The sequence below is a fragment of the Micromonospora sp. NPDC051925 genome, assembly GCF_044548625.1.
In the GTDB taxonomy this organism is placed as follows: Bacteria; Actinomycetota; Actinomycetes; order Mycobacteriales; family Micromonosporaceae; genus Micromonospora.
On sequence record NZ_JBIUCH010000008.1, the window covers coordinates 112,971 to 170,390 of the forward strand.

48 protein-coding genes and 1 pseudogene (2 of these 49 running past the window's edge) are annotated in these 57,420 nt (G+C 71.8%); 28 read left to right on the plus strand and 21 right to left on the minus strand.

Translation table 11 applies throughout. From position 1 onward, the window contains the following. From atpA to ACIG87_RS12855, 6 genes are all read left to right on the plus strand, one after another. Positions 1-663 carry the 3' end of a F0F1 ATP synthase subunit alpha gene (gene atpA, locus ACIG87_RS12830; protein ID WP_396850668.1) on the plus strand. It extends 981 nt beyond the left edge of the window, so the window shows 663 of its 1,644 coding nt (coding positions 982-1,644); its start codon lies beyond the left edge, outside the window; its stop codon occupies positions 661-663. Positions 664-672: 9 nt separating this feature from the next. Next, complete coding sequence (locus ACIG87_RS12835) at positions 673-1,602, plus strand: F0F1 ATP synthase subunit gamma (protein WP_396850669.1); 930 nt, start codon at positions 673-675, stop codon at positions 1,600-1,602. Continuing rightward, the gene (gene atpD / locus ACIG87_RS12840) at positions 1,602-3,059 is read left to right on the plus strand and encodes a F0F1 ATP synthase subunit beta (RefSeq protein WP_396850670.1); all 1,458 of its coding nucleotides are present in this window, start codon (positions 1,602-1,604) and stop codon (positions 3,057-3,059) included. Before ACIG87_RS12835 ends, atpD begins: the two co-directional genes overlap by 1 nt. 248 nt (positions 3,060-3,307) lie before the next feature. Next, a complete protein-coding gene (locus ACIG87_RS12845) occupies positions 3,308-4,450 on the plus strand; it encodes an LCP family protein (RefSeq protein ID WP_396850671.1) in 1,143 nt (380 codons plus the stop codon). 224 nt (positions 4,451-4,674) lie between these two features. Continuing rightward, positions 4,675-4,953, plus strand: a complete 279-nt coding sequence (locus tag ACIG87_RS12850) for a F0F1 ATP synthase subunit epsilon (protein ID WP_067312863.1) — start codon at positions 4,675-4,677, stop codon at positions 4,951-4,953. Positions 4,954-4,965: 12 nt separating this feature from the next. Then, positions 4,966-5,421 carry a DUF2550 domain-containing protein gene (locus ACIG87_RS12855; RefSeq protein WP_396850672.1) on the plus strand — a complete coding sequence of 152 codons (456 nt, stop codon included), beginning with the start codon at positions 4,966-4,968 and terminating at the stop codon, positions 5,419-5,421. A gap of 12 nt (positions 5,422-5,433) precedes the next feature. Here the strand turns inward: ACIG87_RS12855 and ACIG87_RS12860 are convergent, their stop codons facing one another. Continuing rightward, positions 5,434-6,030: a class I SAM-dependent methyltransferase gene (locus ACIG87_RS12860; protein WP_396850673.1), complete on the minus strand. Its 597-nt coding sequence runs from the start codon at positions 6,028-6,030 to the stop codon at positions 5,434-5,436. A 129-nt stretch (positions 6,031-6,159) separates the two neighbouring features. On the opposite strand from ACIG87_RS12860, the gene ACIG87_RS12865 reads away from it, so the two are divergent. The 3 genes from ACIG87_RS12865 to ACIG87_RS12875 all read left to right on the plus strand — a co-directional run bounded on the left by ACIG87_RS12865 (position 6,160) and on the right by ACIG87_RS12875 (position 8,847). Next, positions 6,160-7,341, plus strand: a complete 1,182-nt coding sequence (locus tag ACIG87_RS12865) for a sensor histidine kinase (protein WP_396850674.1) — start codon at positions 6,160-6,162, stop codon at positions 7,339-7,341. Continuing rightward, complete coding sequence (locus tag ACIG87_RS12870; protein ID WP_396850675.1) at positions 7,338-8,036, plus strand: response regulator; 699 nt, start codon at positions 7,338-7,340, stop codon at positions 8,034-8,036. Before ACIG87_RS12865 ends, ACIG87_RS12870 begins: the two co-directional genes overlap by 4 nt. Positions 8,037-8,118: 82 nt before the next feature. Beyond that, positions 8,119-8,847 (plus strand): DedA family protein, encoded by a 729-nt coding sequence (locus tag ACIG87_RS12875; protein ID WP_396850676.1) that lies wholly within the window; start codon positions 8,119-8,121, stop codon positions 8,845-8,847. Between the two features lie 22 nt (positions 8,848-8,869). Here ACIG87_RS12875 and ACIG87_RS12880 read toward each other — a convergent pair whose 3' ends face one another. Together ACIG87_RS12880 and ACIG87_RS12885 are read right to left on the minus strand one after the other, a co-directional pair. After that, positions 8,870-9,289 (minus strand): VOC family protein, encoded by a 420-nt coding sequence (locus ACIG87_RS12880; RefSeq protein WP_396850677.1) that lies wholly within the window; start codon positions 9,287-9,289, stop codon positions 8,870-8,872. After that, the gene (locus ACIG87_RS12885) at positions 9,265-9,837 is read right to left on the minus strand and encodes a cob(I)yrinic acid a,c-diamide adenosyltransferase (RefSeq protein ID WP_396850678.1); all 573 of its coding nucleotides are present in this window, start codon (positions 9,835-9,837) and stop codon (positions 9,265-9,267) included. The genes ACIG87_RS12880 and ACIG87_RS12885 overlap by 25 nt, the downstream gene beginning before the upstream one ends. On the opposite strand from ACIG87_RS12885, the gene murA reads away from it, so the two are divergent. Next, complete coding sequence (gene murA, locus ACIG87_RS12890; protein WP_396850679.1) at positions 9,836-11,275, plus strand: UDP-N-acetylglucosamine 1-carboxyvinyltransferase; 1,440 nt, start codon at positions 9,836-9,838, stop codon at positions 11,273-11,275. The genes ACIG87_RS12885 and murA overlap by 2 nt on opposite strands. A gap of 131 nt (positions 11,276-11,406) precedes the next feature. Continuing rightward, the gene (locus ACIG87_RS12895) at positions 11,407-12,255 is read left to right on the plus strand and encodes a 3-hydroxyacyl-CoA dehydrogenase family protein (RefSeq protein WP_396850680.1); all 849 of its coding nucleotides are present in this window, start codon (positions 11,407-11,409) and stop codon (positions 12,253-12,255) included. Between the two features lie 112 nt (positions 12,256-12,367). Here ACIG87_RS12895 and ACIG87_RS12900 read toward each other — a convergent pair whose 3' ends face one another. Next, positions 12,368-13,213, minus strand: a complete 846-nt coding sequence (locus ACIG87_RS12900) for an ABC transporter permease (RefSeq protein ID WP_396850681.1) — start codon at positions 13,211-13,213, stop codon at positions 12,368-12,370. Further along, positions 13,210-14,058 carry an ABC transporter ATP-binding protein gene (locus ACIG87_RS12905; RefSeq protein WP_396850682.1) on the minus strand — a complete coding sequence of 283 codons (849 nt, stop codon included), beginning with the start codon at positions 14,056-14,058 and terminating at the stop codon, positions 13,210-13,212. Before ACIG87_RS12905 ends, ACIG87_RS12900 begins: the two co-directional genes overlap by 4 nt. 151 nt (positions 14,059-14,209) lie before the next feature. Between ACIG87_RS12905 and ACIG87_RS12910 the strand changes: the two genes are divergently transcribed. Next, a complete protein-coding gene (locus tag ACIG87_RS12910) occupies positions 14,210-16,216 on the plus strand; it encodes a protein meaA (protein WP_396850683.1) in 2,007 nt (668 codons plus the stop codon). Positions 16,217-16,262: 46 nt separating this feature from the next. On the opposite strand, the gene ACIG87_RS12915 is transcribed toward ACIG87_RS12910, so the two are convergent. Beyond that, positions 16,263-16,559, minus strand: coding sequence for a DUF1540 domain-containing protein (locus ACIG87_RS12915; protein WP_396850684.1), 297 nt, complete (start codon positions 16,557-16,559; stop codon positions 16,263-16,265). 669 nt (positions 16,560-17,228) lie between these two features. On the opposite strand from ACIG87_RS12915, the gene ACIG87_RS12920 reads away from it, so the two are divergent. Next, complete coding sequence (locus tag ACIG87_RS12920; protein WP_396850685.1) at positions 17,229-17,825, plus strand: hypothetical protein; 597 nt, start codon at positions 17,229-17,231, stop codon at positions 17,823-17,825. A gap of 66 nt (positions 17,826-17,891) precedes the next feature. Here the strand turns inward: ACIG87_RS12920 and ACIG87_RS12925 are convergent, their stop codons facing one another. Further along, a complete protein-coding gene (locus ACIG87_RS12925; protein WP_396850829.1) occupies positions 17,892-18,509 on the minus strand; it encodes a DUF4126 domain-containing protein in 618 nt (205 codons plus the stop codon). Between the two features lie 71 nt (positions 18,510-18,580). On the opposite strand from ACIG87_RS12925, the gene nucS reads away from it, so the two are divergent. Continuing rightward, positions 18,581-19,240, plus strand: a complete 660-nt coding sequence (gene nucS / locus ACIG87_RS12930) for an endonuclease NucS (RefSeq protein WP_396850686.1) — start codon at positions 18,581-18,583, stop codon at positions 19,238-19,240. 49 nt (positions 19,241-19,289) lie between these two features. Here the strand turns inward: nucS and ACIG87_RS12935 are convergent, their stop codons facing one another. Both ACIG87_RS12935 and ACIG87_RS12940 read right to left on the minus strand, forming a co-directional pair. Further along, a complete protein-coding gene (locus ACIG87_RS12935) occupies positions 19,290-20,789 on the minus strand; it encodes an aldehyde dehydrogenase family protein (protein ID WP_396850687.1) in 1,500 nt (499 codons plus the stop codon). 9 nt (positions 20,790-20,798) lie between these two features. Beyond that, positions 20,799-20,984: a hypothetical protein gene (locus tag ACIG87_RS12940; protein WP_396850688.1), complete on the minus strand. Its 186-nt coding sequence runs from the start codon at positions 20,982-20,984 to the stop codon at positions 20,799-20,801. Here ACIG87_RS12940 and ACIG87_RS12945 point away from each other — a divergent pair. The 6 genes from ACIG87_RS12945 to ACIG87_RS12970 all read left to right on the plus strand — a co-directional run bounded on the left by ACIG87_RS12945 (position 20,983) and on the right by ACIG87_RS12970 (position 26,486). Then, positions 20,983-21,456 (plus strand): FHA domain-containing protein, encoded by a 474-nt coding sequence (locus tag ACIG87_RS12945; protein WP_396850689.1) that lies wholly within the window; start codon positions 20,983-20,985, stop codon positions 21,454-21,456. The genes ACIG87_RS12940 and ACIG87_RS12945 overlap by 2 nt on opposite strands. Before the next feature lie 20 nt (positions 21,457-21,476). After that, positions 21,477-22,541 (plus strand): alpha/beta fold hydrolase, encoded by a 1,065-nt coding sequence (locus ACIG87_RS12950; RefSeq protein WP_396850690.1) that lies wholly within the window; start codon positions 21,477-21,479, stop codon positions 22,539-22,541. A 193-nt stretch (positions 22,542-22,734) separates the two neighbouring features. Further along, positions 22,735-24,639 carry a 3-hydroxyacyl-CoA dehydrogenase family protein gene (locus ACIG87_RS12955; RefSeq protein ID WP_396850691.1) on the plus strand — a complete coding sequence of 635 codons (1,905 nt, stop codon included), beginning with the start codon at positions 22,735-22,737 and terminating at the stop codon, positions 24,637-24,639. A gap of 41 nt (positions 24,640-24,680) precedes the next feature. Next, the gene (locus ACIG87_RS12960) at positions 24,681-25,160 is read left to right on the plus strand and encodes a sigma factor (protein ID WP_396850692.1); all 480 of its coding nucleotides are present in this window, start codon (positions 24,681-24,683) and stop codon (positions 25,158-25,160) included. A 16-nt stretch (positions 25,161-25,176) separates the two neighbouring features. Continuing rightward, positions 25,177-25,503 carry a hypothetical protein gene (locus ACIG87_RS12965; RefSeq protein ID WP_396850693.1) on the plus strand — a complete coding sequence of 109 codons (327 nt, stop codon included), beginning with the start codon at positions 25,177-25,179 and terminating at the stop codon, positions 25,501-25,503. Between the two features lie 182 nt (positions 25,504-25,685). Then, complete coding sequence (locus ACIG87_RS12970) at positions 25,686-26,486, plus strand: alpha/beta hydrolase (protein WP_396850694.1); 801 nt, start codon at positions 25,686-25,688, stop codon at positions 26,484-26,486. 18 nt (positions 26,487-26,504) lie between these two features. Here the strand turns inward: ACIG87_RS12970 and ACIG87_RS12975 are convergent, their stop codons facing one another. From ACIG87_RS12975 to mce, 5 genes are all read right to left on the minus strand, one after another. Next, a complete protein-coding gene (locus ACIG87_RS12975) occupies positions 26,505-27,608 on the minus strand; it encodes an AI-2E family transporter (RefSeq protein ID WP_396850830.1) in 1,104 nt (367 codons plus the stop codon). A 636-nt stretch (positions 27,609-28,244) separates the two neighbouring features. Beyond that, entirely contained in the window at positions 28,245-30,500 is a 2,256-nt protein-coding gene (locus ACIG87_RS12980; RefSeq protein ID WP_396850695.1) for a hypothetical protein, read from the minus strand. A 176-nt stretch (positions 30,501-30,676) separates the two neighbouring features. Beyond that, on the minus strand, positions 30,677-31,942 hold the full coding sequence (locus ACIG87_RS12985) for a DivIVA domain-containing protein (protein ID WP_396850696.1): 1,266 nt from the start codon (positions 31,940-31,942) through the stop codon (positions 30,677-30,679). Between the two features lie 300 nt (positions 31,943-32,242). After that, a complete protein-coding gene (gene ccrA / locus ACIG87_RS12990) occupies positions 32,243-33,598 on the minus strand; it encodes a crotonyl-CoA carboxylase/reductase (protein ID WP_396850831.1) in 1,356 nt (451 codons plus the stop codon). Positions 33,599-33,965: 367 nt separating this feature from the next. Next, a complete protein-coding gene (gene mce, locus ACIG87_RS12995; protein WP_396850697.1) occupies positions 33,966-34,442 on the minus strand; it encodes a methylmalonyl-CoA epimerase in 477 nt (158 codons plus the stop codon). Between the two features lie 62 nt (positions 34,443-34,504). Between mce and ACIG87_RS13000 the strand changes: the two genes are divergently transcribed. From ACIG87_RS13000 to ACIG87_RS13025, 6 genes and pseudogenes are all read left to right on the plus strand, one after another. Further along, the gene (locus ACIG87_RS13000) at positions 34,505-35,698 is read left to right on the plus strand and encodes an acetyl-CoA C-acetyltransferase (protein WP_396850698.1); all 1,194 of its coding nucleotides are present in this window, start codon (positions 34,505-34,507) and stop codon (positions 35,696-35,698) included. A gap of 298 nt (positions 35,699-35,996) precedes the next feature. Continuing rightward, complete coding sequence (meaB, locus tag ACIG87_RS13005) at positions 35,997-36,932, plus strand: methylmalonyl Co-A mutase-associated GTPase MeaB (protein ID WP_396850832.1); 936 nt, start codon at positions 35,997-35,999, stop codon at positions 36,930-36,932. Between the two features lie 218 nt (positions 36,933-37,150). Continuing rightward, entirely contained in the window at positions 37,151-37,564 is a 414-nt protein-coding gene (locus ACIG87_RS13010; RefSeq protein WP_396850833.1) for an Asp23/Gls24 family envelope stress response protein, read from the plus strand. Between the two features lie 508 nt (positions 37,565-38,072). Then, a complete protein-coding gene (locus tag ACIG87_RS13015) occupies positions 38,073-39,761 on the plus strand; it encodes a methylmalonyl-CoA mutase (RefSeq protein WP_396850699.1) in 1,689 nt (562 codons plus the stop codon). 308 nt (positions 39,762-40,069) lie between these two features. Further along, complete coding sequence (locus ACIG87_RS13020) at positions 40,070-40,993, plus strand: tetratricopeptide repeat protein (protein WP_396850700.1); 924 nt, start codon at positions 40,070-40,072, stop codon at positions 40,991-40,993. 65 nt (positions 40,994-41,058) lie between these two features. Beyond that, positions 41,059-42,069: pseudogene (locus tag ACIG87_RS13025) on the plus strand (arginase family protein); the annotation flags it as partial. A 13-nt stretch (positions 42,070-42,082) separates the two neighbouring features. Here ACIG87_RS13025 and ACIG87_RS13030 read toward each other — a convergent pair. Next, on the minus strand, positions 42,083-44,044 hold the full coding sequence (locus ACIG87_RS13030; RefSeq protein ID WP_396850701.1) for a penicillin-binding transpeptidase domain-containing protein: 1,962 nt from the start codon (positions 44,042-44,044) through the stop codon (positions 42,083-42,085). 333 nt (positions 44,045-44,377) lie between these two features. On the opposite strand from ACIG87_RS13030, the gene ACIG87_RS13035 reads away from it, so the two are divergent. Then, positions 44,378-49,453, plus strand: a complete 5,076-nt coding sequence (locus ACIG87_RS13035; protein ID WP_396850702.1) for an NAD-glutamate dehydrogenase — start codon at positions 44,378-44,380, stop codon at positions 49,451-49,453. A gap of 85 nt (positions 49,454-49,538) precedes the next feature. Here ACIG87_RS13035 and ACIG87_RS13040 read toward each other — a convergent pair whose 3' ends face one another. Together ACIG87_RS13040 and ACIG87_RS13045 are read right to left on the minus strand one after the other, a co-directional pair. Next, on the minus strand, positions 49,539-50,276 hold the full coding sequence (locus ACIG87_RS13040; RefSeq protein WP_396850703.1) for a class F sortase: 738 nt from the start codon (positions 50,274-50,276) through the stop codon (positions 49,539-49,541). Next, positions 50,263-51,402: a hypothetical protein gene (locus tag ACIG87_RS13045; RefSeq protein ID WP_396850704.1), complete on the minus strand. Its 1,140-nt coding sequence runs from the start codon at positions 51,400-51,402 to the stop codon at positions 50,263-50,265. The genes ACIG87_RS13040 and ACIG87_RS13045 overlap by 14 nt, the downstream gene beginning before the upstream one ends. A 548-nt stretch (positions 51,403-51,950) precedes the next feature. On the opposite strand from ACIG87_RS13045, the gene ACIG87_RS13050 reads away from it, so the two are divergent. After that, complete coding sequence (locus ACIG87_RS13050; protein ID WP_396850705.1) at positions 51,951-53,765, plus strand: glycoside hydrolase family 6 protein; 1,815 nt, start codon at positions 51,951-51,953, stop codon at positions 53,763-53,765. A 126-nt stretch (positions 53,766-53,891) separates the two neighbouring features. Here the strand turns inward: ACIG87_RS13050 and ACIG87_RS13055 are convergent, their stop codons facing one another. The 4 genes from ACIG87_RS13055 to ACIG87_RS13070 form a co-directional block, all read right to left on the minus strand. Continuing rightward, a complete protein-coding gene (locus ACIG87_RS13055; protein WP_396850706.1) occupies positions 53,892-54,272 on the minus strand; it encodes a hypothetical protein in 381 nt (126 codons plus the stop codon). 75 nt (positions 54,273-54,347) lie between these two features. Further along, positions 54,348-54,653: a hypothetical protein gene (locus ACIG87_RS13060; RefSeq protein WP_396850707.1), complete on the minus strand. Its 306-nt coding sequence runs from the start codon at positions 54,651-54,653 to the stop codon at positions 54,348-54,350. A gap of 32 nt (positions 54,654-54,685) precedes the next feature. Beyond that, positions 54,686-56,344: a sodium:solute symporter family protein gene (locus ACIG87_RS13065; protein ID WP_396850708.1), complete on the minus strand. Its 1,659-nt coding sequence runs from the start codon at positions 56,342-56,344 to the stop codon at positions 54,686-54,688. A gap of 294 nt (positions 56,345-56,638) precedes the next feature. After that, positions 56,639-57,420: the 3' portion of a hypothetical protein gene (locus ACIG87_RS13070; RefSeq protein ID WP_396850709.1), read on the minus strand. It continues 184 nt past the right edge of the window; the window shows 782 of its 966 coding nt (coding positions 185-966); the start codon falls outside the window, past its right edge; it ends in the stop codon at positions 56,639-56,641.

Consider the following 57,420-nt stretch of genomic DNA (forward strand, 5'->3'; position numbering starts at 1 on the left):
CCGATCATCGAGACGAAGGCCAACGACATCTCGGCCTTCATCCCGACCAACGTCATCTCGATCACCGACGGCCAGATCTTCCTGGAGTCCGACCTGTTCAACCAGGGCGTCCGGCCGGCCATCAACGTCGGCACCTCGGTCTCCCGGGTCGGTGGCGCCGCGCAGATGAAGCCGATGAAGAAGGTCTCCGGCTCGCTGCGGCTCAACCTGGCCCAGTTCCGTGAGCTGGAGGCGTTCGCCGCCTTCGCCTCCGACCTGGACAAGGCGTCGCAGGCGCAGCTGAACCGGGGTTCCCGGCTGGTCGAGCTGCTCAAGCAGCCGAACTACTCGCCGTACCCGGTGCAGGAGCAGGTCGTCTCGGTCTGGGCCGGTGTCGAGGGCAAGCTGGACGACATCCCGGTCGGCGAGATCCGTCGCTTCGAGTCGGAGTTCCTCCAGTACCTGCGGCACAAGCACGAGGGTGTGCTGGCCACGATCGCGGGCGGCAAGTGGGGCGACGACATCGCGGCCTCGCTCGACTCGGCGATCGCCGAGTTCAAGCAGGTCTTCCTCGGCAAGGCCGACGAGCGTCGGGTCAACGACGCGCCCGCCAAGCCGCTGGAGGGCGAGGCGGACCGGGAGACGGTCACCCGTTACGCCGGCGGCGACGCCGAGAAGCAGTAGGGCTGACTCATGGCGGCCCAGGTACGCGTTCTTCGCCAGCGGATCCGTTCGGCGAAGGGGATGAAGAAGATCACCAAGGCGATGGAGCTCGTGGCGACGAGCCGCATCGCCAAGGCCCAGGCCCGGGTGACGGCGTCCCTGCCGTACGCCCAGGCGATCACCGGCGTGCTCACGGCGCTGGCCTCGAACGCCCGGATCGACCACCCGCTGCTCACCCCGCGCGAGCAGGTGCGGCGGGCGGGCGTCCTGCTGGTCACCTCGGACCGGGGCCTGGCCGGTGGGTACAGCTCCAACGCGATCAGGACCGCCGAGTCGCTGATCGCCCGGCTCACCGCCGACGGCAAGGAGCCGGTGCTCTACGTCATCGGGCGCAAGGGCCTGACGTTCTACCGGTTCCGTAACCGGGAGATCGCGGCGAACTGGACCGGCTTCTCGGAGCAGCCCACCTTCGCCGACGCCCGTGCGGTGGGTGAGACGCTGATCTCGGCGTTCACGGCCGGCGCGGACGACACCGACGGCGACGCCGGGCCGGACGGCGTGCTCGGCATCGACGAACTGCACATCGTCTACACCGAGTTCCACAGCCTGATGACCCAGAACCCGGTCACGAAGGTCATCGGTCCGATGCAGGTCGAGGACCGGCCGCGCTCCGAGGGGCTGCTGCCGGCGTACGAGTTCGAGCCGGAGGCGGAGTCGCTGCTCGACGCGCTGTTGCCGAGGTACATCAACACGCGGATCTACGCGGCGTTGCTGGAGTCGGCGGCGAGTGAGTCGGCGGCCCGTCGGCGGGCGATGAAGAGCGCCACCGACAACGCCGAGGACATGATCGAGAAGTACACGCGTGAGATGAACTCGGCCCGCCAGGCCGGGATCACCCAGGAGATCAGTGAGATCGTCGGCGGCGCTAACGCGCTGGCCGCGTCGGGAAGTGAAGTGTGATGACTGTATCCGCAGTTGCTGGTGGACCAGCTGAGACCCAGACGGCCTCGGGTCGCGTGGTCCGGGTCATCGGCCCGGTCGTCGACGCCGAGTTCCCGCGTGACGCCATGCCGGCCCTGTTCAACGCCCTGCACGTCGAGGTGAACCTCTCCGGCGGTGAGAAGACGCTGACCCTGGAGGTCGCCCAGCACCTGGGTGACAACCTGATCCGCGCCATCTCGATGCAGCCGACCGACGGTCTGGTCCGGGGCGCCGAGGTGACCGACACCGGTTCCCCGATCACCGTCCCGGTGGGCGACGCGGTCAAGGGCCACGTCTTCAACGCCATCGGCGAGTGCCTCAACCTCACCGAGGGCGAGACGCTCGACGCGGACGACCGGTGGGGCATCCACCGCAAGGCCCCGGCCTTCGCGGACCTGGAGCCGAAGACCGAGATGCTGGAGACCGGCATCAAGGTCATCGACCTGCTCGCCCCGTACGTCAAGGGCGGCAAGATCGGCCTGTTCGGCGGCGCGGGCGTGGGCAAGACGGTGCTCATCCAGGAGATGATCACCCGAGTGGCCCGGAACTTCGGTGGTACGTCGGTCTTCGCCGGCGTGGGTGAGCGCACCCGTGAGGGCAACGACCTCATCGCCGAGATGACCGAGTCCGGCGTCATCGACAAGACCGCGCTGGTCTACGGCCAGATGGACGAGCCGCCGGGCACCCGGCTGCGGGTGGCGCTCTCCGCGCTGACCATGGCCGAGTACTTCCGCGACGTGAAGAAGCAGGAGGTGCTGCTCTTCATCGACAACATCTTCCGTTTCACCCAGGCCGGTTCCGAGGTCTCCACGCTGCTCGGCCGGATGCCGAGCGCCGTGGGTTACCAGCCGACCCTGGCCGACGAGATGGGCGAGCTCCAGGAGCGGATCACCTCCGTCCGGGGCCAGGCCATCACCTCGCTCCAGGCGATCTACGTGCCCGCCGACGACTACACCGACCCGGCGCCGGCCACCACCTTCGCCCACCTGGACGCGACCACCAACCTGGAGCGGTCGATCTCCGACAAGGGCATCTACCCGGCCGTGGACCCGCTGGCGTCCTCGTCCCGGATTCTCGCCCCGGAGTTCGTCGGCGAGGAGCACTTCACGGTGGCGACCGAGGTGAAGCGGATCCTGCAGCGCTACAAGGACCTGCAGGACATCATCGCGATCCTCGGTATCGAGGAGCTCTCCGAGGAGGACAAGCTCACCGTCGGCCGGGCCCGCCGGATCGAGCGGTTCCTCTCGCAGAACACCTACGCCGCCGAGCAGTTCACCGGCGTGCCGGGCTCGACCGTCGCGATCGCCGAGACCATCGAGGCGTTCAAGAAGATCAGCGAGGGCGAGTACGACCACTTCCCCGAGCAGGCCTTCTTCATGTGCGGTGGTCTGGAGGACCTGGAGCGCAAGGCGAAGGAGCTGATGTCGGAGGGCTGAGCCCCTCGACAGTCGTCCCACGAAGGCCACCCCGGCACCGCCGGGGTGGCCTTCGGCCGTTGCACGCCTGGTGGGGGCCGGTGCCCGGTTACCGGGCGAGCGATCGCCGGGCGGGCACGGTACCGTTTCGAGCGCGACGCTCCCGAACGAGCGCCGGTTCGACGCAACCTCTCGACGGTGTGCGCCCGTCTCCTCTTCATGGGCGTGACGAATCCTCGTGACGAATCCTCGTGGCGTGACGAATGGAGATGCTCGTGGCAAAGGCCGGCAAGGGCGGCGCCAAGTCGTCCATCTGGTCGGGGGTGCCGCGCTGGGCCCGGGCGTGCACCATCTTCGGGGTGGTGCTGCTGATGCTCAGCGGCGCGGTCCTGGTGGGCTACGAGACGCTGTTGTCCCGGTACGAGGGCTCGGTCGGCAAGGCCGACCTCTTCGGCGACAAGGCGGCCGGGGCGCAGGAGCGCAAGAGCAACGTCAAGGGTCCGCTCGACATCCTGCTGGTGGGGATCGACCCGCGGGACGCGAAGACCCCGCCGCTGGCCGACTCGATCATGGTGCTGCACGTGCCGGAGTCGCTGGACCGGGCGTACATCTTCTCCATCCCGCGTGACCTGTACGTCGACATCCCCAAGTTCGACAAGGCCGGCTACCGGGGCGGCTCCGGCAAGATCAACGGTGCCATGTCGCACGGCAGCATCGTCGAGGGCAAGAACCCCAGCGCCGCGCAGGGCTTCGAACTGCTCGCCAAGACCGTGCAGAAGGCGACCGGGATCGATCGGTTCGACGCCGGCGCGATCATCAACTTCACCGGCTTCCAGAAGATCGTCGACGCGATGGGCGGCGTCGACATGTACATCGAGCGGGAAGTGAAGTCCGAGCACCGCGAGCCGAACGGCAAGCACCGCAAGGGCAACCCGTACGGCGACGGCTACATCGGGCCGCAGGCGGTCTACAAGAAGGGCAACCAGCACCTCAGCGGCTGGCAGGCGCTGGACTACGTCCGGCAGCGCTACCCGAAGAACGGCGTCCCGGACGCCGACTACGGCCGGCAGCGGCACCAGCAGCAGTTCATCAAGGCGATGGTCAGCCAGGCGTTCAGCGCCGACGTGGTGACCAACCCGATCAAGCTGGACCGGGTGATCCGGGCCGCCGGCCAGTCGTTGACCTTCAACGGCCGGGGCAGCAGCGTGGTCGACTTCGCCATCGCGCTCAAGGGCATCCGCTCGGAGAACGTCGAGCTGATCAAGCTGCCGGGGGAGGGGATCGGCACCGGGTCCGGGTACCAGGGGGAGCGGTTCCTGCCCGTCGCCGACGACTTCTTCGACGCCCTCGAGAACGAGCAGTTGGACGCCTTCCTGCTCGAACATCCCGAGTTGCGCAACAAGACCAAGTGATCCCCGCCCGGTGCCGGGTCGGCGTGGGCCGACCCGGCACCGGGCGGGTCAGGATGCCGGACAGGGGGCGGACCGGCCCGCAACAGCGAGGTGCGGGCGGCCCGGCGGCGCACTACCCGGGGGCGACACGCCGGGTGGTGGTGCGGGTCTCGCCACCCGCGTTGGGGTAGCCACGGCGGTCGGACTAGACTTTCGGCAATCCGCCGCCGCAGCAAGGAGACAGCGTGGCACAGCAGCTTCACGTCGACCTCGTAGCCGTCGAGGAGAAGGTCTGGTCCGGCGAGGCCGAGATGGTCGTCGCCCGCACGACCGAGGGCGAGCTGGGTGTGCTGCCAGGGCACGCGCCGCTGCTCGGCCAGCTCGCCGAGCCCAGCCAGGTCCGGATCAAGCAGGCCGGCGGCCAGCAGGTCGCCTACGACATCACCGGCGGGTTCCTGTCGGTCGGCGCGGAGAGCGTGACAGTGCTCGCCGAGAGCGCCACCCCGGCCACTCCGGCCCGCTGAGCCCACCCGCCGATGGAGATCGTCGAAGGGATCGGAATCGGCATCGCGGTGATCCTGGCCGGAGTCCTGATCCTCTTCGTCCGGCGGGCCCTGGTCACCCGTAGCGGTGGCATCATCCGGCTGAGCGTTCGGGTCACCACCGTTCTGGACGGTCGGGGCTGGTCCCCCGGCTTCGCCCGGTTCGTCGGCGACCAGCTCCGGTGGTACCGGATGTTCAGCTTCGCCCTGCGGCCCAAGCGGGTGCTCTCCCGCAAGGAGCTGGTGGTCGAGCGACGGCGTCTCCCCGAGGGGCAGGAACGGCTCTCCATGCCCGCCGACTGGGTGATCCTCCGCTGTACGAGTCAACACGCGCCGGTCGAGATCGCCATGGCCCGATCCACGGTGACCGGTTTCTCCTCCTGGATCGAGGCCGCCCCGCCCGGGGCGGCCTCGCCACGTATGGCCCCCCAGGACTGGCCGGCAGTCTGACTCGGCCTGCGGTCAGCCGCTGGCCCGGACCGGGCGACGACAGTGGTAGACCAGGGCCGGCGGCAGGTTCCCCCAGACCGTACGGCCCACGGTGACCTCGTCGAACACCTGCCGCAACAGGCCGCGGAACCGCCGGGCCGGCGGTGCCCACAGCGCGTGCCGGTAGGCGAACGTGGTGAAGGCGCCCCCGTCGCCGAGCCCGGCCGCCACCGCGTCCAGCACGCTGCGCTGCCGGCTCTCCCGGAACGCCGCCCACGGCAGGCCGCTGACCACCACGTCGGCGGACGGATGCCGCCGTGCGGCAAGCAGGCCACCGAGCGCCGCCGCGTCGCCGAGCACCACCTCCACCGTCGGGTACCGCCGCGCCACCCGAGCCGCGAAGCGCGGGTTGACCTCCAACGCCAGGTGCCGGCCCCGACCGTCGAGCCGGCGCTGGATGGCCTGGGTGAACGCGCCCGTGCCCGGACCCAGCTCGACCACGACCGGATCACCCGTGCTGGGTACCGCCGCGGTGATGTCGGCAGCCAGCCCCGGTCCGCTGGGGGCCACCGCGCCGACGGTGAACGGATGCCGGGTGAACTGGCTGAGGAACGTCCACGAATCACTCATGCCGCCGAGGCTAGGAACGGTGGCCGGGGCACCGGATCGCCCCGCTGGCCGGTGGACCGGCCACCCGGAGGAGGTCGGGCGGCCGCTCGGAGGACCGCCGTCCGCCGGCCGTTCCGTAGGGTTGGCCGGGTGAGAGGTACGCGCGCCTGGTGGCCGGAGTTGCTGCTCGGGCTGCTCGCGGCCGGGCTGGGCCTGGCCAGTGGGCTGAACGGCGCGTCCCCGGAGGGCACCGACCGGGTCGTCAACGCGGCGCTCGCGGTGACCGCCGGGCTGGCCCTGGTGGGCGTACGTCGGTGGCCCGGCCCGGTGCTCGTGGTGGAGAGCGCGTTGATGGTGGCCGCGGTCCAGGTCGCGCCGTTCGGCACGGATACCCCGCTGCTGTGCGCCGCGGCGGCGCTGGGGTTCGTGGCGTACCGGGCGGACTGGCCCACCACCGGCGCGGCCTTCGCGCTGTTCCTCGCGGTCGCGATCTACACGGTTCTCGCCTCGCACCCGCCGACCGTGCTGACCGGTGGCGCGGGTCTGCTCCGGCTGACCATGCTGGTCGGTTCGTCGGCCGCGCCGGTCGCCTTCGGCCGTTACCTGCGGGGGCTGCGCAACGCCGCGCTGGTAGCCGAGGAACGGGCCCGGGAAGCCGAGTCGCGGCAGGAGATGCAGACCCGGGCCGCCCGGCTCGCCGAACGGGCCAGCATCGCCAGGGACCTGCACGACATCGTCGCGCACCACGTCGGGGCGATCGCCCTGCAGGCCGGGGCCGCCCAGTACGCCGCCCGGCGGACCGGACGGGTGGACGAGGCCGTGGCGACGCTCGGCGACCTGCGGACCACCGCCGGCCGGGTGCTGGACGAGCTGCGTGCGCTGCTGGAGGTGCTGCGCGACCCGGAGGCGATCGAGGGCGGTGCGCCGATGGTGGAGCCCGAACAGATCATCACCGAGGCGCAGCGACTGGTGCGGGCCGCCGGCCTGGCCGTGCAGGTCACCATGGACGAGCGGGCGGCCAGCACCCCGCTGGTGGTGCGCACCACCGCCGCCCGGGTGATCCAGGAGGGGCTGACCAACAGTCTCAAGCACGCCGGTCCGGGCGCGACGGCCACCGTGGTCGTCCGGTCGGAGCCGGTCGGGCTGCTGGTCGAGGTGCGCGACAGCGGCCCGGAACACCCCCGCGTCGGCCCGGTCCTGCCCTCGTCCGGGCACGGGCTGGCCGGGATGCGGGAGCGGGTGGGGCTGCTGGGCGGCACCCTGACCGCCGGGCCGACCCACAGCGGCGGGTGGCAGTTGCTGGCCCGGCTGCCGGTACGGGAGGCGTCGTGATCCGGGTGCTCGTCGTGGACGACCAGGCGCTGGTCCGGGCCGGAGTGGGGCTGTTGTTGCGGACGGCCGGCGGGTTCGAGATCGTCGGCGAGGCGGGGGACGGCCACGAGGCCGTCCGGCTCACCGAGCGGTTGCGTCCCGACATCGTCCTGATGGATCTGCGGATGCCCCGGATGGGCGGCATCGAGGCGACCCGCCGGATCCTCGCCCGGCAACCAGGGGTCCGGGTCGTGGTGCTGACCACCTTCGCCGACGACGCCGACGTCTACGGCGCGTTGGGCGCCGGGGCGATCGGCTACCTGGTGAAGGACGGCGTGCCCGAGGAGTTGATCGAGGCGGTGAGCCGGGCTTCCCGGGGCGAGGCGCTGGTGGCGCCGCCGGTGTTGGCCCGGATCGTCCGCCGGGCGATCACCGCCCACGACCGCGAGTCGCTGCCGGCGCCCAGCGCGCCGCAGCCGGAGCTGAGGCTGCTCAGCCCCCGGGAGCGGGAGGTGCTGGCGCTGGTCGGCACCGGCCTGTCCAACGCGGAGATCGGCACCCGGCTGCACCTGGGGATCACCACGGTGAAGACCCATGTCTCGGCGGCGATGGAGAAGCTGGAGCTGCGCAACCGGGTGCAGGCGGCGGTGGTGGCGCACCGGCTCGGACTGGTGGACGACGACTTCAACCCGGTGGCCGTTCCGGGGGCACCCTAGGGGACCGACCGGCCACCCGGAGGACCCGGCCCGGCCGCCGGGAGGACCGGCGGGCCCGACCCGCTGCACCACGCTTGTCGACATGACCTTCGTGGATTCCCTGCTGGACCGCCTCGGCACCCTACCGCCCGGATACGTCCTGCTGACCGCGGCGGCGGTGCTCGCCGCCGAGGTGGGCCTGCTGGTCGGGCTGGTGCTGCCGGCGGCGACCACGATGCTGACCGTCGGGCTACTGGCGAGGACCGGCCGGCTGGATCTCGGCACGGCGCTCGCCGTCACCACCCTCGCGGCCTTCGTCGGGGATCAGCTCGGCTACCTGGAGGGTCGGCTGTTCGGGCCCCGGCTACGGGACGGCCGGCTGGGTCGGTGGGTCGGCGAGCACCGCTGGCGGCGGGCCGAGGCGCTGATCGCCACCCAGGGCGGTACGGCGGTGCTGCTCGGCCGGTGGACCGCGTTCGTCCGTACCCTGGTGCCCCGGGTGGCCGGCGCAGCCGGGCTGCCGTACCCCCGGTTCGTGTTCTTCGACGGGATCGCGGTGCTGGTCTGGGTGCCCGGGACGGTGCTGCTCGGCTGGGCGGCCGGCGCGGCGTCCGCCGGGCTGCCGTCCGTTGCCGGGGTCGTGCTGGTCGCGGTCGTGGTGGTCGTGCTGACCGGGCGTCGGGTCCGGGCCCGGCGTCGGCGGGCACCGACCCGGCCCTGCTCCGGGGTGGCCCGGCCGGGTCGGTCACCGAGGTGGCGGGTGCCCGGTTCCCGGCGGCCGGGCGCCGGACGGAGCGCCCCGACCCGCCGTGGCGCGCTGGACCGCTCCTGACCCCGGCCTGGTGGGCGTCCGGTCAGTCGGTCTCGGCGACCAGTTCGACCTGGTAACCCTGCTGGTCGGTGAGGTGACCGGTGTAGCTGTCCGGACCGCCGGCGTGCGGGTGGCGGTCGGCGAAGAGCAGCGTCCAGCCGTGGGCCGGCGCGGCGGCCACCAGCCGGTCCACCGCCTCCGGTGGACCGGCGTGGAAGGCCAGGTGGTTCAGGCCGGGGGCGAGCCGGTCGTGGACCCGCCCGGTGAGCGCAGGTGACTGTTCCATGACCAGGTACGTCGGCCCGTGCCGCCAGGACCGGCCGGCCGGCCAGTCCTGGTACGGCGTCCAACCGAGCTCACCGAGCAGCCAGCCCCAGCTCCGCTTGGCGGCGGCCAGGTCGGGTACCCAGACCTCGACGTGGTGCAGCCCGCCGGTGGTCAGCGCTTGCCGCCCGGCACCCATAGCACATCGCCGCCCGGGTTGGCCGTTCTTGACAGGATGAACAGCAGGTCGGAGAGGCGGTTGAGATACTTTGCCGGAAGGGAGCTGGTGCGATCCGGATCGTGGGCGACCAGGGCCCAGGCCGCCCGTTCGGCGCGCCGGGCGACAGTCCGTGCCACGTGCAGCAGCGCCGCGCCCGCAGTGCCGCCGGGGAGGATGAAGGAGTCGAGCTTGCTCAGACGCCCGTTGTACTCGTCGCACCAGCCTTCGAGGCGTTCCACGTACTCCTCGGTGACCCGCAGCGGCGGGTACGCCGGCTCCGGCTCGACGGGGGTGGCCAGGTCGGCGCCGACGTCGAACATGTCGTTCTGGATCGACTCCAGCACGGCCCGCAGCTCGTCGTCGAGCTGCCCCAGGGCGAGCGCCACGCCGAGCGCGGCGTTGCACTCGTCGACATCCGCGTACGCGGCGATCCGTGGATCGGTCTTCGGCACCTGCTCGTTGTTGCTCAGCCTGGTCATGCCGGCATCGCCGGCCTTGGTGTAGATGCGCGTGAGGTGGACGGCCATGACGCACAGCCTACGGATACCGGACCTGACGATCCCGGCGCGGCCGACGTCGGCCGGTCGGCCGGCGGGGGTGGGGCCGGGGGACGCCGGTGACCCGGCGGTCGACGACGTCGACGTCATCCGGGTGGGCGGGGATGCCCGGCTGGCCGGCACGGTGCACGTCGTCGGGGCGAAGAACTCCGCCCTGAAGCTGATGGCGGCGGCGCTGCTGGCGCCGGGGCGGACGGTGATCACCAACGTTCCCCGGATCACCGACATCGCCATCATGGGCGAGGTGCTGCGCCGGCTCGGCTGCGCGGTCCGGTTCGAGGCGGACGACCCGGTGGACCCGATGGTCGGGTACGACGGGCAGGCCCGGTCCCGGTCGGTCGTCATCGACGTACCCGAGCAGCCCGGGGCGGACGCCGACTACGACCTGGTCCGTCGGCTGCGGGCGTCGATCTGCGTGCTCGGCCCGCTGCTGGCCCGCCGGGGTTACGTGCGGGTGGCCCACCCGGGCGGTGACGCGATCGGCTCCCGGGGCCTGGACATGCACATCGCCGGGCTGGCCCGGATGGGCGCGGAGGTCTCCGGTGAGCACGGCTTCGTCATCGCCGCCGCCCCGGACGGCCTGCACGGCGCCGAGATCGTGCTGGACTTCCCGAGCGTGGGCGCCACCGAGAACCTGGTGATGGCGGCGGTGCTGGCCCGTGGCGTGACGGTGATCGACAACGCGGCCCGGGAACCGGAGATCGTCGACCTCTGCACCATGCTCAACCGGATGGGGGCCCGGATCTCCGGCTGCGGCAGCTCCACGCTGCGCATCGTCGGGGCACCCGCCCTGCGTCCGGTGCGGCACGCCACGGTGGGGGACCGGATCGTGGCCGGCACCTGGGCGTTCGGCGCGGCGATGACCCGGGGGGACGTGACGGTCACCGGGATCGACCCGGCCTACCTGGAGGTCGCGCTGGACAAGCTGGTGTCGGCCGGCGCGCTGGTGGAGACCCGGGTCGACGCCTTCCGGGTACGCGCCGACGACCGGCCCGCCGCCGTCGACGTGGTCACCCTGCCGTACCCGGGTTTCGCCACCGACCTGCTGCCGATGGCGATCGGCCTGGCGGCGGTCAGCGACGGGGCGTCGCTGATCACCGAGAACATCTTCGACGGCCGGTTCATGTTCGCCAACGAGATGATGCGGCTCGGCGCGGACATCAAGACCGACGGCCACCACGCCGTGGTACGGGGCCGGGAACGGCTCTCCGGCGCCCCGGTACGCGCCACCGACATCCGGGCCGGCGCCGGGCTGATCATCGCGGGGCTCTGCGCGGACGGGGTCACCGAGGTCTCCCACGTGCACCACGTGGACCGGGGCTACCCGGACTTCGTGGCCGATCTGCGGGCGCTCGGCGTGGAGGTGGAGCGCGGCACCGCCCCCGAGTCCCCCGACCTGACCATCTGACCCGCCTGCCGGGCCCTGGCCCGCTGATCCGCCTGCCGGCCCTGCCCGGTCCGGCAGCCGGGGCTTAGTGGTCGTTCAGGCTCGCCGACTAGGGTGCTGACAAGCACTCAATCGCAGCGAGGGAGAAGCAGATGGCGGGTCGACTCGCGGTTGTCGGGGCCGGACTGATGGGTTCCGGCATCGCCCAGGTGGCGGCGCAGGCGGGCTGGCAGGTGACCCTGCGGGACGTGGACGACGCGGCCACCACGCGGGGCCTCGACGGCATCCGCAGGTCGCTGGCGAAGTTCGCCGAGAAGGGGAAGATCGACCCGTCCGAGGTGGAGGCGACCCTGGGCCGGATCACCCCGACCACCGAGCTGGAGGCGGCGGCCGACGCGGACGTGGTGGTCGAGGCCGTCTTCGAGAAGATCGAGATCAAGCACGAGGTGTTCCGCGCCTTGGACAAGATCTGCAGGTCCGACGCGGTGCTGGCGACCAACACCTCGGCGATCCCGGTGACCCGGATCGCCACGGTGACCGAGCGGCCGGAGTCGGTCGTCGGCACCCACTTCTTCTCCCCGGTGCCGATGATGAAGCTCTGCGAGCTGGTACGCGGCTACAAGACCAGCGACGCGACCATCGCCACGGCGAAGGCGTTCGCCGAGGGGGTCGGCAAGACGGTGGTGGTGGTCAACCGGGACATCGCCGGTTTCGTCACCACCCGGCTGATCTGCGCGCTGGCCATGGAGGCGGTCAAGCTTGTCGAGTCCGGCGTGATGTCGGCCGAGGACCTGGACACCGCCTGCAAGCTCGGCTTCGGCCACGCGATGGGCCCGCTGGCCACGGTCGACCTGACCGGCGTGGACGTCCTGTTGAACGCCACGAGGAACATCTACACCGACACCGCCGACGAGAAGTTCTTCCCCCCGGAGCTGCTCCAGCGGATGGCCACCGCCGGCGACCTGGGCCGCAAGACCGGCCAGGGCTTCTACTCCTACTGACCCCGCCCGGGGCGGGTCGGCTCGCAATGTCGCCGATACTGCGGTATCCCCACCAGCGGATACCGCAGTATCGGCACCACTGAGTCGATCACGGCCCGCCCCGCGCGGCGGGTCAGCCGTCGCGCTTGGTGGTCCAGCGGAAGGTGGTCAGGCACAGCGCCAGGCCGATCACGCACCACAGCGCGAGGACCAGGGCCACCCGCCCCAGCTCGAAGGAGCCGCCGGGTTCCTGGGCGCCGAAGCTCTCCGGCAGGAAGACCGCGCGCAGGCCCTGGCACATCCACTTGAGCGGGAAGAGCGCGGCCACCTGCTGCATCCAGGCGGGCAGCTCGGTGAAGACGAAGAACACCCCGGAGATGAACTGGAGCACCAGGGAGACCGGGGTGACCACGGCGGAGCCGCTGCGCGCGGTGCGGGCCAGCGACGAGATGGCGATCCCGCACAGGGTGCAGGCGGTCACCCCGAGCACCGCGACCCAGCCGAAGGTGAACCACTTCGCGGCGGTGGCCGGCAGGTCGAGGTCGAACAGCGCCACGGCGACGGCCAGCAGCAGCGCGGTCTCGGCGATGCCGATCACCACCACCATGATCACCTTGCCGGCGAACCAGACCCACTTCGGCATCGGGGTGCCCCGATAGCGCTTGAGCACGCCCCGGTCCCGCTCGATCGGGATCCAGATGCCGAGGTTCTGGAAGCTCACCGTCATCAGGCCGGTCGCGATCATGCCGGTGATGAAGTACTGGGTGAACTTCACCCCGCCGCCGATCGTCCCGTCGAAGATCGACGCGAAGATCAGGATCATGATGATCGGGAAGCCCATCGTGAAGACGACGGACTCCCGGCTGCGCAGGAACTGGGTGATCTCCAGCCGGCCCTGGCGCAGGGCGAGCGCGCCCGCCCCGATCCGTCGGGCACCGGTGCCGGCGACCGGGGCCGCCGGCTTCGTCGTGGTGGTCATGAGTGTCCGATCATCTTCAGGTAGACGTCTTCCAGGGTCGGCCGGGTCACCGTCAGACCGGGCACCTCACCGCCGAAGCGCGCGGCCAGCTCCGCCACCAGCGCCGTCGGCGTCGCGCTCTCCGCCGTCTCCACCCTCCCGTCCGGGGTACGCCAGGAGACCGTCGCCAGGGCGTCCTGCCGGTTGCCGAGCCGGTCGGGTGGGGCCACCTCGACCAACCGGCCGGCGGCGATCACCCCGACCCGGTCGGCGAGCGACTCGGCCTCGTCCAGGTAGTGGGTGGTGAGCACGATGGTGGTGCCGGCGGCGGCGAGATCCCGGATCAGCTCCCAGAACTCGCGCCGGGCCTCCGGATCGAAGCCGGTGGTGGGCTCGTCGAGGAAGAGCAGCTCGGGGCGGCCGATGATGCCCAGCGCCACGTCGAGCCGGCGCTTCTGCCCGCCGGAGAGGGTGTGCGTGCGGGCGGTCGCCTTGGCCCCCAGCCCGACCCGCTCGACGACCTTGTCCGGGTCGTCCGCGCCGGGGTAGAAGCCGGAGAAGTGCCGGACCACCTCGGCGACGGTCAGCTCGTCGAACTCGCCGGTGCCCTGGAGGACGATGCCGACCCGGGAGCGCCAGTCGGCCGCCGGCCGGGCCGGATCGCTGCCGAGCACGCTCACCTCGCCGGCGTCGCGCTGCCGGTAGCCCTCCAGGATCTCCACGGTGGTGGTCTTGCCCGCGCCGTTCGGGCCGAGCAGGGCGAACACCTCGCCCCGGCGGACGTCCAGGTCCACCCCCGCCACCGCGACGTTGTCGCCGTACGCCTTGCGCAGTCCCCGTACGGAGATCGCGAGCTCGTCATCCATGACGTCCAGTGTGCGACCAGGCCGGCCAGGGCGGCGGCCGGGGGTGTGGTGGTGTCGGCCATCTCGCGTCGGGGCGACCCCGTTGTCCCCGACATGGAGCTGTGTGGTTTTCCACAGTCCGATGTACTGAACGGTAACTTAAACTCCGGCCATGGACGAGAAGGCACTCCCGGGCCGGCTGCCGGAGCGCGACCGCCCCTGGGTGATGCGCACCTACGCCGGGCACTCCTCCGCCGAGGCCAGCAACGCGCTCTTCCGCCGCAACCTGGCCAAGGGTCAGACCGGCCTCTCGGTCGCCTTCGACCTGCCCACCCAGACCGGCTACGACCCGGATCACGAACTGGCCGCCGGTGAGGTGGGCCGGGTCGGCGTGCCGGTGGCCCACCTCGGCGACATGCGGGCCCTGTTCGACGGCATCCCGCTCGCCGACGGCAACACCTCGATGACGATCAACGCGCCGGCGATGTGGCTGCTCGGCCTCTACCGCACGGTCGCCGTCGAGCAGGGTGCCGACCTGACCCGCTGCGCCGGCACCACGCAGAACGACATCATCAAGGAGTACCTGTCCCGGGGGACGTACATCTTCCCGCCGGCGGCGTCGCTGCGGCTGACCGCCGACGTCGTCGCGTACACGCTGGGTGAGATGCCCCGGTGGAACCCGGTCAACATCTGCTCGTACCACCTCCAGGAGGCCGGCGCGACGCCGGTGCAGGAGGTCGGTTTCGCCCTGGCGACCGCCGTCGCCGTGCTCGACGCGGTGCGGGACTGCGGCCAGGTGCCCGCCGAGCGGATGGGTGACGTCGTCGCCCGGATCAGCTTCTTCGTCAACGCCGGGGTGCGGTTCGTCGAGGAGATCGCCAAGATGCGCGCCTTCGGCCTGCTCTGGGACGAGATCACCCGGGACCGCTACGGCGTGGTCGACCCGAAGCAGCGCCGGTTCCGCTACGGCGTCCAGGTCAACTCGCTGGGCCTGACCGAGGCGCAGCCGGAGAACAACATCCCGCGCATCGTGCTGGAGATGCTCGGCGTCACCTTCTCCCGGGACGCCCGCGCCCGCGCGGTGCAACTGCCCGCCTGGAACGAGGCGCTCGGCCTGCCCCGCCCGTGGGACCAGCAGTGGTCGCTGCGCATGCAACAGGTCCTGGCGTACGAGTCGGACCTGCTCGAATACCCGGACCTGTTCGCCGGCTCGCACGTGATGACCGGCCTGGTCGACGGGATCGTCGCCGGGGCGCGGGTCGAGCTGGCGACGGTGCTCGACATGGGCGGGGTGGTGGCCGCCGTGGAGACCGGCTACCTCAAGAGCGCCCTGGTCGCCTCGCTGGCCGAGCGCCGCCGCCGGATGGAGTCCGGCGCCGACGTGGTGGTCGGCGTCAACCGGTTCACCGAGACCGAGCCGTCCCCGCTGACCGCCGCCGGGGCGCAGGCCGTCGAGCAGGTCGACCCGGCGGTGGAGGCGACGGCCACCGCCGCCGTACGCCGGTGGCGGGCCGCCCGGGACGCGGTGGCGGTGGACGCGGCCCTGGCCCGGCTCCGGGCGGACGCCGCGACCACGGTGAACCTGATGCCGGCGACGCTGGACTGCGTGCGGGCGGGGGTGACCACCGGCGAGTGGGCCGGCGCACTGCGGCAGGTCTTCGGCGAGTACCGGGCACCGACCGGGTTGACCGGGGCGGCCGGGGCCGGCGGGGACGCCACCCTGGCGGCGGTCCGGCAGCGGGTCGCCCGCACCGCGGAGGAGCTGGGCAGCGGGCGGCTGCGGCTGCTGGTCGGCAAGCCCGGCCTGGACGGGCACTCCAACGGCGCCGAGCAGATCGCGGTGCGCGCCCGCGACGCCGGCTTCGAGGTGGTCTACCAGGGCATCCGGTTGACCGCCGGGCAGATCGTCGCCGCCGCCGTGGAGGAGGACGTCGACCTGGTCGGCCTCTCGGTGCTCTCCGGCTCACACCTGGCGGCCGTGCCGGCGGTGCTGGACGGCCTGCGCGCCGCCGGCCGGGGCGACCTGCCGGTGGTGGTCGGCGGCATCATCCCCACCGGGGACGCCGACGCGCTGCGGGCCGCCGGGGTGGCCCGGGTCTTCACGCCGAAGGACTTCGTCCTCACCGGCATCATCGACGACCTGGTGACCGTCATCCGCGACGCCAACGGCCTGGCGTGACCGGAAGGCCCTGTGTCGGGGTCTTCCGGCCACGTCGGCTGGCCCCTCAGCGGCCCCGGTACGTCATGCAGTCGGCGACGTCGGTGCCCCCGCCGACGGTGATCCCCGGGGCGTGACACTCCAGATCCGAGTTGTGCGTGCAGTCGGACCGACTGCACGCGCCGACCTGGGCGATGAGCTGGTCGAGCCCACCGCGTACCGGCGACTCCACGAAGGTGTGGCAGTGGGCGTGGTCGCTGCTGCCGATGGTGATGGCGAACGCGTGGCAGTTGTTGGTGTGGTTGTAGGAGCAGGACGATGCCGCGCACTCCTGGACCCGGGGCATTTCCATCGCTGCGGTCATGACAACCTCCCTCTCGGTGTGTATGCCCGATATTAGGCATTTGCGCACCAAGGCGCACCAAGTTCCCCCACCGACCACCCCACCGATCCGCCCAGCCCCGCCCCGCCCCTTGATCGTCTACGTCCGGGCGACTCGACACGCCGGGGCGGGTGCCGCTGAGGCGTAGACGATCAAGGGGTCAGGCGCGAAGGGGTCAAGGGCTCGGACGGCCGGGGCATTGCGGCGATGTGGTGTCGGGCGCGGGGGAGTGGCCCGGAGGTGTCGGGTGGGCCGGGCGCGGGGAGCGCCGCCAGGTGCTCCGGATGTCCGGATCTGTGCGGGTGGCTGGGGGTGAGGGTGTCCCGGTCCGGGTGGTCTGGGGTGGCGCGTCCCGTGACCGGGGGCACGCTGACGACGGAATCCCGGCCGGGCCGCAGTCGTTACACCCTCCGTACGACCACAGCAGCACCCCGCCCGGCCAGCCCGGAGCGGGCAGCGCCCCGGAATGACGTGGGGCCCCCGGTCGTTACACATGGTCCCGGCGCGAGCGGCAAGCCCGCCGGAGACTGATCGAACTTCCCCCCGCATGAGCGCCTCGTCGTGGTGCTTACGCCGCCCGCCGCCGGCCCAGACCGGCGGCCCGGTCCCCCGACCGGCCCGGTGGCGTCGACCCTCGAAGGAGCATCCCCCATGACTACCACCATTCTGCGCAAGAGCGTTCTCGGTATCGCCGGTCTGGCCGTCGCCGGTGGCCTCGCCGCCGGCCCGCTGAACCATGGTGCCGCCGAGTCGACCGCCACCGACCACACGGTGGCCGTGGTGCAGGCCGACAAGCCTGCGGTGGACAAGGGCAAGCTGATCCCGCACGGCGTGCAGGGTGAGCAGTCCCGCATCGACCTGGGTGACGAGCAGACCGCCAACGTCGAGGCGATCATCGCCGCGACCAAGAAGTCGGGCCTGGACGAGCGGGCGGCAGTGGTCGCCATCGCGACCAGCCTCCAGGAGTCCAAGCTGGAGAACCTGGGCCACCTGGGTGACCGCAACGACCACGACTCGCAGGGCCTGTTCCAGCAGCGTCCGTCGAGCGGTTGGGGCACGGTCGAGCAGATCACCGACCCCGAGTACGCCACCATGGCGTTCCTCAAGAGCCTCAAGCAGGTCGACGGCTGGCAGGACATGCCGCTGACCAGGGCCGCCCAGACCGTGCAGGTCTCGGCGTACCCCGACCACTACGCCCAGTGGGAGCAGCAGGCCGCCGACCTGGTCGCCGAGCACTGGAACAGCTGACCCCGTACGACAACGATGGCCGGCACCCCGCCCGGGGTGCCGGCCATCGGCGTCTGCGGCGCGGGGTCAGACCCGGTAGCCGGCGGCGCGGGCCGCCTCACGTTCCCGGCGGCGGTCCCTGCGGCGACGCAGGAACCAGACCACGAACGCCACCATGCCCAGCAGGAACGCCAGCACCAGCACCGGCAGGATGATCGCCACCAGGGACATCAGCACGCTGGTCGCGTCCTCGGCGGTGCTGGCCACCGGTGCCCCGAAGCCCGCCGTGGTCGCGTTGACCACCGGTCGGGCCGCCGCCTTGAACAGGTGCACGCCGAGCGCGATGGCCACCCCCGCAGCCACCGGCACCCACTGGTGGGAGGTGAAGAACCCGCCCGGGTCGCTCACCGTCACCGTCTCGGAGCCCGAACCGGCACCGAAGGCGAGGCCACCGGCGGTGGGGCGGACCACGGTCTGGACGACGTCGTTGACGTGGTCGACCACGGGCACCTTGTCGGCGACGACCTCGACCGCGAGCAGCGCCGCGAGGATCGCCAGCACCCAGCCGTTGCCCAGCCACTGCCAGCCGCCCGGCAGGTCGATCAGGCTGGTGTAGCGGGCGAGCAGGCCCATGGTGAGCAGGGGAATGTAGGCGTTCAGGCCCGCCGAGGCGGCGAGCCCGGTACCGGTGAGGACTTCGAGCACCATCTCAGCATCGCACCGGCACGCCAGTGCCGCTCGACGGTGACTCGCCGGTCCTCCGCTACCCTCGTCGGGTGCGTCTGGTGATTGCGAAGTGCTCGGTGGACTATGTCGGACGGCTCTCGGCGCACCTGCCGCTGGCCACCCGCCTGCTCATGGTGAAGGCGGACGGCTCGGTGTCGATCCACGCCGACGACCGGGCGTACAAGCCGTTGAACTGGATGAGCCCGCCCTGTCGGCTGGAGGAGGCCCCCGGCGTGTGGCGGGTGGTCAACAAGGCCGGCGAGGAGCTACGGATCAACCTGGCGGAGATCTTCCAGGACACCTCGTACGAACTGGGGGTCGACCCGGGGCTGCGCAAGGACGGCGTCGAGGCGCACCTCCAGGAGTTGCTGGCCGCCAACCCGGAGACCCTCGGGGCCGGCTACACCCTGGTCCGGCGCGAGTACATGACCGCGATCGGCCCGGTCGACCTGCTCTGCCGGGACGCCGACTCCGGTGCGGTCGCCGTCGAGGTCAAGCGGCGTGGCGACATCGACGGGGTCGAGCAGCTCACCCGCTACCTCGAACTGATGAACCGCGACCCGCTGCTCGCCCCGGTGGCCGGCGTCTTCGCCGCGCAGGAGATCAAGCCGCAGGCCCGGGTGCTCGCCACCGACCGGGGCATCCGCTGCGTGGTCGTCGACTACGACCGGCTGCGCGGCATCGTGCGCGACGAGCTGACCCTCTTCTGACCGCGACTGGCCTCGCCGGTCCCGGCTGACCGGGGGCCGGGGGCCGGGGTCAGCGTCGGCCGTACAGCGCTTTGGTGACCTTGACGATGCGGGCCACGTCGGTCGGGGTCCGCTCGAAGGTCATCGCAGGCAGCAGCGACCGGGCCCGCCGCTTGGTGACCGACTTGGCCCGACCGAACTCGCGCAGCCCGTCCTCGCCGTGAATCCGGCCGAAGCCCGAGTCGCCCACCCCGCCGAACGGCAGCGTGGACATCCCGGCGAAGGCGAGCGCCGAGTTGACCGAGGCCATCCCCGAGCGCAGCCGTCGGGCGATCGCCATCGCGTCGCGGCGGCCGAAGACCGAACCCCCCAGGCCGTACGGCAGGGCGTTGGCCAGGCGTACGGCCTCGTCGGCGTCGGCGACCCGGCTGATGGTCACGGTGGGACCGAAGGTCTCCTCGCGGATGGCCGACGCGGACTCGGGGACGTCCACCAGCACCGTCGGGTGCACGTACGGCGGCTGTACGGCGGCGGGGCCGCCCAGCACCGCCCGCCCCCCGGCGTCGATGGCGTCGTCGATGTGCCGACGGATCACGTCGAGCTGGCTCGGCATGGTGATCGGACCGATGTCGGCCCCGTCCGCGCCGACGGTCAGTCGTTCGGCGCGGGCGACCACCTTGCCGACGAACGCGTCGTAGACCGGCGTCACCGCGTAGACCCGTTCGATGCCGATGCAGGTCTGGCCGGCGTTGGTCAGCGCGCCCCAGACACACGCCTCGGCGGCGGCGTCCAGGTCGGCGTCCGCGTCCACGATCATCGCGTCCTTGCCGCCGGCCTCCAGCAGCACCGGGGTCAGCGACTCGGCACAGGCCGCCATCACCTTCCGGGCGGTCGCCGTCGAGCCGGTGAAGGCCAGCTTGTCCACGCCCGAGCGGCACAGCGCCGCGCCGACGTCGCCCAGGCCGTGTACCGCCGTGAACACCGGCTGCTCCGGCACCACCTCGGCGAACGCGTCGACCAGCCACTGACCGACCACGGGGGTGTACTCGCTGGGCTTGAGGACGACCGCGTTGCCGGCGGCCAGCGCGTACGCGGCGGAGCCGATCGGGGTGAAGACCGGGTAGTTCCACGGGCCGATCACCCCGACCACGCCGTGCGGTTGGTATTCCAGGTGGCCGGAGAACTCGGCGAGGATCAGCCGGGACCGGACCCGGCGTGGCCCCAGCACCCGACGGGCGTTGCGGGCCGCCCAGTCGATGTGTTCGATGGCGGTGAGGATCTCGACGACTCCGTCACCGACCGGCTTGCCGCTCTCGGCGTGGATCAGCTCGGCCAGCTCTTCGATCCGTTGGGCGAGCAGGGCCCGCCAGCGCAGCAGCCGCGCACGGCGGCCGGTGAAGCCGAGACCGGCCCACCACTGTCCGGCCGTCCGGGCGCGGGTGACCGCGCGGGCCACCTCCTCGGCGGTGGCGACCGGCAGGCTGCCGGCCTCGGCTCCGGTGGCCGGGCTCGTCGAGACCAGCCGACCGTCGGAGATGACCGGGACACCCGGGACCTGCACAGCCGTCATGGCGGAAGTCTAGACCCGGAAGCTACCGGCTGGTAGTTCCCGGCGGTGGCCGTCGACGACTCCGGCCGCCGCCTGTTCGGTGGACGGTGGATGTCCGCCAGGGGGCGCGGAGATGACCGGGCGGGTGGTGAGCTGGTTACGCGGAGCTGGCAGGCTGACCGTGGGGCGACGGTGGGTGGGGAGCTGACTGTCCATGCAGGATCATCCGGAACTGAGGCCGTTGTTGACGGTGGCCGGCGGGCCGATGCGGGGCGCGAGTTTCCGCGTCCGCCCGCAACCGCAGGTGATCGGCCGGGCGCCGACCGCCGACATCGCGGTGGGCGACGCGCACCTGAGTCGGCGGCACGCCGAGCTGCGACCGACCGATGCCGGGGTGGTCCTGGTCGATCTGGGGTCGACCAACGGGACCTGGCTCAACGACCGGCGGATCACCGGCCCCGAGCCGCTCACCGACGGCGACGTGATCCGGCTGGGCCGTACCGAGCTGCGCTACTTCGACCCCGGGCTGGCCACCACCGACCCGGTCGGCCTGCGCTTCACCGGTGGCGCCGGTGGCCGTCGGGACCACCGGCCGACGCTGCCGCTGCCGTCTCGCGCCCCCGGCCCGACCGACGCCCGGCCGGCCGTCCCCATCCCCTCGGCGAGCGGCGTCGACACCAACGCCTGAGTCGTGGCAGCATGCCGCGGATGGAGATCGCGCAACGCACCGTGACCGCGAACGGCATCGTCCAACGGGTCCGGGTGGCCGGGCCACCGGACGGGACGCCGGTGTTGCTGGTGCACGGCAACGGCTCCTCGTCGGCCTTCTGGGAGCCGCTGCTACGCCGGCTCCCGGCGACGCTGCGGGTGGTCGCCCCGGACCTGCGGGGTTACGGGGGCACCGAGACCGCCCCGGTCGACGCCCGCCGGGGGCTGGCCGACTTCGCCGACGACGTGGCCGCCCTGCTCGACACCCCGGGGCTGTTCACCGCCGGGGCCCGTCCGGTGGTGGTCGGGCACTCCCTCGGCGGGGGAGTGGCGATGCGGCTGCTGGTCGACCGACCCGACCGGGTGGGCGCGCTGCTGCTGGAGGCGCCGGTCTCCCCGTACGGCTTCGGTGGCACCCGGGATCTCGCCGGCACCCCGACCACCCCGGACTTCGCCGGCACCGGGGCCGGCACCGCCAACGCCGACTTCGTGGCCAGGCTCGCCGCCGGTGACCGGGGCGTGGACGCCCCCACCAGCCCCCGTGCGGTGCTGCGGGCCAGCTACGTGGCGGACCCGGCCTGCCTGGCCGACGACGAGGAGCTGCTGCTGGACAGCCTGCTCTCCACTGCCACCGGCGACGACAACTACCCCGGCACCGCCGTGCCCTCGCCGCACTGGCCGGGCCTCGCGGCCGGTGACCGGGGGGTGCTCAACGCGCTGGCCCCGGCCCACTTCCGGCTCGCCGACGAGCTGGTCGCCGTCGCGGTGAAGCCGCCGGTGACCTGGGTACGCGGCGAGGCCGACGTGATCGTCTCCGACACCTCGCTGTTCGACCTGGCGTACCTGGGATCACTGGGGCTGGTGCCCGGCTGGCCGGGTGAGCAGGCCTGCCCGCCGCAGCCGATGGTCGGTCAGACCCGGGCGGTGCTGGAGCGGTACGCCGCCGCCGGGGGCGGCTACCGGGAGGTGGCCCTGCCGGACTGCGGGCACAGCCCGCACCTGGAACGGCCGGCCGAGTTCGTCGCCGAGTTGCTGGCCCTGACCGACCCGACGGCGATGCCCTGACCGGCCCGGCCGCGAGGCCCTGACCGGGCGACGGCCGGCTTCGCTGGACCGGGGCGGCCAGCACGTCCCGGAGCGGGATGCGGGATGTCTCCCACGGCGTCGCGGCAGCGCGTCGTCGCGTGGCAGACTGCGGCGGATAACCTTAGCGTTCGTTCAACTCGGCAACGGTGGAGTCAACCAGGGGAGGCCGGTCGTGGCGCGGGAGTTCACCAGGGTGGGTGTGGTGGGTCTGGGCACCATGGGTGCCGGCATCGTCGAGGTGTTCGCCCGCAACGGCGTCGACGTCGTCGCGGTGGAGATCTCCGAGGCCGCCCTGGCGCGTGGCCGGGCCACCCTCAAGGGGTCGACCGACCGGGCGGTGGCGAAGGGCAAGCTGGCCGAGGCCGACCGGGACGCCCTGCACTCGCGGGTCGACTTCCAGGTCGGGCTGGACGCGCTGCACTCGGTGGACCTGGTGATCGAGGCGGTCCCCGAGCACCTCGACCTCAAGCAACGGATCTTCGCGGAACTGGACCGGGTCTGCCGGCCCGACGCCATCCTGGCCACCAACACCTCGTCGCTGAGCGTCACCGAGATCTCGGTCGCCACGAGCCGGCCCCACCAGGTCGTCGGCATCCACTTCTTCAACCCGGCACCGGTGATGAAGCTGGTCGAGGTGGTCCGCACCGTGGTCACCTCCGCCGACGTGGTCGACGACGTCGAGGCGCTCTGCGCCCGGCTCGGCAAGGTCGACGTCACGATCAGCGACCGGGCCGGCTTCATCGCCAACGCCCTGCTGTTCGGCTACCTCAACCACGCGGTAGGCATGTTCGAGGCCCGGTACGCCACCCGGGAGGACATCGACGCGGCGATGAAGCTCGGCTGCGGCCTGCCGATGGGCCCGCTCGCCCTGATGGACCTGATCGGGCTGGACACCGCGTACGAGATCCTGGACACCATGTACCGGCGCGGTGGGCGGGACCGCCGGCACGCCCCGGTGCCATTGATCAAGCAGATGGTCACCGCTGGGCTGCTCGGCCGCAAGTCCGGACGCGGCTTCTACCGCTACGAGAAGCCGGGCTCACCGAAGGTCGTACCCGATGACCAGACGCCGGCCGCGACGGAGCCGGACCCACGGGGGATCTCCGCCCCCGCAGCCGTGACCAAGGTCGGCTCCGGGAGCGGGAGGAGTGAGCTTGCGAGCCCCGCAGCCGTGACCAAGGTCGGCTCCGGGAGCGGGAGGAGTGAGCTTGCGAGCCCCGCAGCCGTGACCAAGGTCGGCATCGTCGGCTCGGGGACGATGGCCACCGGGATCATCGAGGTCTTCGCCGGGGCCGGCTACGAGGTGGTCTCGGTGACCCGGGGCGCGGAGCAGTCCGCCAGGGTCTTCGAGGCGGTCCGGACGTCGCTCAACAAGGGTGTGGTGCGGGGCCGGCTCGGCGAGGCCGACCGGGACGCCGCGCTGGGCCGGATCACCTGGTCGGCCACCCTGGAGCACCTCGCCGACGTCGACCTGGTGGTCGAGGCCGTGGTCGAGGAACTGAGCGTCAAGAAGGCGCTGTTCGCCAGCCTCGACGAGATCTGCAAGCCGGGCGTGCTGCTCGCCACCACCACCTCCTCGCTGCCGGTGATCGACGTGGCGATGGCGACCCAGCGCCCGGCCGACGTGGTGGGCCTGCACTTCTTCAACCCGGCGCCGGTGATGCCGCTGGTCGAGGTGGTACGGACGATCCGCACCTCGGCGGAGACCACCGCCACCGCCCGCGCGGTCTGCGCCGCGCTCGGCAAGACCGGCGTGGTCTGCGGCGACCGGGCCGGTTTCGTGGTCAACGCGCTGCTCTTCCCGTACCTGAACGACGCGGTGAAGATGTTGGAGGCCAGCTACTCCACCGCCGACGACATCGACCACGCGATGAAGCTCGGCTGCGGCTACCCGATGGGCCCGTTCGAGCTGCTCGACGTGGTCGGCCTGGACGTGTCGCTGGCCATCCAGCGGGAGCTGTACCTGGAGCTACGCGAGCCGGGCTTCGCCCCCGCGCCGCTGCTGGAACACCTGGTCACCGCCGGCTACCTCGGCCGCAAGACCGGCCGGGGCTTCCGCGACCACACCCGGCGCTGATCCGGGTCAACGGCGGACGCCGGTGACGGCGTCTGACGGGTGTGACCTTCGAGGAGTACGTCAGCAGCCGTGGACCGGCGCTCGTCCGGCTGGCCCGGCTGCTGACCGGCGACCCGCACCGGGCCGAGGACCTCACCCAGGACGTGCTCGCCCGGGCGTACGTGCACTGGCGGCGGATCGCCCGCGCCGACCGCCCCGACGTGTACGTACGCCGGATGCTGGTCAACGCCAACCGGTCCTGGTGGCGGCGGCGGTCCAACCGTGAGCTGGTGGTGGACGGCTTCGGAGAGCAGGCCGGGCGGGCGGACGTCGGCGGCGAGGCGGCCGACCGGGACGAGTTGTGGCGGCTGATCCTCCTGTACCCGCAGCTGGGCCAGTTGGAGCTGCTCGGGCTGGAGAAGGCCCACCTGACGGCCTCGTACGGCTGGCCGTCCCGGGGTTTCACCGAGGCGGACGCGGCGACGGTGCTCGGCGGGGCGGTGGTGGCGGACGACCTCACCCGGCCGGACACCTGGAACTGACCGTAACCTTGGCAAGGTGAGCCCCCGTCGCAACCGTCCTCGCCGCGAGGACACCGCCCACCTGGACTCCGACCGGGCCCGCCAGGGCGTGGAATCGGTGCAGCAGTGGCGCGACGGCGAGTGGCAGGTACGCGGGATCAGCGGCGGAGCGTCGGTCAAGACGTACCGCTGCCCCGGGTGTGACCAGGAGATCCGGCCCGGCGTGGCGCACCTGGTGGCCTGGCCGGCCGACGGCACGGGTGATCTCACCGACCGGCGGCACTGGCACAGCGGCTGCTGGCGGGCCCGGGACCGGCGGGGGCCGAACCTGCTGCGCGGTCGGGGCGCACCCCGCTACGGCTGAACGACCGGTGCCACCCCGCGCTGCGGGTCGGCGGTCCCTGCCGTGCCGCGCCCTGCGGGAGGGCGGTCTGTGCCACCTCCGCGCTGGGGCGCTCTGCGCCGTGCCGCGCTGCGCGAGCGATCTGGATCACCTCGTTTCCGTCCGGGCGAGCGGCGGCGGCGACTTAGCGCCAGACTTGAGCGGTGAGCACACCGATTCGCGCGTCGTCGATCCTGCCCGGCCACCGGGAGGACATCGAGCTGCACACCGCCGACGGCCTGCGGCTCGTCGGGGAGCTGGCCCGCCCGGTCGACCGGGCACCGGTGGGCACCCTGGTCTGCCTGCACCCGCTGCCCACCCACGGCGGGATGATGGACAGCCACGTCTTCCGCAAGGCGGCCTGGCGGCTGCCCGCCCTGGCCGACCTGGCGGTGCTCCGGTTCAACACCCGGGGCACCAGCAGCGTCCGGGGCACCAGCGAGGGGGCGTTCGACAACGCGGTGGCCGAGCGTTTCGACGTGGCCGCCGCGATCGAGTACGCCGAGTTCCACGAGCTGCCGAGCGTCTGGCTGGTCGGCTGGTCGTTCGGCACCGACCTGACCCTCAAGTACGGCTGCGACCCGGCGGTGGCCGGGGCGATCCTGCTCTCCCCACCGTTGCGTTTCTCGCAACCCGAGGACCTGGCCGTCTGGGCGGAGTCGGGCCGACCGCTGACCGCGCTGGTGCCCGAGTTCGACGACTACCTGCGCCCCGACGAGGCGCGGGAACGCTTCGCGGTGGTGCCGCAGGCCGAGGTGGTCGGGGTGCCGGGGGCCAAGCACCTCTGGGTGGGCGACGCCGAGCGGGTGCTCGACGAGATCGTCCGGCGGGTGAACCCGGCGGTGCCGCTACCGCTGCCGACCAGCTGGGACGGCCCGATGGAGACCGGCGACGCCAGCGCGTACGCCGACCGCACGGTGGCCGCCTTCGCCGACACCCCCGTGCCGGGGCCCGCCGCCGGCTGAGCCGGTGGGCGGTGCTGTTCAGCGGCGTTCCTGCCGGGGCAGCACCACCTCGTGCAGGATCAGCTGGAGAGCGGCGACCACCGGGATGGCGATCAGCGCGCCGACCACCCCCATCAGCGCCACCCCGAGCAGCGCGGCGAGCAGCGCGGCCACCTCGTTGACCTCCACCGACCGCCGCATGATCTTGGGGTAGATGAGGTAGTTCTCCACCTGCTGGTAGATCACGAAGAAGACCACGCAGGCGATGCCGATCGGCAGCCCGGTGGCGAAGCCGACCAGGCTGACGATCACCGCGCCGAGGGTGGCACCGATCTGCGGGATCAGGTCGGTCACCGCCACCACCACGGCCAGTGCGAACGCGTACGGCAGCTCGACGACCAGCGCGAAGACGAAGGTGGTCGCGCCGGCCAGCACCGCGATGCTCAGCGCCCCCACCATGTACGCGCCGACCTTGGTCAGGATCTCGTCACCGATCAGGCTGACCCGTTGCCGGCGGGACCTCGGCACCAACGCGTACCCGAGGTCGCGCAGCTTGTCGAAGTAGGCCAGGAAGTAGATCGTCAGCACCAGCACGGTGAGCACCCGGAAGATGGTGCCGAAGATCAGTTGGGCACCGCCGAGGACCCCGCCGAGCGCCCGGCCGACGGTGTCCGCGTTCGCCAGCTCCTGCACCCGCTGCATCACGTCGTACCGCACCACCAGGTCGTTGACGGCGCGATTGCGGCGCAGCTCCTCCACGTAACTGGGCAACTGGTCGATGAACTGCCCGGTCTGGGTCACCACCGGCGGCACCAGTGCCACCAGCCCAGCGACGATCAACAGCACCAGGGTCAGCACGACCACCGTCACGGCCAGGCCGTGCGGCAGCCCCCAGCGGCGTAGCCGGACCACCGCCGGGTTGAGCCCCACCGCCAGGAAGAGCGCGATCACCACCAGGACCAGGATTCCGCCGGCATTGCGGATCCCCATGAAGACGGTGTACGCCAGCAGCACGCCGAGCGCGCCGGTGAAGCCGATCAGGAAGCTGCTGCGGCGCAGTGGTCGACCGGGCCGACCGAACCGCCCCGAGCCGGTGGTGACCGACCCGGCGGACTCGTGTTCCCTCGGGTCGACGTGCGCCACCGCGTCATCCGGCCCGGCGTTCCCCCTGGTGGAAGCGGTGGCGTCCGACGCGGTGGAAGCGGCGGTGTCCGACGCGGTGGAGATGGTGGCGTCCGGCGTGGCGGGCGGGCTCGCCGGTCCGGCCGGGGTGGCGGCGGTCACCCCGGTCCCCTCGCCAGCCGACCGCGGCGGGGGAGACGACGAGGTGGTGCGGTGCGCCGCCGGTTCCGGCCCCTGGCGGGCCGCCGGTACGCCCGGGGGTGCGCTGTCCCGGGTCGCGTCGTCGCGTGCCGGGCCGTGCTGTGCCACCGGACCTCCCTCGTCCCGCTCCGGCGTTGACCACCGGGAGTGAATCATGCGGCCCACCCGGCGAACACCTACCGTGCGGGCCCCTGCTCGCAGGGTAGTGGTCCCTGACGGTGGCCAGCCACCCCGGGTCACCCGGACCGGCCCGCCACCACACCCCTGGTCCGCTCGGCCCCGGCGGTCGTCATGTTCTGTCCGCTCGGTCCCCGGCGCTCGTCGTGCTTCGCCCGCTCGGTCCCGGCGGTTGTCGTGCTTCTGTCTGCTCGGTCCCGGCGGTTGTCGTGCTTCTGTCCGCTCGGTCCCGGCGGTGTCGTGCTCTGTCCGCTCGGCCTGGCGTCGCCGGGTGAGGCGTCACTCGGACTCGACGGTCACCGTACTCGGTTTGGCGCTGCGCTCGTCGGTGGTCGGCTTGGTGGGCCGTTTACCGTTCTCGCCGGTACTGGTGATCTTCGTCGGGGTGGCCCTCCGGCCAGCGGTGCCCGGGACCGCGGCGACCGTCGGTTCGCCGTCCACCCCGGCGCTGGCCGTCTCGCCGTCCACCGTGGTCACCGGCTCCGCCTTCGGCTTCGCGCCGGTGCCGTCCGGGCTCTCCGTCGGCCTGGCACCATTGGCGGCCGGGCCTGTCGCCGGCTTCGTGACGGCCACGACCGGGTCCTTCTTGACGCCGGCACCGTCCGGGTTCGCCTCTGCGCCGGCCCCGACCGGGTTCGCCCTGGCACCGTCCGGGTTTGTTGTGGCACCGGTCACGACCGGGTTCGCCTTGGTGCCGGTCACGTCCTGCTCCGGCTTCCGGCCGTCGGTGGTGCGGGCCGGCTTCGGCTTCGCACCGTTGCCGAGCGGGCCCGTACCCGGTCGGTCGCCGTCCGGCGTCGGTACCACCGCGTCGAGGCCCATCGGGGCCGTGGCGCGCATCCGGAGTTCGGTGACCTCCCGCTGGACCTCGTCATGCTCCTGCCGCGCCTGCCAGGTCTCCTGGCGCAGGTCGGCGAGCTGCTGCTGGGCCTGGGCGATCTCCAGCATCACCCGGGCGAGCTGCTGACGGCCGGCCGCCGCCTCCTGCTGGGTGGCGGCGAGGTGCTGTTGGGTGGTGGCCAGGTGCTGCTGGGTGGTGGCCGCATACTCGTCGAACTGCCGGCGCGAGGCGGCGACGTGCTCGTCGGCCTGGCGGCGCTTGTCGGCGGTCTCCCGTTCGACCCGGTCGAGCAGTTCGGTGGTCTCCTGTTCGACCCGCCGGCGCAGTTCGGCGGTCTCCTGCTCGGCCTTCCGGCGCAGGGCCGACGCGTCCGCCTCGGCCGAGCTGCGGATCTCCGCCGCGCCCCGCTCGATCTCGTCGCGCCGTGCGGTCCACTCCCGTTCCAGTTCGTTCTGCCGGGCCTCGTGCTGCTGCTCCAGCTCGTCGTGCCGGGTCTGGTGCTTGCGGTCCAGCTCGTCGCGGTGCCTGGCGAACTCCTGCTCGGCGGCGGCACGACGCTGGGTCAGCTCCCGGTCGGCGGCCTCCCGTCGGCCGTTGACCTCCTGCTCCACCCCCGCGCGCCAGGCACCCAGTTCCTGCTGCGTCTGGGCCCGGGACTGCTGCACGTACGCCTCGGTCTCGGTGCGCAGCCGCTGCACGTACGCCTCGGCCTCGGCGCGGCTGCGCTCGGCCGCCTCGGTCGCCTCGGTGGTCAGCCGGTGGGCCTCCTGCCGGGCCCGGCTCCGGGTCGCCTTCGCCGCTCCCTCGGCGTCGTCGGTGACCTGCTTCGCCTCCTGCATGGCCTTGGCGTGGGTGGCCCGGCTGGTCGCGGTCGCCGTCTCGGTGAGCCGCTTCGCCTCCTGCTGGGCCTTGGCGTGCACCTCCTTGGCCGCGTCGCGCAACTGGGTGGCCTCCTGCTGGGCCTTCGCCAGCGCTGCCTTGGCGGTCTCGCGGAGCTTGGTGGCCTCCTGCTGGGCCCGACTGTGGATCTCCCGGGCGGTGTCGCGCAGCTGGGTGGCCTCCTGCTTGGCCTTGTTCAGGGCCTCCTGGGCGGCGGCGCGCAGCCGGTTCGACTCGTCCTCGGCGGTGGCGCGCAGCAGGGTCGACTCGTCCTTGGCGGTGCTGCGCAGCCGGGCGGCATCCTCCTTGGCCGTACGGACGGCGGCGTCCGCCTCGGCCTTACGGGCCGTGGTGTGCCGCTCCTCATCGGCACGCCGGGCGGCGAGCGCTATCTCGAAGTCCTTGAGGGCCCTGGCGGCCTGCTCCCGGGCCTCGTCGATGATGTGCTCGGCGGCGGCCCGGCGGGCCTCGATCTCCTCGTTGGCGGCGGCCAGGATGGCATCCGCCTGCTCCTCGGCGAGGGCGAGGATCTGCTCGACCCGGGGGCCGAGGTGCTTGAAGGAGGCGCGGTCTACCACGCCGATCTGCTTACGCACCTGGGCGAGATCCCGCTGGAGATGCTCGACCTGCCCGGCCAGCTTGTGGATCTGGGTGTACGCCTGTTCCCGCTCACCCGTCAGGGTGGTGATCTCGTGCTCCGCACGAGCGACGTACCGGTCGACCTGTCGTTTGTCGTATCCCCGCAGGGCGGACTCGAAGCTGGGCTCCGTAGTCACATCCCCGCCGAGAGCGAACAGTTCCTCGCCGTGCGACATGCCCCCATCCTCACACGCATCCGGCCCTCCTGGGGCGATACGGACGCCGCTGTCGGAGCTGTTTCACTGTGGTTGGGCGACAGGGTGTCACAGGGCGGGAACGCGGACGGCGCGGGGGTCCACCGGTCACCCGGTCTCGCCCCGCGCCGTGACACATGCCCCGGCGGTGCGATGGATCAGCTGGCGGTCTCCGCGGTGGTCCGCGACTCGGCGTCGGCCTTGGCCGGCTCCGACTTGGCCGGCGTGGCGGCCTGCTGCTGGGCCGGTACGCCCGGCACGATCCCGGCCAGGCCGGAGAGCATCTGACCGAGCTGGGAGGTCACCGCGTCCTTCTGGCGGGTGAGGTCCTCCACCTCGCGGCGGGCCGCCTGGGTGGTCAGGTCCGCCTCGGTACGCGCCTCGGTGAGCAGTCGCTTCGCCTCGGCCTTGGCCTCGTTGAGCGTCTTCTCGGACAGCGCCTTGGCCTTGTCGACGGTCTCGTTGGCGGTGCGCTCGGACTCGACCCGACGGGCCTCGGCGCGCTGCTCGATCTCCTTGGCCCGCTCCTGGGCGGCGCGGGCCCGCTGCTCGGCCTCGCCGACCAGCTTCTGGGTCTGCGCCACCTGGGCGGCGTGCCGCTCGGACTCCTCGCGCTCGGCCTTCTCCCGACGCTCGGCGAGCTGGAGCTCCAGGGCCTGGAGGTCCTTGTCCCGCTTGTCGCGGGCGTCGGTGAGCAGCTTGGTCGCCTCGGCGCGCTTCTCCTCGGCCTCCCGCGCGGCCTTCGCCCGCTGCTGGGTGATCTCCCGCTCGGCGGTGGCGCGCAGGGTGGCGACCTCCCGCTCGACGGTGGACTTCAGCTCGGCCACCTCGTGCGCGGTGACCGTACGCAGCTGCTTGGTCTCCCGGTCGGCGTCGGCGCGCAGGGTGTCGGCCTCCCGGCGGGCCTGCACCCGGGCCTCGGCGGCCTCCCGCTCGGCGGCGGTACGGACGGTGCCGGCCTCCCGCTCAGCGGTGGCCTTCATCGCGGCGGCCTCGGCCCGCGCCTTGTCCGTGATCTCCCGCGCCTCCAGCCGGGCGGCGGAGAGGATTCCCTCCGACTCGCGCTTGGCCTCGTTGCGGTGGTCGTTGGCCTGCTCCTCGGCCAGCCGGAGGATCTGCTCGACCCGGGTGCCGAGACCGGAGAGGGTCGGCCGGCTGTTCTCCTCGAGCTGCTTGTTGGTGTCGGTGAGCTTCTGCTCGAGCGCGGCCTGCCGCTGCTCGGCCTGGCGGAGCCGGCGCTGGGCGTCGTTCATCCGCTGCTCAGCCTCGGCGCGGGCCTGCTCCGACTGGGTCAGCGCGGCTGTCATCCGGCCGAGGAAGTCGTCGACCTGGTGGGTGTTGTATCCGCGCAGGCCGACCGTGAAATCTGGCTGCGAGTTCGCGTTATCGAAGAACGCGAGAGGGGAGGACTGCTGCTGGGGCATTGGGACATACTTGCAGACCCCCCGGGGTCGTTCGCAAGAGCGGTGTGGAGCTTTCGTGTCCTCTTTACATGGTCCACCGGGTCGTCCGACCGGTCCGGCCCGGACGGCGATCTTGGCAGGTCCGGGCGGGGCTGTCGTCACGCGAGGTAACGAAAAAAGGGCCACGGGCACTGTCCGTGACCCTTTGTCCGGCCGCCCTCGAATGGGGGCCGGTGACAATGGGCACGAGGACCCCGACGACCCCGCCGCAAAGGCAATGCCCGCCGCGCCGCAAAGTGGAGCCCGGACCGCCCGGTCGGGTCAGTGCCCCCGGAACCGGTTGATCTCCCGCTCGTACCGCGCGCGGAACCCGGGGTCGCGGACCCCGAGCCCGTCGGCGGGGGCCAGGCAGCGCACCCCGACCTTGCCCTGGTGGGCGTTGCGGTGCACCTCGTACGCCGCCTGCCCGGTCTGCTCCAGTGGGTAGGTGCGCGACACCGTCGGGTGCACCTTGCCCAGCGCGACCAACCGGTTGGCCTGCCACGCCTCATGGTAGTTGGCGAAGTGGCTGCCGACGATCCGCTTGAGGTGCATCCACAGGTAACGGTTGTCGTACTGGTGCTGGAAGCCGCTGGTGGAGGCGCAGGTGACGACGGTGCCGCCGCGCTTGGCGACATAGACGCTGGCACCGAAGGTCTCCCGGCCCGGGTGCTCGAAGACGATGTCCGGGTCCTCGCCGCCGGTCAGCTCACGGATCCGTTCGCCGAGGCGCCGCCACTCGTCCGGGTCCTGGGTCTGCTCGTCGGACCAGAACCGGAAGCCCTCGGCGGCCCGGTCTATCACCAGCTCGGCGCCCATCGCCCGGCACAGCGCGGCCTTCTGCGGCGAGGAGACCACGCAGACCGGGATCGCGCCCCCGCCCAGCGCCAGCTGGGTGGCGTAGCCGCCGAGTCCGCCGGAGGCACCCCAGATCAGCACCACGTCACCCTGCTTCAGGCCGGCCCCGTGGTGGGAGACGAGCTGCCGGTACGCGGTGGAGTTGACCAGCCCCGGGCTGGCCGCCTCCTCCCAGCTCAGGTGGCGGGGCTTCGGCATCAGCTGGTTGGCCTTCACCACGCACAGCTCGGCCAGGCCGCCGAAGTTGGTCTCGAAGCCCCAGATCCGCTGCTGCGGGTCGAGCATCGTGTCGTCGTGCCCGGCCGCGTCCTCCAACTCGACCGAGAGGCAGTGCGCGACCACCTCGTCGCCGACCTTCCACCGGGTCACCCCCGGGCCGGTGCGCAGCACCACGCCGGCCGCGTCCGAGCCGACCACGTGGTACGGCAGGTCGTGCCGGCGGGTCAGCTCGGAGAGCCGGCCGTAGCGCTGGAGGAACCGGAACGTGGGCAGCGGTTCGAAGATGCTGGTCCACACGGTGTTGTAGTTGATCGCGCTGGCCATCACCGCGACCAGCGCCTCACCCGGCCCGAGTTCCGGGGTGGGCACCTCCTGCACGTGCAGCGCCGTGCGCGGGTCCCGGTCCCGGGTCGCCAGCCCGTCGAACATCCGGGCCTCGTCGGCGCGGACCACCACGCCCCGGTAGGTCTGCGGCACCGGCAGCCCGGCCAGGCCGGCGAGTTGCCGCTCCGGCTGGCCGGAGCCCTCCGCCGCCATGATCGCTTCGAGGATGTCCTGCACGGTGACCTCCCGTTCGTCGGCACCCACACCGGGGCGGGGGCGCTGCCATCGTCGACGCTGGCGGGACCGGTGACCATGTCGGCAATCGACACCTCCGGCTCCCGGCCACTGCCGTGCCAGCGGACGCTACTGAACGGTCGTTAGGGTTCGGAACCCTCCTGTGAGGAACTGCATCACCCCATGCGCGGACCTGCCCAAGGAAGCGCTGAACTGCACACCCCCACACCCCCACACCCCGCTCGCCCCCTCCGGCCCGCCGAGCGGTGTTGATCAAGAGGTTTACGTCATGCTCGAAGATCGAATTGACACAAACCTCTTGATCAACACTCCGGGAAGGGGTGGGTGGGTGGGGTGGGTGGGTGGGGGGTTAGTGGGGGGTGGGGGCGGGTTCTACTAGTTCGATGAGGACGCCGCCGGCGGCCTTGGGGTGTACGAAGTTGACGCGGGAGTCGGCGGTGCCTCGCTTCGGGGTGTCGTAGAGCAGCCGTACGCCGCGTTCGCGCAGCGCCGCGCAGGCCACGTCGATGTCGGCGACCGTGTACGCCACCTGCTGCACGCCGGGGCCGTTGCGGTCGAGGAACTTCGCGATGGTCGACTCCGGCGACAGCGGGGCGAGCAACTGCACGCAGCCGCCCTCGGCGGTCGGGCCGACGGCCATCATCGCCTCGCGTACGCCCTGCTCGGTGTTGGTCTCCACGTGTACGCAGCGCATCCCGAAGGTGCGCTGGTAGAAGTCGATCGCGGCGTCCAGGTCGGCGACCGCGACCCCGACGTGATCGATACGGCGCAGCCCGATGTCTGTGACGTAGTCGGCAGCGGGCTCGACGGGGGAGTTCTCAGCCATGACGCTAGTCTGGCCGAACAGCCGTTAAGGCGTGAAGGTCGGTAACCCCTCGGAGGCAGTCAGTGGCATCGGTGATCGTCAGCGGCGCGCGGACCCCGATGGGCCGGCTGCTGGGCAACCTCAAGGACCTCCCGGCGACGAAGCTCGGCGGTGTCGCGATCAAGGCGGCGCTGGAGCGCGCCGGGATCGCCCCGGACCAGGTGCAGTACGTGATCATGGGTCAGGTGCTCCAGGCCGGAACCGGGCAGATCCCGGCCCGCCAGGCGGCCGTCGAGGCCGGTATCCCGATGTCGGTGCCGGCGCTGAGCATCAACAAGGTGTGCCTCTCCGGCCTGGACGCGATCGCCCTGGCCGACCAGCTCATCCGGGCCGGCGAGTTCGACATCGTGGTGGCCGGTGGGATGGAGTCGATGACCAACGCCCCACACCTGCTGCTCGGCCAGCGCGCCGGTTACAAGTACGGCGACGTCACCGTCAAGGACCACATGGCCCACGACGGGCTCAGCGACGCGTGGGACTGCTGCTCGATGGGGGAGTCCACCGAGCGGCTCGGCGTACGGCACGGCATCACCCGCGCGGAGCAGGACGCCTTCGCGGCGGCCAGCCACCAGCGGGCCGCCGCCGCGCAGAAGAACGGTCACTTCGCCGACGAGATCACCCCGGTGGTCATCACGCAGCGCAAGGGCGACCCGTTGGTGATCAGCGAGGACGAGGGCATCCGGCCGGACACCACCGCCGAGTCGCTGGGGAAGCTGCGCCCGGCATTCGCGAAGGACGGCACGATCACCGCCGGCACCTCGTCGCCGATCTCGGACGGCGCGGCGGCCGTGGTCGTGATGAGCAAGGCCAAGGCGAACGAGCTGGGCCTGACCTGGCTGGCCGAGATCGGTGCGCACGGCAACGTGGCCGGCCCGGACAACTCTCTGCACTCGCAGCCCTCGAACGCCATCCAGCACGCCCTGAAGAAGGGCGGGTTGAGCGTCGAGGACCTCGACCTCATCGAGATCAACGAGGCGTTCGCCCAGGTCGGCATCCAGTCCGCGCGGGACCTCGGGATCAGCACCGACAAGGTCAACGTCAACGGCGGGGCCATCGCGCTCGGCCACCCGATCGGCATGTCCGGTGCCCGGCTGGTGCTCACCCTGGCGCTGGAACTCCAGCGGCGCGGCGGCGGCACCGGCGCGGCGGCGCTGTGCGGTGGTGGCGGCCAGGGCGACGCCCTGATCATCCACGTCCCGGCCGGCACCGAGAACTGACCGCCCGGCGAGTGAGCCGGGTCTGTGAGCCCCGTGGTCGTGGGGCGGAGGTGGCTCGGTGAGCGCGAGGAGTGAGCCGGGTTTGCGAGCCCCGCAGTCGTGAGCGAAGGTGGCTCGGTGAGCGCGAGGAGTGAGCCGGGTTTGCGAGCCCCGCAGTCGTGAGCGAAGGTGGCTCGGTGAGCGCGAGGAGTGAGCGGGGTTTGCGAGCCCCGCAGTCGTGAGCGAAGGTGACCCTGTGAGTGTCGAGAACGCCCCGGCTCCGGCCGCTGTCCCGGTACGTCGCAGTCGGGACGTACCGATGCTGGTGGAGCGGGCCCGTGCGGGTGACCCTCGTGCGGTGGCCCGGCTGATCACCCTGGTCGAGTCCGGTGACGAGGTGTTGCCGCAGGTGGCGGCGGCGCTGGCACCGTACGCCGGGCAGGCCCAGGTGGTGGGGTTGACCGGTTCCCCGGGGGTGGGCAAGTCGACCACCACCAACGAGCTGGTCCGGGCGCTGCGGGCGGGCGGGCACCGGGTCGGGGTGTTGGCCATCGACCCGTCCAGCCCGTTCACCGGCGGGGCGATCCTCGGCGACCGGGTCCGGATGCAGGACCACGCCACCGACCCGGGTGTCTACATCCGGTCGATGTCCAGCCGGGGCCACCTCGGCGGGCTCTCCGCGGCGACCCCGCAGGCGGTCCGGGTGCTGGAGGGCGCCGGCTGCGACGTGGTGCTGGTGGAGACGGTCGGGGTCGGCCAGGCCGAGGTGGAGGTGGCCTCGCTCGCCGACACCACGCTGGTGCTGCTCGCCCCGGGCATGGGTGACGCGATCCAGGCGGTCAAGGCCGGCATCCTGGAGATCGCCGACGTCTTCGTGGTCAACAAGGCCGACCGGGACGGCGTGGACGCCACCGTCCGCGACATCCAGGGCATGATCGCGCTGGGTGAGCGCGGGCCGGGGGAGTGGCGTCCGCAGGTGGTCCGGTCGATCGCCGCGCGGGGCGAGGGGATCGACGACATCGCCGCCGCGATCGACAAGCACCGTGGCTGGCTGGAGCAGCACGACGAGCTGCGCCGCCGTCGCCAGGCGCGGGCCGCCGCCGAGATCGAGGCGATCGCGCTCGGCGCGCTGCGCGCCCGGATCGGTTCCCTGCGCGACGGTACGGAGCTACCGGCGCTCGCCGCCAAGGTAGCCGAGGGCACCCTCGACCCGTACGCCGCAGCAAACGAACTACTCGCCCAAATCCGCTCCTAACCCCACCCCCACCCCACCCCACCCCGCCCCCGCCCCCCGCCCCACCCCGCCTCCCGTGTCGATCATGGAGTTGTGGTGCCTGACGAAAGCCGCAAAATTGGGCGTACGCGGCACCCTAACTCCATGATCGACGGTCTGGACGGGTGGGTGCGGTCGTTGGGGTGGCTTGTAGGGTTCTGGGGTCGGTGTGTCGGTGTGGGGGAAGGCGGTGGGTGTCGGTGAATCACGAGGCGACGCAGGAGCTGTCGGTGACGCCGGACGCGGTGGCGGGCGGGACGACACAGGTCTCCGACGAGGTGGTCGAGAAGATCGCGGTGGCTGCCGCGAAGTCCGTGCCCGGGGTGGCCGAACTCGGCGGTGACGTGGCCCGGTTCTTCAACGCCGTACTCGACAAGGTTGGGTTGGACCAGGTCGGCGACGCCCGGCGGGGCTGCTCGGCGCACGTCACCAACGGTGCGGCCGTGGTCAAGCTGGTGCTCGTGATCTCCGCCGGCCACCCGGTGCCCCAGGTCACCGACGCGGTGCGGGCCGCGGTGACGGCGGCGGTCGAGGCGTACGGCCTGCGCGCCGACGAGATCAACATCCGGGTGGACGACGTGGCGATGGGCGACCCCGGGGCAATCGTCGCCTGAGTGGCTGACGCGTTACGCCGATTGCCTGGCGGGGCTGTTTCGTGGTGCGCGCCTCGCCTCGTGAGGGCTTGGGTCGTGGGGCTTTCTTGCTCTGGCGGCGTCACGGAATTCGTGAAGCTCGATGGGATCGGTAGGTGCTACGCCGGAGACTCGTATGCCGAGCTGGCATGAATATGACAGGCCGGCATGCCAACCTCCGAGGGTAGGCGTCCGCCTGGCGACAGCTGAGTGTGAACTTGATTATGGGGGCGCCCGCCGCCCCGCCCGCGGTTGCTCGGTGATCAAGAGGTATACGTCAGGCTCGCTCGGAACGGTGACGTAAACCTCTTGATCACCGTGGTGAGCCTCCCGATCACTGTGGTGGGCCTCTTGGTTGGCGTTATGGCTGGGAGGGGTGGGTGGGGGGTGGGGGGTCTGGTTACCGGGGGGTAGGGGTTTCCTTAGCGATCGTTCAGGATCTCGTTCTACACTCGGATTTCAGTCGAGGACTCGAGGAGGAGCCCCGCGGATGAACGCCGACGAGATCGCCGCCGGACGGGCACGCTGGCAGGCCCGGTACGACGCCGCGCGCAAGCGGGACGCGGACTTCACCACGCTGTCCGGAACGACCGTGCAACCGGTGTACGGGCCGCCCGAGGGGACCGCGTACCCCGGGTTCGAGCGGATCGGCTGGCCGGGCGAGTTCCCGTACACCCGGGGGTTGCATCCAACCGGCTACCGGGGTCGGGCCTGGACGATCCGGCAGTTCGCCGGGTTCGGCAACGCCCAGCAGACCAACGAGCGGTACAAGATGATCCTCGGCGCGGGCGGTGGCGGGCTCTCCGTCGCGTTCGACATGCCGACCCTGATGGGGCGCGACTCCGACGACCCGCAGGCGCTCGGCGAGGTCGGCCACTGCGGGGTCGCGGTGGACACCGCCGCCGACATGGAGACCCTCTTCGACGGCATCGACCTGGCCGGGGTCACCACCTCGATGACCATCTCCGGCCCGGCGGTGCCGGTCTTCTGCATGTACCTGGTCGCCGCCGAGCGGCAGGGCGTCGACGTGTCCAGGCTGGACGGCACGTTGCAGACCGACATCTTCAAGGAGTACATCGCGCAGAAGGAGTGGCTCTTCGACCCCGAGCCGCACCTGCGCCTGATCGGCGACCTGATGGAGTACTGCGCCGCCGAGATCCCGCGCTACAAGCCGCTGTCGGTCTCCGGCTACCACATCCGCGAGGCCGGCTCGACCGCCGCGCAGGAGCTGGCGTACACCCTGGCGGACGGGTTCGGCTACGTCGAGCTGGGGCTGTCGCGTGGACTGGACGTCAACGTCTTCGCCCCCGGGCTGAGCTTCTTCTTCGACGCCCACCTGGACTTCTTCGAGGAGATCGCCAAGTTCCGGGCCGCCCGCCGGATCTGGGCCCGCTGGCTGCGCGACGTCTACGGCGCCACCAGCGAGAAGGCCCTCTGGCTGCGGTTCCACACCCAGACCGCCGGGGTGTCGCTGACCGCGCAGCAGCCGGTCAACAACGTGGTACGCACCGCCGTGGAAGCCCTCGCCGCAGTGCTCGGCGGCACCAACTCACTGCACACCAACGCCCTGGACGAGACCCTCGCCCTGCCCACCGACTCCTCCGCCGAGATCGCCCTGCGGACCCAGCAGGTGCTGATGGAGGAGATCGGGGTGACCAACGTGGCCGACCCGCTCGGCGGCTCCTGGTACGTCGAGGCGCTCACCGACGCCATCGAGGCCGAGGCGGAGGAGATCTTCGCCCGGATCCGGCAGCTCGGCGGCGAGGGCCCGCACCAGATCGGCCCGATGACCTCCGGCATCCTGCGCGGCATCGAGGACGGCTGGTTCACCGGACACATCGCCGAGTCGGCCTTCGTCTACCAGCAGGCGCTGGAGAAGGGCGACAAGAGGATCGTCGGGGTCAACTGCCACACCGGCACGGTCGCCAAGGAGTTGGAGATCCTGCGCATCTCGCACGAGGTGGAGGTGGAGCAGCGCCGGGTGCTCGCCGAGCGCAAGGCCGCCCGGGACACCTCGGCCGTGACGGCGGCGGTGAACCGCATGGTCGAGGTCAGCCGTACCGGCGGGAACATGATCCCGCCGATGCTCGACGCCGTCCGCGCCGAAGCCACCCTCGGCGAGATCTGCGACGCCCTCCGCACCGAATGGGGCACCTACCGCGAACCCGCCCGCTTCTAACCCGGAAGTAGCCCTACTTCCGCCCGCCCAGGACCCCTCCGCATAGCGAAGCGCCCATCCCCCCACCCAACACCCCATCCCCGTCCACCTGCCCCCCGTCCACCCCACCCCACCCCACCCACCGGTCGATCATGGAGTTGTGGTGGGCGTAGCGCCCCCTTTGTGGTGCTTCGGAACCACCAAAACTCCATGATCGACGGGGCGAGGGCGGGGCGGGGGCGGGGTGGGAGGGGTGGGGGGTGAGAGTGGCAACTGTGGGCGTTGCGGGTGAGCTGGGAAGGGTGGGAGGCGTGCGAGACTAGGTAACCATGAGCGACCCACGGATCACCTCGTCGATCTTCACCCGCGGCGCGGTCGACCTCAGCGCGCTGCGCGGCACCGCCCCGGCCAGTTCCCGTCCCACCACACCGAGTCAGACCGGCACGTCCACCGGGCTACCGGGCGGTCCCGCCGCAGGTGGCGCCGCTGCCGCGCTCGACGTGACCGAGGCGAACATCCAGTCCGAGGTCCTCGAACGGTCGATGACGACGCCCGTCGTGGTCTTCTTCGGTGCGGCCGGCTACCCGGACAGCGACCAGTTCGCCCCGGTGCTGGAGCGGTTGGCCGCCGAGGGTGCCGGTCAGTGGGTGCTCGCCCGGGTGGACGTCCAGGAGAACCCCCGGATCGCGCAGATGTTCCAGATCCAGGCGATCCCGACCGTCTACGCGGTCGTCGGCGGTCGTCCGATCGACGCCTTCCCCGGGGTGATCCCCGAGCCGCAGCTGCGTCAGTGGCTCGCCGCCGTGCTGAAGGCCGGTGGCGTCACCGTGGCGGAGCCGGAGGACCCCCGCCTGGACGAGGCCGACGACGCGCTGATGAGCGGCGACCTGGACGCCGCCGAGCAGGCGTACCGGAAGATTCTCGCCGAGTCCCCGGCGGACGCCGCGGCCGAGGCCGGTCTGGCCCAGGTCGGGGTGGCCCGGCGGGTCGCCGGTGCGGACCCGCAGACGGCGCTCGCCGCCGCGCAGCGCAATCCCGACGACGTCGACGCCCAACTGCTCGCCGCCGACATCGAGGTGCTCAGCGGGATGGCCGAGCAGGCGTACGCCCGGCTGGTCGGGCTGGTCCGGCGGACCGCCGGCGACGACCGGGACAAGGCCCGCCAACACCTGATCGCACTGTTCAGCATCGCCGGCCCGGACGACCCCGCCGTGGCCTCCGCCCGCCGCGCCCTGGCCAGCGCCCTGTTCTGAGTACGTGAACGCCCGCGCGGGCCGGCCCTCCGGCCGGCCCGCCCGACCATCGAGGACGGGAGCCCGTGATGCGCCGAATCGCCGTCCTCGACGCGCCGACCAACCTGGGCCTGCGCCCGCCCACCTCCACCTCCGTCCCCGGCTGCGGCAAGGCCCCCGGCGCGCTGCGCGACCACGGGCTGCTGGCCCGGCTACGGGCCCGGGACGCCGGCTGCCTCACCGCCCCCCGGTACGACCCGGGCGACTGGCGGCCCGGCGACGGCGTCTGCCACGCGCGGGAGATCTCCGGCTATTCGACGGCACTCGCCGACCGGATCGGCGCGATCATCGACCGGGGTGAGTTTCCCCTGGTCCTCGGTGGGGACTGCTCGGTGCTGCTCGGCTCGGCGCTGGCCATGCACCGGCTCGGCGAGGCCGTCGGCGGGCGGATCGGGCTGGTCTTCGTCGACGGCCACTCCGACTTCCGGCACCCCGGCAACGCCTCGTACGTCGGCGCGGCGGCGGGGGAGGACCTCGCCCTGGTGACCGGGCGGGGGCAGGCCGACCTGGCCGCCATCGAGGGCCGTCGACCGTACTTCCGGGACATCGACGTGGTGGTGCTCGGCATCCGGGCGCAGGACGAGTACCGGCTCGACCTCCAGGCCGCCGGGATCACCACCCGACCGGTGCCGGCGCTGCGCGCCGAGGGTGCCGCCCGCAGCGCCCAGTGGGCGCACGAACAGTTGGCGGACTGCGCCGGCTACTGGGTGCACATCGACGTGGACGTGCTCGACCCGGCGGTGATGCCGGCCGTGGACGCCCCCGACCCGGGCGGGATCGCCTTCGCCGAGCTGGAGATCCTGCTCGCCGGGCTGGTGGACACCCCGCACTGCCTCGGCGTCGAGCTGACCGTGTTCGACCCCGACTACGACCCGGACGGTTCGTACGCCAGCGAGATCGTCAACACGATCGTCGCCGGGTTGGCCCCGGTCGTCGCCCCGGACGCCGTCCCGCCCCGGCTGCTACCGGCCCTGCCGGAGCAGCCGGCCGAGCCGGAGCCGGACCCCGCACCGGACCGGGCCGAGGAGCCGGTCGCCTGACCCGGGCGGGTCAGGAGCGGGCGCGCAGGAAGCGTTCGGCGATCGGGACGGCGCTGGCCGTACTCGATCCGCCCTGCTCGACGAAGACGGCGAACGCGACGTCCCCGCGCCAACCGACGAACCAGGCGTGGGTGTGCGCCGGGTCGTCGTCGTACTCGGCGGTGCCGGTCTTGCCGTACACCGGGCCACCGGGCACGTCGGCCAGCGCCTTGCCGGTGCCGGCGGTGACCACCTCCCGCATCATCGTCTTCAGCCCGGCCACCGACTCGGCCCTCAGCTGCGGGCCGGCCTCGGCCGGTGCGGCCGGGGCCGGGTCGAGCACCAGCTTCGGCTGCTCCCAGCGGCCCCGGGCGACGGCGGCGGTGGCCCCCGCCATGGCCAGCGGACTGACCACTGTGGTGCCCTGGCCGATCGCGGCGGCGGCCTGCTCGGTCGGGCCGCCGCCCGCCGAGATCTTGCCGGTGAAGATGTCCATGCCGAGGTCCCACCGGCCCTCCAGACCGAGGGTGCGGCCGGTGACGGCCAGTCCGTCCGGGCCGAGCTGCGGGGCCGACGCGACGAACGCGGTGTTGCAGGACTTGGCGAAATCGGTACGGAACGGCACCTTGCCCAGGACGAAGTCGTCGGAGTTCTTGAACGACCGACCGTCCACGCTGAAGGTCTTCGGGCAGTCGACGATGGTCTGCGGGGTCACCGCGCCCTTGTCGAGCAGGCCGAGGGCGCTGACCGTCTTGAAGGTGGAGCCGGGCGGCACCTGGGCGGTGAAGGCCAGGTTCTCCCCGGCCGCCCCGGGACCGTTGGCGGCGGCGAGCACCGCGCCGTCGCTGATCCGGACCGCCACCAGGGCCGCCCGCCGCTTCTCGGCCCGCAACGCGGCGTCGGCGGCGTTCTGGGTGGCCACGTCGAGGCTGGTGCGGACCGGCTCGCCGGCGCGCGGTTCCTGCCGGAACGCCTCGGCGACGACTGTGGTGCCGCCCTCGGGGGTGGGCCGACGCACCTCCACGGTCGTCCCGGGAGCGCCGCGCAGCCGCTCGTCGTAGCGGCCCTGGAGCCCACCGTGGCCGACCAGGTCGCCCTTGGCGTACCGGTCGGGGTGGGCGGCCAGGTCGTCGGCCTGCGCCTGGTCGACCGTGCCGAGCAGGGCGCGGGCGAACTCCCGGGTGGGGGCGAGGTCCAGCTTCTCGGCCTGGAACTTCGTCCCCGGCAGGTCGTAGATCCGCGACCGGATCTGCCGGTACGCCTCGTCCCGCAACGTCACCACCTCGACGAAGGCGTCCGGATCGGCGTCGCGCAACCGCTGCGGCAGGTCGGTGAGGTCGACCGGCGGGCTGATCGGCGGGGTGACCGCCTTGAACGCCGCGTCGAGCCGCCCCACCAGAGCCCTGGCGTCGGCGACCTCGCTCGGCTGCACCCCCACCCGGACCACCGGCCGGGGCGTCACGATCGGCTGCCCCGCGCCGTCCAGCACCCCGGCCCGGGGCGCGGCGGTGCGCCGCAGCGTCAGCCGGTCGCCCTTCTCCAGTTGCTCGTGCAACAGCTGGGGCTCCCAGATCACCTGCCACTGGTCGTCGCCATCGTTCTGCCGCAGCCGGATCGGCCGCTGGTAGGCCCAGTCCGCCCCGCCCGGCAGCGCCCACCGGATGTCGACCTTCGTGGTGGCGAGGTTTCTGGTGACCTCGACGTCACCGGCGCGACGCAGGGTGGGTGGGGTGGTGGCCAGGTCGCCGGAGAGTTTCTTGATCTCCTCGGCGACCGTGGCGGCGGGCACCCCCGCCCCGGTCGGGTCGACGAAGCCCACCTTGTCCAGATTGCCGGAGCGCCAGCCGACGAGGAACGCGTCCACGCTGCCCGCCAGCCCGTCGTCGCCGGAGCAGCCGACGAGGGCACCGGCCGCCAGCACCGTGGCGGCCAGGGCCGCGAGCCCTCGTCGCAGGGGCGTGCCGGGGCGACGGTACGGGTACGGCAGGGGCATGGAACAGGCACCTTTCGGGTGGTGGGCTGCCCCGCACGCTAGTACGCGACTGCCGCCCGTACTGCCCCGCGCGGCCGGCGGGGTCGCCCCACCGGCCTGGTCGACGGCGGTGTCGCGCCTGCGGGCAGCGTGAAGAGGTGGACCCGCAGGTGTGATGAACATCGCGGGGCGGGGTACTCGGCACCCGGCCGACCGTGGATCTGCAACGGGCGAAAGGACAAAGTCCCGAACCGGACGTCCGGCCGGTGGTCCGCCGAGGAATGGACAGAGCGACGGGCCTAAGGTGGGCGGCAGAGTGACCCACAATGCGGTGGGTCGAGGGGAGTGGCACCGATGGACCGGCGTCCGGCGATCAAACCGGTACCCGAGCTCCGGCAGACTGATACCGGCCGGGACGACAGCTTCGATTCGACGACCGACGGGGACAGCCCGCCGATCGACGGGGACGGCTTCGGTCGACTCGACACAGGGGTGACCGGGATGACCGGTTCGAGCATCGACACCCTCTACGACCTGGGCCTTCCGGTGGAAGCGCTCGGCGACGACGTGGAGGACGCCGAACTCGACGAGCCGGTGCCCAACGCGGAGCGCCTGGTGGCCCAGGCGGTGGCGTTGGCCGGTGACGACCACGACGCGGCGACCCTGGTGGGGCGGTTCTGGCGGTTCGCGCCGGACGAGGAGCTGATCGGGTTCACCGCCGAGGAGATGCTCGACGCGGCCCGGGCGCACCGGGATCTGGCCCAGCAGCGGGTGCCGGGCGAGCTGAAGTTGCGCATCCACTCACCCGACGCCGACCAGCACCATACCGTCGTCGAGATCGTCACCGACGACATGCCGTTCCTGGTCGACTCGGTGACCGCCCTGCTCAATGCCCACCACCTCGACGTACACCTGCTGGTGCACCCGCTGGTGGTGGTCCGGCGGGAGCCGCTGGGCCGGCTGACCGAGGTCTCCGCCGACGTGGAGCCGGACGACGCGATCGCCGGTGACCTGGTCGAGAGCTGGATGCGGATCGAGATCGACCCGGTCCGCGACGCCGACCAGCGGGACAGGCTGCGCCGCGAGTTGCAGCGGGTGCTCACCGACGTGCGGGAGGCCGTCGAGGACTGGCCGAAGATGCGCCAGCGGGCCCTGGCGCTCGCCGACGAGTTGTCCACCGCCCGGACGGCGGACGACCGCCCGCCGGTGCCGGAGAAGGACATCACCGACTCGGTGGAACTGCTGCGCTGGCTGGCCCACGACCACTTCACCTTCCTCGGTTACCGGGAGTACCGGCTGGTCGACTCCGGCGGGGAGGGTGGCCCGGCGCTGGAGGCGGTGCTCGGCACCGGGCTGGGCATCCTGCGGTCGGACTCGCCGGAGGCGCGGGCGCTGTCGTCGATGACGTCGGAGGCGCACGAGAAGGTGATGGAGAAGCGGCTGCTGATCATCACCAAGGCGAACTCGCGGGCCACCGTGCACCGTTCGGCCTACCTGGACTACATCGGTTTCAAGATCTTCGACGAGGCCGGCGAGGTGGTCGGCGAGCGGCGGTTCCTGGGCCTGTTCTCCACCGCGGCGTACCGGACCAGCGTGCGGGAGCTGCCGGTGGTCCGCCGCAAGGTGGCCGAGGTGCTGGACCGCTCCGGGTTGAGCCAGCGCAGCCACTCGGGCAAGGACCTGCTCCAGATCCTGGAGACCTACCCCCGCGACGAGCTGTTCCAGATCAAGACCGACGACCTGTACCACGCGGTGATCGGTGTGCTGCGGATGGCCGGTCGCCGGCAGCTGCGGGTGTTCCTGCGCCGGGACGCGTACGGGCGGTTCATCTCCTGCCTGATCTACCTGCCCCGGGACCGGTTCACCACCCAGAACCGGCTGCGCATGCAGGACATCCTGCTGCGCGAGCTGAACGGGGTCGGGGTGGACTACACCACCCGGGTCACCGAGTCGATGCTGGCCCGGGTGCACTTCATCGTCCGGACCGACCCGGGCAACCCGCCCGGGGCCATCGACGCCGACCTGCTCGCCGAGGAGTTGGCCGACGCGACCCGGCTCTGGGACGACGACTACCGGCTGGTGCTGGAGCGCAAGCTCGGCGACGAGCAGTCCAAGCACCTGTTCACCCGGTACGCCGACGCGTTCCCGGAGGGCTACAAGGACGGGCACACGCCGTACGAGGCGATGAAGGACCTGGCCAAGCTGGAGCTGCTGGAGGAGCCCGGCCAGCTGGAGATGCACCTGTTCCGCAAGCAGTGGGCACCCCGGCCGGGGCAGCGCGACACCGGGGCCGACGAGGCGATGGACGTCCGGTTCAAGGTCTACCGGTACGGCGAGCCGATGATGCTCTCCGCCGTGCTGCCGGTGCTGCACTCGCTGGGCGTCCGGGTGGTCGACGAGCACCCGTACGAGGTGGACCGGACCGACGGCCGGGTCTTCCTGTACGACTTCGGCCTGCGCCTGCCCGAGGGGCACCAGGAGTTGGCCGAGGTACGCCCGCACGTGGAGAACGCCTTCGCCGCCGCCTGGCGGGGCGAGGCCGAAGTGGACGGCTTCAACGAGCTGGTCCTGCGCGGCGGTCTCACCTGGCGGCAGGTGGTGGTGCTGCGGGCCTACGCGAAGTACCTGCGGCAGACCGGGGCGGTCTTCTCCCAGGAGTACATGGAACAGACCTTCATCGCGTACCCGCGGATCGCCGCGCTGCTGGTGGAGCTCTTCGAGGTGCGGTTCGCCCCGGGCGGGCGGAGCACCGAGCAGCGCCGGGAGCGCAGCGGTGAACTGGTGGACGCGGTCCGGGTCGCGCTGGACGACGTGGCCAGCCTCGACCAGGACCGGATCCTGCGCGCCTACCTGACGTTGATCCAGGCCACCCTGCGGACCAGCTTCTACCAGAAGCGCGCCGACGGGCGGCCCAAGCCGTACGTGGCGTTCAAGCTGGACCCGCAGGCCATTCCGGACCTGCCGGCCCCCCGACCCAAGTTCGAGATCTTCGTGTACTCGCCCCGGTTCGAGGGCGTGCACCTGCGGTTCGGGCCGGTGGCCCGGGGCGGACTGCGCTGGTCCGACCGGCGGGAGGACTTCCGCACCGAGGTGCTCGGCCTGGTCAAGGCGCAGATGGTGAAGAACGCGGTGATCGTGCCGGTCGGGGCCAAGGGCGGCTTCGTGCTCAAGCAGAAGCCGGGGGACCGGGACGAGGCGGTCGCCTGCTACCAGGAGTTCGTCGGCGCGATGCTCGACGTCACCGACAACATCGTCTCCGGGGAGATCGTGCCGCCGGTGGACGTGGTGCGGCACGACGCCGACGACCCGTACCTGGTGGTCGCGGCGGACAAGGGCACCGCGACGTTCTCCGACATCGCCAACCAGATCTCGGCGGCGCACTGCTTCTGGCTGGGCGACGCGTTCGCCTCCGGCGGTTCCGCCGGCTACGACCACAAGAAGATGGGCATCACCGCCCGGGGCGCCTGGGAGTCGGTCAAGCGGCACTTCCGCGAGCTGGGCCACGACACCCAGACCCAGGACTTCACAGTGGTCGGCGTCGGCGACATGTCCGGTGACGTGTTCGGCAACGGGATGCTGCTCTCCGAGCACATCCGGCTGGTGGCCGCGTTCGACCACCGGCACATCTTCCTCGACCCGGACCCGGACGCGGCCACGTCCTTCCGGGAACGCAAGCGGCTGTTCGACCTGCCCCGGTCGTCGTGGGAGGACTACGACCCGACGCTGATCTCCGAGGGTGGTGGGATCTTCCCGCGTGGGGCCAAGTCGATCCCGATCACCCCGCAGGTGCGGGCGGCCATCGGCCTGGCCGACGACGTCACCCAGCTCAGCCCGCCGGAGCTGATGAAGGCGATCCTCACCGCACCGGTGGACCTGTTCTGGAACGGCGGCATCGGCACGTACGTGAAGGCGTCCAGCCAGACCAACGCCGAGGTGGGCGACAAGTCCAACGACGCGATCCGGGTGGACGGCAAGAGCCTGCGCTGCCGGGTCGTCGGCGAGGGCGGCAACCTGGGCTGCACCCAGCTCGGCCGGATCGAGTACGCGCTGACCGGCGGCCGGATCTACACCGACTTCATCGACAACGCGGCCGGGGTGGACTGCTCCGACCACGAGGTGAACATCAAGATCCTGCTCAACACGGCGGTCGCCGACGGCGCGCTGGACGTCCCCGAGCGGGACGAGCTGCTCGCCCAGATGACCGACGAGGTCGCCGAGCTGGTGCTGCGGGACAACTACGACCAGGCTCGGGCGATCAACAACTCGCAGGCCCAGGCCGCCTCGCTGCTGCCGGTGCACCGCCGGATGATCAGCGAGCTGGAGCGGGCCGGTCAGCTCGACCGGGCGCTGGAGGCGTTGCCCCCGGACGAGGAGCTGGCGGTCCGCACCGAGTCCGGGCTGACCGCGCCGGAGTTCGCGGTGCTGCTCGCGTACGTGAAGATCGTGCTGGAGCGGGAGATCCTGAACGAGGGTCTCGCCGACGAGGAGTGGACGACCGACGTCCTGGTCAAGTACTTCCCGACGCCGATGCGCGAGCGGTTCGCCGACCGGATGGCCCAGCACCGGCTGCACCGGGACATCGTCACCACGGTCCTGGTCAACGAGGCGATCAACCGGGGCGGCATCTCGTTCGTCTTCCGGGTCGTCGAGGAGACGGCCGCCTCGGCGGCGGACGTGATCCGGGCGTACGTGGTGGTCCGGGAGGTCTTCGGGCTGCGGGAGCTGTGGGCGGCGGTCGAGGCGCTGGACAACCAGGTCTCGCCGGAGTTGCAGACCAGCGTCTACCTCGACACCCGGCGGCTGCTCGACCGGGCGGTGCGCTGGCTGGTGACCAACCGGCGCTCGCCGATCGACGTGCCGGCCGAGATCGCCCGGCTCCGCGACGGGGTGGCCCGGCTGCTGCCGGACCTCCAGGAGCGCTTCCACGGCAGTGAGCGGGAGTCGCTGCGGGCGCACATCGACGCGATGACCGCCCGGGGGCTGCCGTCCGGGCTGGCCGAGCAGGCGACCCGGCTGATGTACAGCTTCGGCCTGCTGGACGTGGTGGAGACGGCGGCGGCCAGCGGGCGCGACGTCGGCGAGGTGGCCTCGGTCTACTTCGTGCTCTCCGACCGGTTCCGGGTGGACTCGCTGCTGTCGAAGATCTCCCTGCTGCCGCGGGAGGATCGCTGGCAGACGCTGGCCCGGATGGCGCTGCGTTACGACCTGTACGCCGCGCTGGCCGCGCTCACCGGGGAGGTGCTCGACTCCACGCCGGGCGACCTGCCCCCGCAGGAGCGGGTGCTCCAGTGGGAACAGTCGAACGCCACCTCGATCCACCGGGCGCACCGGGCGATGGGAGAGTTCGACGAGTCGCGGGCCGACCTCGCCTCGCTGTCGGTGCTGCTGCGTCAGATCCGTACCCTGGTGCGGACGTCCGCCGCAGCCTGACCGTACGCCGGGCCGCGCCTCCGGTGGGACCAACGTCCCGCCGGAGGCGCGGCTGCCGTCCGTCCCGCCGGAGGCACGGTTCGGGTCAGGACGTCATCGTGGCGAAGACGATCACGTTGTCCTGGTAGCTGCCGGCGCCCTGGTCGAACTGGCCGCCGCAGGTCACCACCCGGAGTCCGGGGCGGTCGTTCGGGCCGTACACCAGCTCGGTGGGGAACTCCTCCTTCGGGTACGCCCGCACCTCGTCGACGGTGAAGGTGGCGGTGCCCCCGTCGGCCCGGGACACCGTGATGAGGTCGCCGGGCAGGAGCGAGCCGAGCTGGAAGAAGACCGCCGGACCGAGCTCCGCCGAGTCGACGTGCCCGACGATCACCGCGTTGCCGGTCTCGCCGGGGCTGGTGCCCGGCTCGTACCAGCCGGCGCGCTGGGCCTGGTCCAGCGGGGGCACCTGGACCGTGCCGTCCTGGTTGGTGCCCAGCGGCATGATCTCCGCGTCGACCCCGATCTTCGGGATGGTGATGGTGGTGGGGGCGGACCGGGGCAGAGGGTCGGGGCCCGGCGGCACGCTGGCGTCGGCGGGGACCTCCGCGTCCGGGTCGTCGACCGCTTCGGCGTCCTCGGCGGGGGTGCTCGCCGGGGCGGTCTGCGGCGCGGCCTGGGCCGCCGGCTGCGGTGGACGGGGCGGGGGCGTGGTGCGGATCGACGCGCCGATCATGCCGGAGCCGGCCATGGCGAGGAGGACGACGACGGCCGCGCCGGCGGCACGCCACGGTTTCCCGTGACGGCCGCCGGCCCGTGTCGCCGTCGAGTCAGCCGAGCTCATTGGCCCGACGCCGCCGCATCAGCACGATGCCGCCGAGGGCAGCCGCGCCGATCATGCCCGCACCACCGGCGGCCATGCTCCGGTCGGCACCGGTGCTGCTCTTCCCACCGTCACCGCCGTCGACGTGTCCCTTCGGCAGGACGACCAGTTCGCCCTCGCCGCACGAGCCCTTCAGCTCGTACCGGCCCGGACGGGCATGCTCGGAGATCTCGGCCTCGCCGTAGTAGACGAAGTGCTTCTTGTGCTCCCAGTCGCCCTTGTCCTTGCCGTACTCGGACTCCTCGTCCTCGCCGTACTCCTTGTCCTTGCCGTAGCCGTGCTCCTCGTCCTGGCTGTACTCGTCGTGGTCCAGCCACTCCTCGTGGCTGTACTCCTCGCCGTAGCCGGACTCCTCGCCGTAGCTCGGCTTGCCGTGCTCGTCGTCCTTCTTGCCGTCCTTCTCGTCCTTCTTGCCGTGCTCGTCCTTGCCGTGCTCGTCGGTCTTCTCGTCCTTCTTGCCGTGCTCGTCGGTCTTCTCGTCCTTCTTGCCGTCTTCCTTGCCGTGCTCGTCGCGGCCCTCTTCGCCGTGACCCTCCTTGCCCTTGTCGCCGTGGTCCGGTCCCTGGTCGGCGGCCATGAAGCCGCCGCCCTGGCCGCCCGCCGGAGGCTGCCCACCGTCGACGGGGGGCTGTCCACCGTCGGCCGGGGGCTGTCCACCGTCGCCCGGGGGCTGCGGCTGGGGGCCGTTGTCGTCCGGGCCCTTGCCGTGGTCCTCGCCCTTGCCGTGGTCCTCGCCCTTGCCCTCTTCGCCCTTGCCGTGCTCTTCGCCCTTGCCGTGTTCCTCGCCCTTGTCTTCCTTGTCCTTCCAGTCGCCGTGGTCCTTGTCCCGGCCCTCAGCGGGCTCGAGCTTGACCTTGCCGGTGACCTTGGACCAGACGAAGGCGTGTTCCTGCGGCTCCGGGCAGATTTCGAGGAGCTTGACCTTCTCGCCGGGCTTGACGACGTGTGGCTTGGCGAAGACCTTGCCGTCCCGGCTCTCGCCGTCGTGGTGACCGTCCGCGAACGCGATCCCCGGCGTGAACACAAGAAGGGACGCGCCACCCAGAGCGGCACCCGCGACAACCTTCCCGAGCATCTTGTTAGCCATGACCTGCGTCACTCCATCCCCTGTTGTCCTGAGCCCGACGACAGTCGAGCTATGACCGACGTTAGACGGTTTCATGACTTATTCGGGGAAAGATTCGTGTTTTCGGCTTTACCGATGATCAGGGCCTTAAAGGGCTAAGGCCGGTTGTGTCGGGCTTGTCGCCTCGGCGGGTGGTTGCTGTTCACCCGGCCGGGCTGCGCGGGGATACGCTCGTCGGGGTCGGAGTCCCCCCGTGGGCGTTGCCGCCAGGTTGCCGCGAAGTATCGAGCCATTGCCATGGAAGCGCTCCCATGCAAGAATCGCTTCACGCGGTTCGGGGAGCCACACCGCGCACGGCAGATGTCGAGGGCAACCGGTGCACCGGACGACGTCGCCGCCGACCGGTCCCACGGGCCCGGTGAAGCTCACCACCACCACGCCCGTCCCTCGTGGTCGGGCACCCCCCCGAGATGTCCCGTTGGCGCCGGGGTCGTCCGTACCCCAGGACGCTCACGCGCCACTTGCCGGTCCCCACGCGGTGCCGGTCTCGCCCAAGGAGTGCAAAAGGCATGAATCTGTGGAGAAGTCTGTCCGCCCGACGCCGGGCGTTCGCCCTCACCGGGGCGAGCGTGCTGGTCGCGGGCGGGCTGGTGACCATCCCGGTCACCGCGGCGCAGGCCGCGACCCAGTGCAGCGTCGACTACACCACCAACGACTGGTCCGGTGGCTTCACCGCGAGCGTCACCATCAAGAACCTCGGTGACCCGGTCAGCTCGTGGAACCTCGGCTTCACCTTCCCCAACAGCAGCCAGCGGGTGACGCAGGGCTGGTCGGCCAAGTGGTCGCAGAGCGGCCAGAACGTGACCGCCACCAACGAGTCCTACAACGGCTCGCTCGGCACTGGGGCCAGCGCCACCCTCGGCTTCAACGGCTCGTGGAGCGGCAGCAACCCGAAGCCGACCTCGTTCACCCTGAACGGTGTGGTCTGCAACGGTGGCACCACGCCCACCACGCCGCCGCCCACCACCACGCCGCCCACCACCACGCCGCCCACCACGACGCCCCCCACCACGACGCCCCCCACCACGACGCCCCCCACCACGACGCCGCCGACCACCCCGCCGGGGCAGAAGGTGGACAACCCGTACGCCGGGGCCAAGGGCTACGTGAACCCGGAGTGGAAGGCCAAGGCGGACGCCGAGGCGGGTGGCAGCCGGGTCTCCAACAACCCGACCGCCGTGTGGCTGGACCGGATCGCCGCGATCAACGGCACCTCCGACAGCAGCTCCAACGGCGCGATGGGCGTGAAGGACCACCTGGACGCCGCGCTCGCCCAGGGTGCCAACTACATCCAGTTCGTGATCTACAACCTGCCCGGCCGGGACTGCGCGGCGCTCGCCTCCAACGGTGAGCTCGCCGCCGACGAGCTGCCGAGGTACAAGTCGGAGTACATCGACCCGATCGCTGCGATCCAGTCGAACTCCAAGTACGCCAGCCTGCGGATCGTCAACATCATCGAGATCGACTCGCTGCCGAACCTGATCACCAACACCTCGGGCAACGCGGGCGGCACCGCCGCGTGCGACGTGGTGAAGGCCAACGGCGCGTACGTCAACGGTGTGGGCTACGCCCTGGCCAAGCTCGGCGCGATCGGCAACGTCTACAACTACATCGACGCCGGCCACCACGGCTGGCTGGGCTGGGACACCAACTTCGGCCCGACCGCCGAGATCCTGAAGACCGCCGCCACCTCGTCCGGCAGCAACGTGAACTACGTGCACGGCTTCATCGTCAACACGGCGAACTACTCCGCGCTGAAGGAGCCGTACGTCAAGATCACCGACTCGGTGAACGGCCAGTCCGTCCGCCAGTCCAAGTGGATCGACTGGAACCAGTACGTCGACGAGCTGTCGTTCGCCCAGGCGTTCCGTACCAAGCTGGTCTCGGTCGGCTTCAACAGCAACATCGGCATGCTGATCGACACCTCCCGCAACGGCTGGGGCGGCACCGCCCGGCCCACCGGCCCGGGTGCGTCGACCAGCGTCGACACCTACGTCAACGGTGGCCGCATCGACCGCCGCATCCACGCCGGCAACTGGTGCAACCAGTCCGGTGCGGGCCTCGGCGAGCGGCCGAAGGCCAACCCCGAGCCGGGCATCGACGCCTACGTCTGGGTGAAGCCCCCGGGTGAGTCGGACGGCTCCAGCTCCCTCATCCCGAACGACGAGGGCAAGGGCTTCGACCGGATGTGCGACCCGACCTACACCGGCAACGCCCGCAACGGCAACAGCATGACCGGCGCCCTGCCCAACGCCCCGATCTCCGGCGCGTGGTTCTCCGCGCAGTTCCAGGAGCTCATGAAGAACGCCTACCCGGCGCTCTGACGACCTGCCCGCCGCGGCTGGAGTGAGGCACTGACGCGGTAGGGCGCACCCGGGCCCCCGGTCCGACCGAGAGGTCGGACCGGGGGCCCACCCGTGGCTGAGGTTCCGTGGTTGAGGTTCCGTGGCTCAGGGAACGGTGCGCTCCACCGCGGCCCGGCCCAGCTCGGCCAGGTCCCGCCGGGCCCGCTCCAGGTTCTCCGGCGTCAGGTCCTGCCCACGCGCCATGACCAGGTCCTCCGGCTCCCAGGGCTGCTCGGCCCCGGTACGGATGTTGTCCCCACCGGCTCCGGTGCCGGTCCCGGTGGCCCCGGTGCCGGCGGCGTACGGGTCACCGATCAGGTCCCCGGTCGGAGTGTCGGCCGGCCGGTCGCCCGGCTCGATGAACGACGGGTTGCCCGGGTCGGTGCCACCGGCGCGGGCCAGCTGCGGCACGGTGGAGTCGTCGTCCACCGCGGCGGCCACCTCCGGGCGCTCCTCCAACGGTCGGTTCGGGTCACGATCGGTCATGGTGCCGCCCTCCTGTCCCAGACGCGTTCCCGCGTCCCGGGTACCCCGTCCGGGCGGGCCCATGCCATGAGCGGATCAGACCTCCCGGGCCTCCTCGGTGGTGGGCGGCACCAGCGGGCGCAGCCACTGCCAGGCCAGCATCAGCAGCCCGAAGAGCAGCATCGCCAGCCCGGCCCAGAGGTTGATCCGGACGCCCTGGGCCTTGTCGATCTCGGCGGCCGAGTCGAAGAGGCCGATCAACCCGACGATCACCCCGTACACGACGAACAGCCCACCGATCACCCGGCGGATGTCGAACAGCCGGGCGGCGGCGGACCGCTTCCGTTCGTTCTCGGTCTCCTCGATCCGCGGGTCGTGCGCCCGCTTGCTGTGCTGGTCCATGTCCTGCGCCTCCCTCTCTCGACGGACCGGGCTCAGAAGACCGGGATGTAGAAGAGCACGGCCAGCGCCAGGGCGATGGCGCCGAGCAGCACCGGGGACCGCCACCAGATCTGGTCCCCGGCGAGCACGTCGCCCTTCAGGTCGATCCCGCCCATGCCGTAGACCAGACCCTCCAGCTCCTCGGCCCGCTTGGGGCGGGTCAGCGGGGTGACCACCACCGCCACCACGGCGACCGTGACGAACGCGATGCCCGCGCCCCAGAAGCTCTCCTCCAGGTCGGAGTTGAAGTGCACCGCGCCGGCCTTGTAGAGCAGGTACGTCGCCAGCGCGGCCAGGGTGCCCGCCAGCAGCGACCAGAAACCGGCCAGCGCGCTCATCCGCTTCCAGAACATGCCGATGATGAAGGTCGCGAAGAGCGGGGCGTTGAAGAGGGAGAAGAGCGCCTGGATGTAGTTCATGATGTTGCTGAACCCGGCGGCGATGAACGCGGTGCCGATGCCGACCACCACACCGGCCACGGTCGCGATCCGACCGATCCGGAGGTAGTACTCGTCGGAGCGGTCCCTGCGGACGTACGCCTGCCAGATGTCGTAGGTGAACACGGTGTTGAAGCCGCTGACGTTGGCCGCCATGCCGGCCATGAACGAGGCGACCAGACCGGTGACCGCGACCCCGAGCACCCCGTTGGGCAGCAGGTCGCGCATCAGCAGCGGGATCGCGTTGTTGTAGACCAGGTCCCCGGACCCGGCGCCCAGTCCCTGCACGGTGACCAGCGCGATCAGGCCGGGGATCACGGTGACGGCCGGGATGACCAGCTTCGGGTACGCGGCGATGATCGGCGTACGCCGGGCGGCGCTCATGTTCTTCGCCGACAGCGCCCGCTGCACCTCGGCGAAGTTGGTGGTCCAGTAACCGAAGGAGAGCACGAAACCGAGCCCGAACACGATGCCCAGCCAGTGCGCGCCGAGCGGATTGTCGGTGCTGCCGGTGCCCTGCCAGGCGTGCAGCCCGGCCTCGCCCAGCTTGGAGCCGCGGACCGAATCCATCAGACCGGACCAACCGCCGACCTTGACCAGGCCGATCACGGTGATCGGCACCAGACCGGCCACGATGACGAAGAACTGGAGCACCTCGTTGTAGATGGCGCCGGTGAGCCCGCCGATGGTGATGTACGCCAGCACGATCGCCGCGCCGATGACGATCGCCAGCCAGAGCGGCCAGCCCAGCAGCGCCTGCATGATCAGCGCCAGCGCGTACAGGTTGACCCCGGCGATCAGTACCTGGGCCACCGCGAAGCTGATCGCGTTCAGCAGGTGGGTCGGACGGTTGAACCGCAGCCGTAGGTACTCGGGGACGCTGCGGACCCGGGAGCCGTAGTAGAAGGGCATCATCACGATGCCCAGGAAGATCATCGCCGGCACGGCGCCGATCCAGTAGTAGTGGACCGTCATCACGCCGTACTGCGCCCCGTTGGCGGCCATCCCGATGATCTCCAGGGCGCCCAGGTTGGCCGAGACGAAGGCCAGGCCGGTCACCCAGGCGGGCAGCGAACGCCCGGAGAGGAAGAAGTCGACGCTGGTGCGGATCGCCCGACGGGCGGCGAAGCCGACGCCCAGCACGGTGACGAAGTAGAGCGCGAGGATCCCGTAGTCCAGCACGTTCATGTTCAGCCTGAGCCCGGCACCGTCCATCGCCCGCCACCCTTTCGCCACACGTCCGCACTCGCCGGCGCGCTATTACCCCTCGTGCGGGATTTCATGCCGTCCGTCCGAGTCGACCTGAGGGTGACTCGACGACGCCCCGGCCGGGAGTGGCTCCGACCGAGGCGTCGAATGGTCCGACGATGGTCGTCGGGTCTGGTTCAGGGACGGTTGGTGGCCTGGTCAGGCGCGGTCGGTGGCCTCGTGCGGCGGCCGGTGACCCGGTGCGGCGCTGCCCGGTGCGCGGTGACCGGGGCGCGGTGACCGGGGCGCGGGCCGGCGGGATCAGCGGCCCAGCACCCGGTCCAGGAAGTCCCGGTACTGGCGGACCGCCACCCGGAGCTGCTCGGTGTCGGCCTCACCGGCCCCCTGCCAGCCACCCAACTTCTCCTTCTGCGCGGCGAGCGCCTCGGACAGGGCCCGGATCGCCTCCTCGACGAGCGACTGCGCCTCGTCGACGGCGGCCCGGGGATCGTCGACGAACCGAAGTTGGACGTCGCGCCACCGGTCCCGGAAGCCCTGCGCGGCGTCCGCCTCGAACAGGGTGGCGGCGTCGCTGGGCACGTTCCCGGCGGCCGGCTGGCCGGCTTCCGCCGCGGCCACCGCACCGGCCGCGCCGCCGTCGACTGTCGCCGTCGACCCTGCGCCGCCGGCCGCCCCGTCCGGGTCGACCATGGTCGGGGTGGCGCTGCCGTAACCGGCGGTGTCGGTGTCCGGGTCGGTGGCACCGGTCGACCACCGGTCCCGGTCGTGGAGCCGGTCCGCCGCGGTCGGGTCGGCCCGCTCGTCGTCGAACGGCCCGGTCCGCCCCGGCGCGCCGTCACCGGGCACCGCGGTGTCCTCGTCCCGCGCGTCCCGCTCGTCCTGCGGTCGCCCGCCAGCCAGGGCCGACGCGGCGACCGCGTCGCCCACGCTGGTCGCCCCGAAGGCGGTCGGCAGAGGGGCCGGCTCGTGGAACTCCGGCCGGCGGTCGCCGTCCGGTTCGGCCACCCCGTTCCGATCGTCCGCACCGTTCCGGTCGGCGTCGTCGAGTGGGTACGGGCGGGTGCTGTCCGGGTCGGCGGCCC

Excerpts from the sequence above, each read along its gene's own strand:
- ACIG87_RS13035 (WP_396850702.1), top strand. The coding sequence starts at position 44,378 with ATGGACCGGCGTCCGGCGATCAAACCGGTACCCGAGCTCCGGCAGACT.
- ACIG87_RS12940 (WP_396850688.1), bottom strand. The coding sequence starts at position 20,984 with ATGGACAGTCAGCTCCCCACCCACCGTCGCCCCACGGTCAGCCTGCCA.
- murA (WP_396850679.1), top strand. The coding sequence starts at position 9,836 with ATGACGCACAGCCTACGGATACCGGACCTGACGATCCCGGCGCGGCCG.
- ACIG87_RS12895 (WP_396850680.1), top strand. The coding sequence starts at position 11,407 with ATGGCGGGTCGACTCGCGGTTGTCGGGGCCGGACTGATGGGTTCCGGC.
- ACIG87_RS12875 (WP_396850676.1), top strand. The coding sequence starts at position 8,119 with ATGACCTTCGTGGATTCCCTGCTGGACCGCCTCGGCACCCTACCGCCC.
- ACIG87_RS12855 (WP_396850672.1), top strand. The coding sequence starts at position 4,966 with ATGGAGATCGTCGAAGGGATCGGAATCGGCATCGCGGTGATCCTGGCC.
- ACIG87_RS12900 (WP_396850681.1), bottom strand. The coding sequence starts at position 13,213 with ATGACCACCACGACGAAGCCGGCGGCCCCGGTCGCCGGCACCGGTGCC.
- ACIG87_RS12915 (WP_396850684.1), bottom strand. The coding sequence starts at position 16,559 with ATGACCGCAGCGATGGAAATGCCCCGGGTCCAGGAGTGCGCGGCATCG.
- ACIG87_RS13065 (WP_396850708.1), bottom strand. The coding sequence starts at position 56,344 with ATGGACGGTGCCGGGCTCAGGCTGAACATGAACGTGCTGGACTACGGG.
- ACIG87_RS12885 (WP_396850678.1), bottom strand. The coding sequence starts at position 9,837 with ATGGCCGTCCACCTCACGCGCATCTACACCAAGGCCGGCGATGCCGGC.
- ACIG87_RS12910 (WP_396850683.1), top strand. The coding sequence starts at position 14,210 with ATGGACGAGAAGGCACTCCCGGGCCGGCTGCCGGAGCGCGACCGCCCC.
- ACIG87_RS13030 (WP_396850701.1), bottom strand. The coding sequence starts at position 44,044 with ATGCCCCTGCCGTACCCGTACCGTCGCCCCGGCACGCCCCTGCGACGA.
- mce (WP_396850697.1), bottom strand. The coding sequence starts at position 34,442 with ATGGCTGAGAACTCCCCCGTCGAGCCCGCTGCCGACTACGTCACAGAC.
- meaB (WP_396850832.1), top strand. The coding sequence starts at position 35,997 with ATGCTGGTGGAGCGGGCCCGTGCGGGTGACCCTCGTGCGGTGGCCCGG.
- ACIG87_RS12950 (WP_396850690.1), top strand. The coding sequence starts at position 21,477 with ATGGAGATCGCGCAACGCACCGTGACCGCGAACGGCATCGTCCAACGG.
- ACIG87_RS12835 (WP_396850669.1), top strand. The coding sequence starts at position 673 with ATGGCGGCCCAGGTACGCGTTCTTCGCCAGCGGATCCGTTCGGCGAAG.
- ACIG87_RS13060 (WP_396850707.1), bottom strand. The coding sequence starts at position 54,653 with ATGGACCAGCACAGCAAGCGGGCGCACGACCCGCGGATCGAGGAGACC.
- ACIG87_RS12935 (WP_396850687.1), bottom strand. The coding sequence starts at position 20,789 with ATGACGGCTGTGCAGGTCCCGGGTGTCCCGGTCATCTCCGACGGTCGG.
- ACIG87_RS12945 (WP_396850689.1), top strand. The coding sequence starts at position 20,983 with ATGCAGGATCATCCGGAACTGAGGCCGTTGTTGACGGTGGCCGGCGGG.
- ACIG87_RS13020 (WP_396850700.1), top strand. The coding sequence starts at position 40,070 with ATGAGCGACCCACGGATCACCTCGTCGATCTTCACCCGCGGCGCGGTC.
- ACIG87_RS13050 (WP_396850705.1), top strand. The coding sequence starts at position 51,951 with ATGAATCTGTGGAGAAGTCTGTCCGCCCGACGCCGGGCGTTCGCCCTC.
- atpD (WP_396850670.1), top strand. The coding sequence starts at position 1,602 with ATGACTGTATCCGCAGTTGCTGGTGGACCAGCTGAGACCCAGACGGCC.
- ACIG87_RS12845 (WP_396850671.1), top strand. The coding sequence starts at position 3,308 with ATGCTCGTGGCAAAGGCCGGCAAGGGCGGCGCCAAGTCGTCCATCTGG.
- ACIG87_RS13055 (WP_396850706.1), bottom strand. The coding sequence starts at position 54,272 with ATGACCGATCGTGACCCGAACCGACCGTTGGAGGAGCGCCCGGAGGTG.
- ACIG87_RS13045 (WP_396850704.1), bottom strand. The coding sequence starts at position 51,402 with ATGGCTAACAAGATGCTCGGGAAGGTTGTCGCGGGTGCCGCTCTGGGT.
- ACIG87_RS12860 (WP_396850673.1), bottom strand. The coding sequence starts at position 6,030 with ATGAGTGATTCGTGGACGTTCCTCAGCCAGTTCACCCGGCATCCGTTC.
- ACIG87_RS12905 (WP_396850682.1), bottom strand. The coding sequence starts at position 14,058 with ATGGATGACGAGCTCGCGATCTCCGTACGGGGACTGCGCAAGGCGTAC.
- ACIG87_RS12985 (WP_396850696.1), bottom strand. The coding sequence starts at position 31,942 with ATGCCCCAGCAGCAGTCCTCCCCTCTCGCGTTCTTCGATAACGCGAAC.
- ACIG87_RS12920 (WP_396850685.1), top strand. The coding sequence starts at position 17,229 with ATGACTACCACCATTCTGCGCAAGAGCGTTCTCGGTATCGCCGGTCTG.
- ACIG87_RS13015 (WP_396850699.1), top strand. The coding sequence starts at position 38,073 with ATGAACGCCGACGAGATCGCCGCCGGACGGGCACGCTGGCAGGCCCGG.
- ACIG87_RS12880 (WP_396850677.1), bottom strand. The coding sequence starts at position 9,289 with ATGGGTGCCGGGCGGCAAGCGCTGACCACCGGCGGGCTGCACCACGTC.
- ACIG87_RS12980 (WP_396850695.1), bottom strand. The coding sequence starts at position 30,500 with ATGTCGCACGGCGAGGAACTGTTCGCTCTCGGCGGGGATGTGACTACG.
- ACIG87_RS13040 (WP_396850703.1), bottom strand. The coding sequence starts at position 50,276 with ATGAGCTCGGCTGACTCGACGGCGACACGGGCCGGCGGCCGTCACGGG.